Source organism: Desulfovibrio sp. JC010 (genome assembly GCF_010470675.1).
Lineage (GTDB): Bacteria > Desulfobacterota > Desulfovibrionia > Desulfovibrionales > Desulfovibrionaceae > Maridesulfovibrio.
Window position 1 is genome coordinate 115,344 of sequence record NZ_VOIQ01000005.1, and the last position, 57,671, is coordinate 173,014.

General features: G+C 50.1%; 47 protein-coding genes (2 of these 47 cut by a window edge). 33 read left to right on the forward strand and 14 right to left on the reverse strand.

Going from position 1 to position 57,671, the window contains the following annotated elements:
- Both FMR86_RS07235 and cadB read left to right on the forward strand, forming a co-directional pair.
- Positions 1 to 724, forward strand: the 3' portion of a protein-coding gene (locus FMR86_RS07235; RefSeq protein ID WP_163350424.1) for an amino acid permease. 689 nt of this gene lie to the left of the window's left edge; 724 of the gene's 1,413 nt are visible here — the last part of the coding sequence; its start codon lies beyond the left edge, outside the window; it ends in the stop codon at positions 722 to 724.
- A gap of 121 nt (positions 725 to 845) precedes the next feature.
- Positions 846 to 2,189: a cadaverine/lysine antiporter gene (gene cadB, locus FMR86_RS07240; protein WP_163350425.1), complete on the forward strand. Its 1,344-nt coding sequence runs from the start codon at positions 846 to 848 to the stop codon at positions 2,187 to 2,189.
- Between the two features lie 86 nt (positions 2,190 to 2,275).
- On the opposite strand, the gene FMR86_RS07245 is transcribed toward cadB, so the two are convergent.
- The 4 genes from FMR86_RS07245 to FMR86_RS20385 all read right to left on the reverse strand — a co-directional run bounded on the left by FMR86_RS07245 (position 2,276) and on the right by FMR86_RS20385 (position 7,150).
- The gene (locus tag FMR86_RS07245) at positions 2,276 to 4,033 is read right to left on the reverse strand and encodes an AMP-binding protein (RefSeq protein ID WP_163350426.1); all 1,758 of its coding nucleotides are present in this window, start codon (positions 4,031 to 4,033) and stop codon (positions 2,276 to 2,278) included.
- A 199-nt stretch (positions 4,034 to 4,232) separates the two neighbouring features.
- Positions 4,233 to 5,189, reverse strand: a complete 957-nt coding sequence (locus tag FMR86_RS07250) for a hypothetical protein (protein ID WP_163350427.1) — start codon at positions 5,187 to 5,189, stop codon at positions 4,233 to 4,235.
- A 201-nt stretch (positions 5,190 to 5,390) separates the two neighbouring features.
- Entirely contained in the window at positions 5,391 to 6,989 is a 1,599-nt protein-coding gene (locus FMR86_RS07255) for a sodium:solute symporter (RefSeq protein WP_163350428.1), read from the reverse strand.
- Positions 6,989 to 7,150, reverse strand: coding sequence for a symporter small accessory protein (locus tag FMR86_RS20385; RefSeq protein WP_203544808.1), 162 nt, complete (start codon positions 7,148 to 7,150; stop codon positions 6,989 to 6,991). The genes FMR86_RS07255 and FMR86_RS20385 overlap by 1 nt, the downstream gene beginning before the upstream one ends.
- Positions 7,151 to 7,642: 492 nt before the next feature.
- Here FMR86_RS20385 and gdhA point away from each other — a divergent pair, with 492 nt between their 5' ends.
- The 4 genes from gdhA (at position 7,643) to FMR86_RS07275 (ending at position 13,089) form a co-directional block, all read left to right on the forward strand.
- Complete coding sequence (gene gdhA / locus FMR86_RS07260) at positions 7,643 to 8,989, forward strand: NADP-specific glutamate dehydrogenase (RefSeq protein ID WP_163350429.1); 1,347 nt, start codon at positions 7,643 to 7,645, stop codon at positions 8,987 to 8,989.
- A 95-nt stretch (positions 8,990 to 9,084) separates the two neighbouring features.
- On the forward strand, positions 9,085 to 12,075 hold the full coding sequence (locus FMR86_RS07265; RefSeq protein WP_239057170.1) for a PEP/pyruvate-binding domain-containing protein: 2,991 nt from the start codon (positions 9,085 to 9,087) through the stop codon (positions 12,073 to 12,075).
- A 58-nt stretch (positions 12,076 to 12,133) separates the two neighbouring features.
- Positions 12,134 to 12,493: an STAS domain-containing protein gene (locus tag FMR86_RS07270; RefSeq protein ID WP_163350430.1), complete on the forward strand. Its 360-nt coding sequence runs from the start codon at positions 12,134 to 12,136 to the stop codon at positions 12,491 to 12,493.
- A 119-nt stretch (positions 12,494 to 12,612) separates the two neighbouring features.
- Complete coding sequence (locus FMR86_RS07275) at positions 12,613 to 13,089, forward strand: STAS domain-containing protein (RefSeq protein ID WP_163350431.1); 477 nt, start codon at positions 12,613 to 12,615, stop codon at positions 13,087 to 13,089.
- A gap of 186 nt (positions 13,090 to 13,275) precedes the next feature.
- Here FMR86_RS07275 and FMR86_RS07280 read toward each other — a convergent pair whose 3' ends face one another.
- Together FMR86_RS07280 and FMR86_RS07285 are read right to left on the reverse strand one after the other, a co-directional pair.
- On the reverse strand, positions 13,276 to 16,359 hold the full coding sequence (locus tag FMR86_RS07280) for an efflux RND transporter permease subunit (RefSeq protein ID WP_163350432.1): 3,084 nt from the start codon (positions 16,357 to 16,359) through the stop codon (positions 13,276 to 13,278).
- Positions 16,360 to 16,361: 2 nt separating this feature from the next.
- Entirely contained in the window at positions 16,362 to 17,537 is a 1,176-nt protein-coding gene (locus tag FMR86_RS07285) for an efflux RND transporter periplasmic adaptor subunit (protein WP_163350433.1), read from the reverse strand.
- 293 nt (positions 17,538 to 17,830) lie between these two features.
- Between FMR86_RS07285 and FMR86_RS07290 the strand changes: the two genes are divergently transcribed.
- The 14 genes from FMR86_RS07290 to FMR86_RS07355 all read left to right on the forward strand — a co-directional run bounded on the left by FMR86_RS07290 (position 17,831) and on the right by FMR86_RS07355 (position 34,622).
- Positions 17,831 to 19,570 (forward strand): DAK2 domain-containing protein, encoded by a 1,740-nt coding sequence (locus tag FMR86_RS07290; RefSeq protein ID WP_373682457.1) that lies wholly within the window; start codon positions 17,831 to 17,833, stop codon positions 19,568 to 19,570.
- A 613-nt stretch (positions 19,571 to 20,183) separates the two neighbouring features.
- The gene (locus FMR86_RS07295) at positions 20,184 to 20,912 is read left to right on the forward strand and encodes an amino acid ABC transporter ATP-binding protein (protein WP_163350435.1); all 729 of its coding nucleotides are present in this window, start codon (positions 20,184 to 20,186) and stop codon (positions 20,910 to 20,912) included.
- A 59-nt stretch (positions 20,913 to 20,971) separates the two neighbouring features.
- Positions 20,972 to 21,787: an ABC transporter substrate-binding protein gene (locus FMR86_RS07300; RefSeq protein WP_163350436.1), complete on the forward strand. Its 816-nt coding sequence runs from the start codon at positions 20,972 to 20,974 to the stop codon at positions 21,785 to 21,787.
- Positions 21,788 to 21,946: 159 nt separating this feature from the next.
- Positions 21,947 to 22,648: an amino acid ABC transporter permease gene (locus FMR86_RS07305; RefSeq protein WP_163350437.1), complete on the forward strand. Its 702-nt coding sequence runs from the start codon at positions 21,947 to 21,949 to the stop codon at positions 22,646 to 22,648.
- A 12-nt stretch (positions 22,649 to 22,660) separates the two neighbouring features.
- Positions 22,661 to 23,356, forward strand: a complete 696-nt coding sequence (locus FMR86_RS07310; protein ID WP_163350438.1) for an amino acid ABC transporter permease — start codon at positions 22,661 to 22,663, stop codon at positions 23,354 to 23,356.
- 161 nt (positions 23,357 to 23,517) lie between these two features.
- The gene (locus FMR86_RS07315) at positions 23,518 to 25,446 is read left to right on the forward strand and encodes a S8 family serine peptidase (protein ID WP_163350439.1); all 1,929 of its coding nucleotides are present in this window, start codon (positions 23,518 to 23,520) and stop codon (positions 25,444 to 25,446) included.
- Positions 25,443 to 26,783 carry a hypothetical protein gene (locus tag FMR86_RS07320; RefSeq protein WP_163350440.1) on the forward strand — a complete coding sequence of 447 codons (1,341 nt, stop codon included), beginning with the start codon at positions 25,443 to 25,445 and terminating at the stop codon, positions 26,781 to 26,783. Before FMR86_RS07315 ends, FMR86_RS07320 begins: the two co-directional genes overlap by 4 nt.
- A gap of 181 nt (positions 26,784 to 26,964) precedes the next feature.
- Entirely contained in the window at positions 26,965 to 27,618 is a 654-nt protein-coding gene (deoC, locus tag FMR86_RS07325; RefSeq protein WP_163350441.1) for a deoxyribose-phosphate aldolase, read from the forward strand.
- A gap of 3 nt (positions 27,619 to 27,621) precedes the next feature.
- A complete protein-coding gene (locus FMR86_RS07330) occupies positions 27,622 to 28,296 on the forward strand; it encodes a precorrin-8X methylmutase (protein ID WP_163350442.1) in 675 nt (224 codons plus the stop codon).
- 139 nt (positions 28,297 to 28,435) lie between these two features.
- Positions 28,436 to 31,252: an EAL domain-containing protein gene (locus tag FMR86_RS07335; RefSeq protein WP_163350443.1), complete on the forward strand. Its 2,817-nt coding sequence runs from the start codon at positions 28,436 to 28,438 to the stop codon at positions 31,250 to 31,252.
- A 415-nt stretch (positions 31,253 to 31,667) separates the two neighbouring features.
- Positions 31,668 to 31,997: a ferredoxin family protein gene (locus FMR86_RS07340; protein WP_163350444.1), complete on the forward strand. Its 330-nt coding sequence runs from the start codon at positions 31,668 to 31,670 to the stop codon at positions 31,995 to 31,997.
- Between the two features lie 11 nt (positions 31,998 to 32,008).
- Positions 32,009 to 33,160, forward strand: a complete 1,152-nt coding sequence (locus FMR86_RS07345; protein WP_163350445.1) for a 2-oxoacid:acceptor oxidoreductase subunit alpha — start codon at positions 32,009 to 32,011, stop codon at positions 33,158 to 33,160.
- A gap of 2 nt (positions 33,161 to 33,162) precedes the next feature.
- Positions 33,163 to 33,999, forward strand: coding sequence for a 2-oxoacid:ferredoxin oxidoreductase subunit beta (locus FMR86_RS07350; RefSeq protein ID WP_163350446.1), 837 nt, complete (start codon positions 33,163 to 33,165; stop codon positions 33,997 to 33,999).
- The gene (locus tag FMR86_RS07355; RefSeq protein ID WP_163350447.1) at positions 33,999 to 34,622 is read left to right on the forward strand and encodes a 2-oxoacid:acceptor oxidoreductase family protein; all 624 of its coding nucleotides are present in this window, start codon (positions 33,999 to 34,001) and stop codon (positions 34,620 to 34,622) included. The genes FMR86_RS07350 and FMR86_RS07355 overlap by 1 nt, the downstream gene beginning before the upstream one ends.
- A gap of 53 nt (positions 34,623 to 34,675) precedes the next feature.
- On the opposite strand, the gene FMR86_RS07360 is transcribed toward FMR86_RS07355, so the two are convergent.
- The 5 genes from FMR86_RS07360 to FMR86_RS07380 all read right to left on the reverse strand — a co-directional run bounded on the left by FMR86_RS07360 (position 34,676) and on the right by FMR86_RS07380 (position 40,212).
- The gene (locus FMR86_RS07360) at positions 34,676 to 35,230 is read right to left on the reverse strand and encodes a hypothetical protein (RefSeq protein ID WP_163350448.1); all 555 of its coding nucleotides are present in this window, start codon (positions 35,228 to 35,230) and stop codon (positions 34,676 to 34,678) included.
- Positions 35,231 to 35,233: 3 nt separating this feature from the next.
- The gene (locus FMR86_RS07365) at positions 35,234 to 36,802 is read right to left on the reverse strand and encodes a sigma-54-dependent Fis family transcriptional regulator (protein ID WP_163350449.1); all 1,569 of its coding nucleotides are present in this window, start codon (positions 36,800 to 36,802) and stop codon (positions 35,234 to 35,236) included.
- Between the two features lie 170 nt (positions 36,803 to 36,972).
- Positions 36,973 to 37,560: an indolepyruvate oxidoreductase subunit beta gene (locus tag FMR86_RS07370; RefSeq protein WP_163350450.1), complete on the reverse strand. Its 588-nt coding sequence runs from the start codon at positions 37,558 to 37,560 to the stop codon at positions 36,973 to 36,975.
- Positions 37,560 to 39,404 (reverse strand): indolepyruvate ferredoxin oxidoreductase subunit alpha, encoded by a 1,845-nt coding sequence (iorA, locus tag FMR86_RS07375; protein WP_163350451.1) that lies wholly within the window; start codon positions 39,402 to 39,404, stop codon positions 37,560 to 37,562. The genes FMR86_RS07370 and iorA overlap by 1 nt, the downstream gene beginning before the upstream one ends.
- 157 nt (positions 39,405 to 39,561) lie before the next feature.
- On the reverse strand, positions 39,562 to 40,212 hold the full coding sequence (locus FMR86_RS07380; RefSeq protein ID WP_163350452.1) for a tetratricopeptide repeat protein: 651 nt from the start codon (positions 40,210 to 40,212) through the stop codon (positions 39,562 to 39,564).
- 308 nt (positions 40,213 to 40,520) lie between these two features.
- Here FMR86_RS07380 and FMR86_RS07385 point away from each other — a divergent pair, with 308 nt between their 5' ends.
- Both FMR86_RS07385 and nadD read left to right on the forward strand, forming a co-directional pair.
- On the forward strand, positions 40,521 to 41,780 hold the full coding sequence (locus tag FMR86_RS07385) for a glutamate-5-semialdehyde dehydrogenase (protein ID WP_163350453.1): 1,260 nt from the start codon (positions 40,521 to 40,523) through the stop codon (positions 41,778 to 41,780).
- Between the two features lie 234 nt (positions 41,781 to 42,014).
- Entirely contained in the window at positions 42,015 to 42,665 is a 651-nt protein-coding gene (gene nadD, locus FMR86_RS07390; RefSeq protein WP_163350454.1) for a nicotinate-nucleotide adenylyltransferase, read from the forward strand.
- Positions 42,666 to 42,785: 120 nt separating this feature from the next.
- Here the strand turns inward: nadD and FMR86_RS07395 are convergent, their stop codons facing one another.
- Positions 42,786 to 43,388 carry a nucleoside triphosphate pyrophosphatase gene (locus tag FMR86_RS07395; protein ID WP_163350455.1) on the reverse strand — a complete coding sequence of 201 codons (603 nt, stop codon included), beginning with the start codon at positions 43,386 to 43,388 and terminating at the stop codon, positions 42,786 to 42,788.
- 184 nt (positions 43,389 to 43,572) lie between these two features.
- Between FMR86_RS07395 and FMR86_RS07400 the strand changes: the two genes are divergently transcribed.
- From FMR86_RS07400 to FMR86_RS07435, 8 genes are all read left to right on the forward strand, one after another.
- Positions 43,573 to 44,529, forward strand: a complete 957-nt coding sequence (locus FMR86_RS07400) for an MBL fold metallo-hydrolase (protein ID WP_163350456.1) — start codon at positions 43,573 to 43,575, stop codon at positions 44,527 to 44,529.
- 318 nt (positions 44,530 to 44,847) lie between these two features.
- Positions 44,848 to 45,570, forward strand: coding sequence for an OmpA family protein (locus FMR86_RS07405; protein WP_163350457.1), 723 nt, complete (start codon positions 44,848 to 44,850; stop codon positions 45,568 to 45,570).
- A gap of 11 nt (positions 45,571 to 45,581) precedes the next feature.
- Positions 45,582 to 46,451 (forward strand): motility protein A, encoded by an 870-nt coding sequence (locus FMR86_RS07410; protein WP_163350458.1) that lies wholly within the window; start codon positions 45,582 to 45,584, stop codon positions 46,449 to 46,451.
- A 230-nt stretch (positions 46,452 to 46,681) separates the two neighbouring features.
- Positions 46,682 to 47,638, forward strand: a complete 957-nt coding sequence (locus FMR86_RS07415) for a glucokinase (RefSeq protein WP_163350459.1) — start codon at positions 46,682 to 46,684, stop codon at positions 47,636 to 47,638.
- Between the two features lie 10 nt (positions 47,639 to 47,648).
- Positions 47,649 to 49,082: an NAD(P)/FAD-dependent oxidoreductase gene (locus FMR86_RS07420; RefSeq protein ID WP_163350460.1), complete on the forward strand. Its 1,434-nt coding sequence runs from the start codon at positions 47,649 to 47,651 to the stop codon at positions 49,080 to 49,082.
- 139 nt (positions 49,083 to 49,221) lie between these two features.
- On the forward strand, positions 49,222 to 49,911 hold the full coding sequence (locus tag FMR86_RS07425) for an ABC transporter substrate-binding protein (protein WP_239057171.1): 690 nt from the start codon (positions 49,222 to 49,224) through the stop codon (positions 49,909 to 49,911).
- 3 nt (positions 49,912 to 49,914) lie between these two features.
- A complete protein-coding gene (locus tag FMR86_RS07430) occupies positions 49,915 to 50,748 on the forward strand; it encodes an ABC transporter substrate-binding protein (protein ID WP_163350462.1) in 834 nt (277 codons plus the stop codon).
- Complete coding sequence (locus tag FMR86_RS07435) at positions 50,708 to 52,051, forward strand: deoxyguanosinetriphosphate triphosphohydrolase (RefSeq protein ID WP_163350463.1); 1,344 nt, start codon at positions 50,708 to 50,710, stop codon at positions 52,049 to 52,051. Before FMR86_RS07430 ends, FMR86_RS07435 begins: the two co-directional genes overlap by 41 nt.
- Positions 52,052 to 52,219: 168 nt before the next feature.
- Here FMR86_RS07435 and FMR86_RS07440 read toward each other — a convergent pair whose 3' ends face one another.
- Both FMR86_RS07440 and FMR86_RS07445 read right to left on the reverse strand, forming a co-directional pair.
- The gene (locus FMR86_RS07440; RefSeq protein WP_163350464.1) at positions 52,220 to 54,145 is read right to left on the reverse strand and encodes a S9 family peptidase; all 1,926 of its coding nucleotides are present in this window, start codon (positions 54,143 to 54,145) and stop codon (positions 52,220 to 52,222) included.
- A 3-nt stretch (positions 54,146 to 54,148) separates the two neighbouring features.
- The gene (locus FMR86_RS07445) at positions 54,149 to 55,231 is read right to left on the reverse strand and encodes a GGDEF domain-containing protein (RefSeq protein ID WP_163350465.1); all 1,083 of its coding nucleotides are present in this window, start codon (positions 55,229 to 55,231) and stop codon (positions 54,149 to 54,151) included.
- Positions 55,232 to 55,539: 308 nt separating this feature from the next.
- On the opposite strand from FMR86_RS07445, the gene gpt reads away from it, so the two are divergent.
- The 3 genes from gpt to FMR86_RS07460 form a co-directional block, all read left to right on the forward strand.
- Positions 55,540 to 56,037 carry a xanthine phosphoribosyltransferase gene (gene gpt, locus FMR86_RS07450; RefSeq protein WP_163350466.1) on the forward strand — a complete coding sequence of 166 codons (498 nt, stop codon included), beginning with the start codon at positions 55,540 to 55,542 and terminating at the stop codon, positions 56,035 to 56,037.
- Positions 56,038 to 56,174: 137 nt separating this feature from the next.
- Positions 56,175 to 57,251, forward strand: coding sequence for a BMP family ABC transporter substrate-binding protein (locus tag FMR86_RS07455; RefSeq protein WP_203544809.1), 1,077 nt, complete (start codon positions 56,175 to 56,177; stop codon positions 57,249 to 57,251).
- Positions 57,252 to 57,257: 6 nt separating this feature from the next.
- Positions 57,258 to 57,671, forward strand: partial view of an ABC transporter permease gene (locus FMR86_RS07460; RefSeq protein ID WP_163350468.1) — the 5' portion only. The gene runs 645 nt beyond the window's last position; only the first 414 of its 1,059 coding nucleotides appear in the window; it begins with the start codon at positions 57,258 to 57,260; its stop codon lies off the right edge, out of view.

Here is a 57,671-nt window from a genome sequence, read left to right on the forward strand (position 1 = left end):
CAAGGCTATTTTTGCGGCCAGCGTTCTGATTATCTCCCTTTCCGCGCTGGGATCACTGGCCATTGCCATGGTCGTCCCGGCGGACGGGGTCAGCCTCAGTGCCGGGGTTTGCCAGGCTTTCGACAAGCTGTTCCAGATTCATAAGATGGAATTCATGACCCCGGTCATCTGCCTTTTAATGGCTTACGGCGCTTTGACCATGGTCATCACCTGGATGGTCGGTCCTTCCAAGGGTATCCGTGAGGTCGCCCGCGAGGGTTATTTGCCGAAACGTTGGCAGAAAACCAATAAATTCGGCATCCCCACCAATATCCTGATTATCCAGAGCGGTCTTTCGGCACTGGTCTCCTGCGCTATCCTGTTTATGCCCACCGTATCCAGCGCGTTTATGCTTATGAGTGCGCTGGCGGTGCAGCTCTATCTGATCATGTACCTGCTCATGTTTGCTGCGGCCATCAGGCTGCGCTACACAAGGCCGGATGTGAAAAGGGGCTACACCATCCCCGGCGGCAAGGTCGGAATCTGGCTGGTCTCGGGGCTGGCCATTGTAACCTGTCTTTTTGTGTTTGCATTCGGTTTCATTCCGCCCAGAGCGGTCCTCGATGAAGGGCTCACCGCTTCGGTCGGCTACATAGGATTTTTAATCGCAGGTGTCAGCGTGTTCACCAGTGTTCCGCTCTTTTTTTACAACCGGGCAGTAAAAATGCACGCAGAATTAAAATGACAATTTAACAAACCCAACGGCGAAGCCCTATTAAAAAAGTTTGGGATTCTTAAACCCTTTTCAAAGGGTTTGAGGCCCCCGGCAGGGCGCCCCGCGAGGCCGCCGGAGGCATGGAGAAAATATGTCAGCAGATCATAAGAAAATGGGTGTCTTTGCCTGCACGGCTGTTGTGGCGGGCAACATGATGGGATCGGGAATTGCGCTGCTTCCGGCCAACCTTGCTTCCATCGGCAGTATCACCATTGTCGGCTGGGCGGTGGCGTTGGTCGGCGCTCTTGCCCTTGCCTATGTCTATTCCCGGCTGGGCATGGAAGACCCGCAGGAGGGCGGTCCCATTGCCTATTCCGGCGAGGTCTCGCCTATTCTCGGTTATCAGTCCGGGCTGCTTTATTACCACGCCAACTGGATCGGTAATCTTGCCATCGCCATTACCGGGGTTGATTACCTGTCCGTGTTTTTCCCGGCCCTGCAGGACCCGGTCGCATCGGGAGTTACTTCCATTGCGATCATCTGGATTTTTACCGGGATCAATATTCTCGGTGCGGACTGGATCGGACGGCTGGTCTCTGTTGGTGTTGTGCTGCTGCTTATTCCGGTTGTGATAACCGGGACTGCGGGCTGGATGTATTTTGATACTGCCCAGTTCAATGCTAACTGGCTGGTCAAGGGACATACACCGGATTCGGCGGTTCTGGCTGCGATCATCCTCTGCATCTGGAGCTTTATCGGCGTGGAGAGTGCGGCTGTGAATACGGCGGTGGTCAAAGACCCTAAACGGACCATTCCGCTTTCGACCATGATCGGTACCGCGCTGGCAGGGCTGGTTTATATTCTTTCCTGCACTGCTATTTCAGGCATGTTCCCGGCAGATAAAATGGCCGCTTCCGGTGCGCCTTTTTCACTGGCTATGGGCCATATCTGCGCTGCGTTGCCTTTTGCCGGATATGTTCCCAAAGTGGTTTCCGCTGTAACTGCTTTTGCCTGCCTTGCTTCTCTGGGGTCATGGATGATGTTGGTCTCACAGGCTGGTGCAAGGGCTTCCAGTGACGGAACCCTGCCTGAAGTATTCGGGCGTAAAAACAGCCACGGCACCCCGGTCATGGGGCTGGTGCTTTCGTCGGTTATGATGAGTATTTTGCTGGTGGTGCTTATGCTTCTATCCAAAGGCGGTAACACCCAGTCCCTGTTCGGAAATATCGCATCCATTGCCGTGTTGCTGACTCTGCCGCCGTACTTCTATTCGGCCCTGAACCTGCTGCGCCGTTACGGATTCCATGCGAAGAAGGCATGGCTGCAGATCAGCTCAGCTCTGCTGGCCTGTGGCTTTTGCCTCATTGCCTTGTCCGGGGCAGCCAAGGATGCATTGATCGGCTGCATGGTGGTCATGCTCTGCACATTTATCTTCTATGTGGGTAAGGATAGGACAGATTTTGAGAAGAAAATCAGGGAGGAAACAGGCCGTTAAACTAAGAGCGGGTGCAGTGTTAAACACTGCACCCGTTTTTTTTATATATTAACCCAACACTTCACCAAGTGCTTCTCAGTCATCTTTTATCGCTTCTGGTTCTCTTCAATATCAATATAGAGATAGCGTTTAATTTTTTTGGTAGGCGTTTTTTCAAACGGCTCGACCTGTTCGATTACCTTGGAGAGCTTTGCAAAGCTGGAGACCTTGCCGTTGACGGTCTTTTTGATGGAGTCAAGATGCATCTCCACGGCTTCGCGGGCTTTCGATTCAATCATTTTTCCGGTGCCGAGTTTTTCATCAAGATTTTCATAGTCGAGATGAACGCGGGCAACCAGTCTGCCATCAGCGCGATAGACGAGCGATTCCAAAATGTAATCACATTCGCTGATAAGGGATTCGATTTCTTCGGGATAAATATTTTCGCCACTGGGGCCGATGATCACGTTTTTCAGGCGACCACGCAGGAAAATGTAACCGTCTTCGTCAATGTAACCGAGATCTCCGGTGCGCAGAAAACCGTCTTCCATGAGAACTTCTTCCGTGACTTTCGGTGCCTTGTAGTAGCCCTGCATGACGTTGGGGCCTTTGACCAGAATTTCACCTTCGCCGGTCTCGGGATCGGGATTGTCGATCTTTATTTCCATGCCCTTGAGAAGACGCCCGGCAGAACGGAAGCGGGCGGACCTGGGAGGTTCTCCGGAGACGAGCGGGCTGGTCTCGGTCATGCCGTAGCCGACAGTATAGGGCAGACCTGCATGCATGAGGAAGTCTTCGACTTCAGGAGCCAGAAAGGCACCGCCGATGGGCATGCAGCGAAGCTGTCCTCCAAAGGCTTCCATGAGTTTTTTACCGGCGACAGCATAGAGCTTTTTACGGGCGGCACCGAGCTTCATGACGTTACGCATGATGCCGGACCCCTTGAGCTTGGGCTGGACGCGGTTCTTGAAGATTTTTTCAATGATCAGCGGCACGATGAGCAGCATGGTCGGTTGGACTTTGCCCATGGCCGGAAGCAGGGTTTTAGGCGTTGGCGGTTTGCGGAGATAATGAATGGAAGCACCGTGAATAAGCGGCAGGACCATGCCCAGCGTACATTCGAAGGTGTGTGCCAGCGGCAGGACTGAAACAAGACGGTCCTCGGTGGTCACATCAACGATATCGGCACTTGCTATGGCGTTGAATACTATATTGCGGTGCGTGAGTATGACGCCTTTGGAGCTTCCCGTGGTGCCGGATGTGTACAGTATGGCGGCAACGTCATCAACATCGATTTCTGTTGACGGGCGAACGTATTCCTTGCCCATGTCCGTGTATTTTTCAAGTTCTTTGCTGATTCTTTCCTTGACCTGCTCTTTGACTTGTTCAAAGGATTTGCGCGCTTGAGCCATACCTTCTTTAAAGCTCTGGCGCAGTCCGTCATCAGTGGAAAGTGAAAAGTCATTGAGCGTGATGACGGTATGCAGGTTGTCGGATTCGTACTCTTCCACCTTGTGTTTCAAGCGTTCGGAAACGAAGATGGCTTTGGCTTCGGAATGGCGCAGAATGTGATGCACTGCACCTTCGTGAAATTCAGTAAGTATCGGAATGGCAACTGCACCCATGCAGGTGATGGCAAGATAGGCAGCACCCCAGTTAGGCATATTCTCGCCCAGTATGGCAATTTTATCACCCTTGGTGATGCTGCGGCTGTGCAGGAGCAGGGAAACATCGTCCACCAGCTCTTTGAAATTTCTGTAGGTCATGGGGGCTTCACCCACAAAGCAGACAGCGGGGCGATCGGCATATTTCTCGGCACTCAGTGCCAGCGCATTTTTCAGGGTCGGGGTGTCTTGCAAGGTCAAGGTCCAGTCTCCTTATATATAAATTGGGTCGCCAGTGTGACCGCTAAATTGCATCGGGTCAAGCGGAACGCGCTTTGTATGCTCTGTTAAAACCATAAATCATGATGGTTTAAAGCCGTCCAATATAGTGCGCCTCAAACAGAAAAAGGGTGTAATCTATTAAGATTACATCCTTTATTTTTAGTAGTGGCAGCGAGGTCTATTTTTCCATATGGGGAACCGTGTGGTGCTCTATCTGGTCAGCATTAAGCATTTCCCAAGAGTCTATGCGGGGGGTAAAAAAGCCTGTAGCATATAATGCATCACGCAGAAAATAATTTTCACGAAGAATTTTTAAGCCTTTTTGTAGTGCTGCATACACTTCTTTACCCATGGGGTGTTTTCTGGAGATGAAAAAATGTCTGGTTTCCGGTAACGCAAACTTTAGTCCCTGAACAGGAATCAGTTTGACACCTTCTGTTACTGTTGAAAAGTCATCTGTGTTGTGTACTACGATAGGTACCCAGTCGGCCCGTCCAGCTTTTAACATTTTAATGACGCTAAGTGTTGTCTGTCCTGTTATATAGTTTGTAATGCCGATTGCATTGAATACAGTAATATCAGAGTACCAATCAATTCCAATAGCTCCTTTTGTTTTGTTTTTTAATTTTTCAAATGTAATGTTTTTCATTTTATGGTTTTCAGGTAAATAATAAAAAAGTTTTTGGAACTCTCCATAATTGGTTATGGGAGCACTCATAAAGACTTTATCAAAACAATTGTTCATTTCAACAAAACTAATAGGTAATTGCTGGCCGCATATAACTGATTTACCATCCGCTGTGTCTTTGATTTGGCGGTTGCTGTTGGGAATGACCTTGAACTTTATTTCATCGGTTAGTCCGCCAAGACGTAAGGCTTTGATGATAATGGCTATTTCAATTGGGCCGCGTTTATATTTTTGAAAGGGAATATGTTTTATTTTGAGGGGATCGTTATCAAATTCAGAGATTAACTTAAAATATGAATTAAGACTTTCTTCTCTTAAATTAATTATTATGTCGTCTGCACATGCAGGGGGAGTGGGGGATAGGCCGAGAATAGCAAAACAGAAAGCAATGCTGCAAATTGTTAAGAGGGAAGTACGGGCTTTTTTCTTTAGTGAATTTTTAAGCATATTAATAAATAACTCAGCATAATTACCTTGTAAAGGTTTGCTGATTGTCGGAAGTCGTAACAGGCGTTTATTTCCCCTCCCTCTGCTCCCTGCTTATGCATTATGATTTTTAATTATCAAAGAGTCCTGTTTAGTGCTTCTCAAAAATAAAGGGTGTAATCTATTGAGATTACACCCTTTATTTTTAGTGGTAGCAGCTGTTTACATATTAACCCAGCATTTCTCCACATGCTTTTCAGTCATCTTGGGCGTGATCATAGCCACCCCGACAGCCAGTGCCATGGATACGGGCAGGGCGACCACGTTGGGGTCGACCCATTGCAGCAGCCAGATCCATGAGCCTTTGGCGGCGGAGGATACGAGGGTGTCCAGTCCGGTCAGGGCTTTGCAAAGCCCGATAGCTTTGGCTTCCTTGGCATGCACGAAGAGCAGCCAGAACATGGATGCGCTGAACCCGCCGACCATGGATATTTTTGCGGCCTTTTTGGTCATTCCTTTCCAGTAGAGACCCAGCAGATAGATGGGCAGGAAGGAAGCAGCGCAGAGACCGAAGAAGAAGGCTGTTGCGCGGGCGATGATGGACGGAGGCAGGACCCAGGCCCAGAGGATAGCAGCCAGCAGGGTTATGGCTACACCGATCTTGGTGATTTTAACGGATTTTTCAGCCGGAACGTTGATGAACCTTTCGAAGAAGTCACGGCCCAGCGCGGTTCCGCCCACGTGATACTGGGAGGAAAGGGTGGACATCCCGGCGGCGAGCATTGCCAGCAGGAAGAGAGCGGAGAACCATGAAGGCATCATCTGCTCGATGTACATGGGGATGATTTTATCCATGTTTCCGCCTGCAACAGCGATGGAGATTTTACCGACCTCCTTGTAGAAGACTGCGTTGGAAAGAGCTCCGGTAAGGAAGGCCACCCCGGTCATGAGCGGGATGAAGATTCCGCCGTAAAGCACTGCGCGGTTGAGCTCGCGGTCAGAGGGTACGGTCATGAAACGTACAGCCAGCTGCGGCTGGGCCAGTACGCCGATACCAACGCCGTAAACAATGGTGGTGTAGATGACCAGCCAGAGGGGAGTTCCGAATTTCGCCCCCTGCGTCCAGCCGATCATGCCCCCTTTCTGGAGCTTGGCAGGCATGAGATTGACCATGTCAGTCAGGGCCTGATGCGCTTCAGTCACACCGCCGAGCATGGCATAGGTGGAGACAATAAGGATGATCATCATAATAGCCATGATCAGCCCCTGAAAAGCATCAGTGTACATGACCGCCTTCATGCCCCCGGTGATAACGTAACCCGCAAGAATGAAACTGATTACGATCAGTGCGGTGTCGTAGGGGATGCCGAATGAAATTTCCATCATACGTGAAATACCGATCAGAACCGCTGCAGCGTAAACCGGGATGAAGAGAAAGATAACTCCGCCTGCGAAGCCCTGAATGAACTTGGAATCATAACGGCGGCCCAGCAGTTCCGGGAAAGTGTGGCTTTCAAGGGCAAGACCCATGCGTCTGGTCCGTTTGCCGAAAAAGACCATGGCGATGAGTACGCCGACCACGATGGTGGCAAGGGTCAGCCAGAGCAGCGGGAAGCCGAACAGCCCGGCAGCACCGCCGAAGCCGATAATGGCGGAAGTGGAAACAAAGGTCGCGCCGTAGGACATAGCCATAATGAATGGGTTCATCTGGCGTCCCGCAAGCATGTAGTCAGTGGATTTCTTCGTGGACTGCCAGCCCTTGAAGCCGAGGTAGAAGATTACCCCGAGATAAATGCAGGTGATGACGATCTTGGTAACCATTATTTATCACCTTTTCCTTTTACATCCACATTCAGTGCTGTGGCGTCGGGTTTGCCCCTGTTATTCCAGTTCAGGATTCCATAAACCACGCAACCGAGCGAAGAGATGATGCAGAGCCAGAAGACGGCTGCAATCTCTACGGAGCCAAGTCCTAACATCATATGAAGCCTCCAGATGTCGTAAGTTGATTAAAATTGTAAAATAGCTGTGTTCAGCTGAAATAACGGAGTTTTTTGCAGGGGCAGGGTGTGTATGGCAACCCAGGCAGGCAAAAGAAAAGGCCGCGGGCTGTTTGCCTGCGGCCTGGGAGAAAACTCTTTCATCTTTCGCTTACGCGAGTGAACATCTCCAGACCACAGGGCTGGTAAAGCTAAAAAAGTTAAAAAAGAAAAATAGAGCTTTGTTGATGTTCATGATTCTGTGTCTACAGTAAGCGTTTACTTACTGTCAACCTTTTTATGTTACAATCAGGTAGTAATGGGTTTGATCGAGAGATCAAAAAGTACAATTTTGATAAAAAATTAATTTAATTTTTTTGCTTATTTTTTGAAAAGATGTGTGGACTTAGTCGGTTAGTGGTGGAATAAAGGAAGTGAAAATTTTTTGTAAGTCAATTTCATATCAACTGCTTAAGGCCGTTTAGGAGGCTGTGAATGGAAATTTTGGAACTGGTCAAAAACAGGGACCCCAATGAACGTGAATTCCATCAGGCTGTGAGCGAGGTTGTTGAATCGATCAAGCCTGTTCTTGACCGCAATCCCGAATACCGCAGTGCCGGGATTATGGAACGGATTGTCGAGCCGGAAAGGGTTATCATGTTCCGCGTGCCGTGGGCTGATGATGACGGTGACGTACACGTCAACCGTGGATTCCGTGTGGAAATGAACAGTGCCATCGGTCCGTACAAGGGCGGCTTGCGTTTTCACCCTTCGGTAAACCTCGGTATTCTCAAATTTCTGGCTTTCGAACAGGTTTTCAAGAACGCCCTGACTTCCCTGCCCATGGGCGGCGGCAAGGGCGGTTCCGATTTTGACCCCAAAGGCAAGTCGGACATGGAAGTGATGCGTTTCTGTCAGAGTTTCATGCTTGAGCTTTCACGGCACATCGGTCCTAACACCGACATCCCGGCAGGGGATATCGGCGTCGGTGCCCGTGAGATCGGTTACATGTTCGGCATGTATAAAAAGATCCGTAATGAATTTACCGGCGTGCTGACCGGTAAGGGTCTCAACTGGGGCGGCAGCCTGATCCGCCCTGAAGCCACCGGGTACGGATCGGTCTACTTTGCTGCCGAGATGCTTAACGCGCAGGGTCAGACTTTTGAAGGCAAGACCGCGCTTGTTTCCGGTTCCGGTAACGTGGCCCAGTTCACCATGGAAAAACTGCTCGAACTCGGCTGCACCCCGGTAACCTTTTCCGATTCATCCGGTTATGTTTATGATGAAAAGGGTGTTGATCGCGAGAAGCTTGAATACATCATGCAGCTTAAGAACGTGCGTCGCGGCAGGGTTAAGGAATATACTGAAAAGTATCCCGAAGCCGTTTACGTTCCTGTTGACCCGGATCAGGACCACAATCCGCTCTGGAATCATAAGGCTGATTGCGCATTTCCTTCCGCAACACAAAATGAGATCAACGGCAAGGATGCATCCAATCTCGTAGCCAACGGTGTGCGTGTGGTTTCCGAAGGTGCCAATATGCCGACCATGCCTGAAGGTATCGAAATCTTCCTCGATGCCGGAATGCTCTACGGTCCCGGTAAGGCTGCCAACGCTGGCGGCGTGTCCGTTTCCGGACTTGAAATGAGCCAGAACAGCATGCGCCTTAATTGGCCCCGTGAAGAAGTCGATAACCGTCTCAAGCATATCATGCATAATATTCACAAGTCCTGCATGGATACTGCAGAGCATTACGGAACCCCGTTCAACTACGTGAACGGTGCGAACATCGCAGGTTTCGTCAAGGTCGCACAGGCCATGCTGGATCAGGGTGTTGTATAAAACAGTTTCATATTATATTGTAATATAAAGAATCTGACCAGAAAGGCGGACTGCGATGACTTCGCTGTCCGCCTTTTTTTGATTATGGGGTGCGCATGAGTAATAAAATGACATTTTTGGGCGGGCAGAGCCGCCAGTTCAACCTTTACCATGACCTGATGCAGGTCAAGGTCCGGGATATCCTGCTTATTTCCAGCCCCTATGATGCATGGGTCATGGAAGAGGACAGCCGGATATCGGAGCGGATTGTCAGTGAATACCGTGGTTTGAATCTGAGCCGCCCTCCGCGTTTGACATGGGTTTCCAATATTGATGAAGCCCTTGAACTGCTTGATGTGCGTTTTTTCGATCTGGTTATCCTGATGCCCCATTTGACCAATATGGACTGTAACGACATGGGCCGTCGTATCAAGGAAAAGATACCGGGTATTCCAGTGGCGATGTTGGCCCATAAACAGCTGGCTGTATCGGAAAAAGAGTTATTCGAGAATACGGACCGCCAGTTTGTCTGGTCCGGTGATGCGGAACTGCTGGTGGCCATGGTCAAGAACCTCGAAGACCTGCTCAATGTGGAGCATGATACTTCCGAGGTCGGGATCAGGGCGATTATTGTGGTGGAGGATTCACCGCGCTATCTGGCTTCGTTTTTGCCGATACTCTACAAGGAGCTGGTCCGCCAGACTCAGGCTGTGCTTGAGGAAGGGCTGAACTCCGAACACCGGCTGCTGACCATGCGTGCGCGGCCCAAGATACTTGTGGCTCGTACTTATGAAGAGGCCATGGTTCTTTTTGAGAAATACGAAACCTATATTCTGGGTGTTATTTCCGATGTGCGTTTTCCGCGCAAGGGGATTCTGGATGGAAATTCCGGCATAGAACTGCTTAAAAGCATCAAAGAAAGCCGCGATGACATTCCCCTGCTGCTGACCAGTAATGAACCGGAAAATGAGGAACGTGCAAAGGATATCCCGGCTTGTTTTGTGGATAAGAATTCCCCGGACCTGATGTCTGAAATACGCAAGTTTGTGATGGAGCAGCTGGGGTTCGGTGATTTTATTTTTCGTGATCTTGAGGGCAATGAAGTTGCGCGGGCAAGCAGCTTGTATTCGCTGGAAAAATCCCTGCGTACTATTGATCAGGATATCTTTATGCGCCATTGCCAGCTGAATGATTTTTCGCGCTGGTTTTATGCCCGCACTGAGATCGCACTTGCAAATACTATCCGTCCGTTGCGCGAAAAAGATTTCCCGGATGTGGAAACCCATCGCGAACATATGCTGGATTTAATCCGTGAAAGACGCATGCAGCGTCAGCAGGGGGTTATTGTTTCCTTTAACCCCAAGGATTTTGACCCGGATACGGACTTTTTAAAGATCGGAGCCGGATCGCTGGGCGGTAAGGCTCGCGGGATGGCTTTCATCTGCTCCATGCTGGCCCGTAATCCGTGGCTGCATGATAAGTATTCGGATATGGTAATCACCGCACCGCGCACCCTGACCATCGGTACTTCCGGGTTTGATGATTTCATGGAGATGAATGACCTTTCCTATCTGGCGACCACCGATCTCGATGATGATAAGGTGTCTGAAATTTTCAGCGAGGCTTTTTTTCCGGGCTGGATTGAGGCTCAGCTGTGGGCCTATCTTCAGGAGGTGAAGTATCCGCTCTCCATCCGTTCATCCAGTCTGCTGGAAGATGCCCAGTATCAGGCTTACGCAGGGCTGTATCAGACTTATATGATTCCCAATGACCACCCGGATATTGAGCAGCGGCTGAAACAGCTGGTTGACGGTATCAAGCTGGTCTGGGCATCTACTTACTACAAGGCTCCGAAATCCTTTTCGCAGCGGGTGAATCAGCGCACGGATGAGGAGAAAATGGCGGTCATCATTCAGGAGGTGGCCGGAGAGCAGTACGGTGATTATTATTTTCCTGCCATGTCCGGGGTGGGGCAGTCCTACAACTACTATCCCTTCGGCAAGATGAAGCCGGAACACGGGGTGGCAACCATTGCGCTCGGTATCGGTAAATCCGTGGTGGACGGGGAACAGTGCATTCGCTTTTCACCCAAATATCCAAAAATATTGCCCCAGTGCCCGACATTGCAGGATTCGCTCAAGAACGCCCAGACTTCATTTTACGGGCTGCGCATGGGTAATGGTGAGGTTTATGATATCCACGGTGATGCAAACCTTGAAAAGCTGGATATTGCTGATTTTGAAGAATCCCTCCCGGTGCGCAAGCTGGCGTCCACCTTTCTTGCAGAGGAGGGCAGAATCAGGGATACCGCTGCTATTCCCGGCCCCAAGGTTGTGCTTTTTGCTCCGGTACTCAAACACAAGATCATTCCCCTGCCGTCAGTACTGACTGATGTGCTTAAGCTGGCTGAGAAAGGTATGGGCGGTCCGGTGGAAATGGAATTCTGCATCAATCTTTTTGAGGATGGACGCAAGCCGGAATTCAATCTGCTTCAGCTGCGGCCCATGAGCGCGAGGGCCGACCTGAACCGCATCGAGATTACCGATCAGGAGCTTAAAGAAGCGGTCTGTGTTTCCAGCCATGCCCTCGGTAATGCTGAAAAGGATGATATTGTAGATCTCCTTATTGTGCGCCCGGACAGCTTTGATGTCTCCAAAACGCGCCAGATTGCCATGGAGATTTCGCGCATCAACGGGCAACTGGTTAAGCAGAAACGAAAGTACCTGCTGGCCGGACCCGGACGCTGGGGGTCTGCAGACCATTGGCTGGGTATCCCGGTTGAGTGGCCGGATATTTCAAATGTCTCAGCGATTATCGAGACTTCCAGTGAATCTCTCAAAGTGGAACCGTCGCAGGGATCGCATTTTTTCCATAATATTACTACGCTGGGCATCAACTACCTGATGGTGCTTGATAAACCCGGAAACCGTATGGATTGGGAATGGTTTGCCGATCAGCATATGATTGAGAAAGGGGAGTACATCAGTCACCTGCGATTGCCGGCACCGGTGATACTCAAGGTTGACGGACGCAGTTCGCAGGGGGTAATTCTTCCGGCAAGGGGCAGTGAAGAATATTGCCTGTTGCGCGAGTGTGTGGCGGAATAAATTTCCTTTTCAGGAGTATTTTTCCTGCGCTAGTATGGGAATAAGGAGTTTTGAGGGTATGTCTGAGCACGCCGATATTATTTTTGATTTTACGGAAGAGGACCGGGAGGAGTGTTTGCTCTTATGTCCTAAAGGGCATTTCAACCATTCTACAGTACCTTTGATTCGTGACCATCTATACGCGCATTGTTGTGAGAATGGTTGCCGGATAGTCATGTGCATGAAAGACGTTGACATGATCGACAGTGCCGGGCTGGGAGTCATGGTTCATGCCCATAAAGCCTGCGATAAGTACGGCGGCATGATTGTGTTCAGCGATTTTAATGAGATGATCGCCAAGAATATGAAGATGCTGAGTGTGGATAAATATTTGAATTTTTGTCCGGATCTTCAATCGGCATTTGAGAAGCTCGGTTGAGTTTTCACCTGCTGATTGTTTATGTGGACCTGTTGATTCAGGTCCTTTTTTTTGGGGTATTGCTGAAATTTATAATTAAACGGGATGTCTATTGGCATTTATGATGCATGGTTTCGGCCATGACTAACATAAAGGATAGTATAGACCGTTTCGGTCTTGGGGCTAATGCCTTGGGATTGAAGGAAAAGGTGGAGGGGCAAAATTCTGACAGTCTGCAGACTATTGAGTCTGTAGTTGATCAGGCTTTTCAAACCCGGTTCGATTTTATCGAACGTCAAAAAGGGGAATTCACCATTTTTGCACTCAAAGGACGGGTCAGCAATTCAACTGCAAAGTTCTTTAAGGATAAAATCTATAGTGCCGTTGCTGAAGACGGCTGTAAAATAATTATTAATCTCAGATATGCCAGCCTGATAGACAGCGTCGGCCTTGGGGTATTAATCAATGCCCATAAAAAGGCGGAGCAGAATGGCGGTATGGTTGTCTTCACCGATGTTCCGGAAAGGATCATGAAGAATCTGAAAATGCTCTACATGGACCGTTTTCTTCATTTTGCACCGACTATGAAGCAGGCTGCAAAGATGATGGACTGGTAAGTCCTGAATCATACGAGCTTAAAACCCCGGTCCTGATTAATCAGGACCGGGGTTTTAATTTTATTGCACATTGCCAAACAAAGCGGCGAAGCCAAACTAAAAGGTTTTGAAGAGTCCAGAGAAACTTTTGCAAAAGTTTCTCTGGCCGCCGGAGGCATCTCTTTTTATCAAAAAGCGCGAAGCGCATCAATTCTTCTTGTCAGGAATGCCGAGCAGTTCTCGCTTGGCCCGGCCGCGTTCGTAGGTCCATTTCTGGTACGAATCCATGTAGGTATAGAAGACCGGGGTCAGATACAGGGTAACCACCTGCGAGAGGATCAGCCCGCCCACGATGGCAAGGCCCATGGGCTGGCGGGCCTGTGCTCCGGCACCCAGTCCCAGCGCGATGGGCATGGCCCCGGCGATTGCCGCGATGGTGGTCATCATGATCGGCCGGAACCTTTCCAGAGATCCTTTAATTGCCGCTTCTGCCGGGGAGAGGTTTTCTTTTTCCTCGGCTTCAAGGGCGAAGTCCACCACCATGATGGCGTTCTTTTTGACAATACCGATCAGCATGATGACGCCGACTATGCCGAACAGGTCGAGGTCCTTGCCGAATACGGTCAGGGTTATCAACCCGCCGATGGCCGCGGAAGGCAGACCGGAGATAATGGTGATGGGGTGGATGTAGCTTTCATATAGAATGCCCAGAATCATAAAGATGACAAAGACCGCAATTCCTAACAGGAAATATACGCTGGCCATGGATTTCTGGAATTCATCCGCCGTGCCTTCGAAGTTTGAGACTACGGTATCCGGAAGATTGTTCAGGGCCAGTTCATTAATTGATGTCGTGGCATCGCTGAGGGAATAACCGGGGGCGATGTTGAAGGAGTAAGTTACCGAGGGCAGCATACCGGTATGGTTGACCTGCATGGGGCCGGGTTTTTCTTCAAAGCTGGCAACGGAATCCAGTCTGATCAGGTCACCGTTCTTATTGGCGACATGCAGCTTCATCAGGTCGCGGGGATCGCGCTGGTTGTAGGGCAATACCTGCAGGATGACCCAGTACTGGTCGGTGTCGCCGTAGATGGTCGAGACCTTGCGTTCCGAGTAGGCAGAGTTGAGGGTGTTTTCGATGTCGTGGGCGGTGATTCCGTAGTAGGAAGCCTTGTCGCGGTCGATCTTGACCCACAGTTCCGGGTTCTGGTCCAGCAGGTCGGAAGTGAGTCCGGTGAGGTACGGAATCTGGCGCAACTGCATTTCGAATTTCGGAGCCAGTGAGAACAGCTCCTGCTGATCCGGGGCCTGTACCGTGTATTGGTAGAGGTTCTTGGTGGACTTTGCGGTCAGCCTGATCATGGGCGGGTTCTGAATCCAGCACATGATGCCCGGTTCGTTGTTGAGTTTGTACATCAGTTCACGGGCAACTTCATCAGCTGTCATTTCGCGGTCTCCCGGAGGAACCAGCATGGGGAAGACGTAGCCCTGATTCTGGATGGGTGCCCCGGCTACAGTGATTACGCTGCGGATATTGGGGTCATCCATGAGCAGCGGCTCAAGTTTTTTGATGTGGCTTTTCATGGCATTGTAGGAAATTCCCTGTTTGGCCTGCGCGAATCCCTGACAATAGCTCAGGTCGTCCGTGGGCAGGAAACCTTTAGGAATAACCATGAAAAAGTGGATGGTTGCAAGCAGGATAAGCCCGGCTCCGACCATGGTCCATGCCCGGTGGCGCATGACAAAATGGAGTGACTTGTCATACATGCGCAGCAGGAAATCAAAGAAGGGGTCGGATTCGGAAAGCTTGCTGCCCGGCTTGAGTATGCGGCTGGCCAGCATGGGGGTCATGGTCAGCGAGACCACGCCCGAAGCAAGGATTGCCACGGTGATGGTCATGGCGAATTCATGCAGGATACGCCCGATGATCCCGGACATGTACATGAGCGGGATGAAAACCACCGCCAGTGACAGGGTCATGGAAATAATAGTGAAGGTGATCTGTTTGGCTCCGTCCAGCGCGGCCTGATACGGCTTCTTGCCCATTTCCAGATGGCGGACAATGTTTTCGATCATGACCACTGCATCATCGACCACGAATCCTACGGATAGGGTCAGGGCCAGCAGGGAAAGGGTGTCCAGCGAGTAGCCCAGCACATACATGATGGCAAAGGTAAAGACGATGGACACCGGAACCGCAACAGCGGCGATGATGGTTGCAGAAAAGTTTTTCAGGAAAAAGAAGATAACGCAGATGACAAAGAAAATCGCCAGCATCAGGGTTTCCTGCACATCGTAAACCGCTTCTTCAATAGGAATAGAGCGGTCATAGAGGACCTTCATCTGAATTCCGGCGGGAATCTGGTCCCGGATGGTGGGCAGCATTTCCTGAATGGTTTTACACACTTCAATAGTGTTGGAACCGGGCTGCTTTTTGATGGCGATGACAATGCCGCGTTTGCCGTCAATCCATGAACCCGATTTATCCGACTGCACGGAGTTGATGACCTCACCCACATCGGAAAGACGTACAGTCCTGCCCTCATTGGATTCAAAGATCATGGGCATGAATTCATCGGCATTCTTCAGCTGTCCGGTGGCTTCAACAGTTACTGATTGCTTTTTGTTGTCCAACGTACCTACCGGTTCCTTGACGTTCTGGGCTGCGATGGCTTCGCGGATGTCATCAATATTAATGCCTCGGGCAGCCAGTTTCTCCGGATTGACACGTACCCGCACCGCCAGTTTGGATTCCCCGTAAACCTCTACCTTGGAAACGCCGTTGACCATGGAGATGGTGTCGGTGAGGAAAGTGGTGGTGTACTCGTTGACCTTGTACAGGGGCATGGATTCAGACCAGATGGCCATGTAGAGGACCGGGTCGTCGGCGGGGTTGAATTTTTCATAGTAGGGCTGCTGCGGCAGGTCGGTGGGCAGGTTGCCGCTGGCCCGCGATATGGCCGCCTGTGTGTCCGAGGCCGCGCCGTCAATGTCGCGGTCGAGGTCGAACTGCAGGGTGATCAGGGTCTGGCCCTGTGAGTTTACGGAACTCATGGAACGCAACCCCGGAGTGGAAGTGAATTCCTTTTCCAGCGGGGTTGCCACTGATGAGGCCATTGTTGAGGGGCTGGCTCCGGGCAGGATGGCGGTGACCTGCAGGGTCGGGAATTCAACCGCAGGCAGGTAGCTGACCGGGAGACGCAAATAGCCGACAATGCCGAAAAAGACCATGCCGATGACCACCAGCGCGGTCATGACCGGACGTTTGATGAAAAGTTCGGTGATATTCATGGTTACTCACCGCTCTTTTCTTTGGACGCTTTGGGGGCTGCAGAGGTGTTGTTGCCGGAATTTTTAACGGTGATCGCCGCACCGGGGAAGAGGCGCAGCTGTCCGTCAGAAACAATGACCTCTTTATCCTTCAGACCTTTGCTGAGAATATCCAGTTTGCCCATCCTGCGTTCAACGCTTACGGGTTGCATATCTACAGTATTGTTGCTGTGGGCGATCCAGACGAATTTACCTTCCGGCCCGGTGCAGGTGGCTTCCATGGGGATGCGGATTACATCTTCTTCATAAAGCTTGAGCCGGACTTCCACGTAATTGCCGGGCCAGAGGGCGTTGTTGCTGTTTTCAAAGCGGCCCTGCATCCAGATGGTTCCGGTTTTGGTGTCGACATTGTTATCGATGAATACCAGTTCGCCGATTTCGGGTTTGTCGCGGCCCTCGGTGATGGCGAGAACTTCAAGGGTTTTGTTGGCTGAATATTTCTGCACTTCGGCCAGATACTTCTGGGGCAGATAGAAATTTACGGCAATGGGGGAGATTTTGTTGATGACTACCAGTTCGTCCTTGTTTTCCTCGATAAGATTGCCTTCTGTGGGATTTACATATCCGGCAAGGCCGTCGATGGGAGAACGGATGAAGCAGTATTTAAGATCATTGCGTGCATCTTCCAGTTTAGCCTGAGTGACCGCAATGGCATCGCTGGCGGTTTTCATGTCCAACCGCTTTTCTTCGAAATTCTCTTCACTGACAACCTTGCGCTCCACAAGGTCGCGATAGCGGTTGTAATCTTTGCGGGCCTGTTCATACTTGGTTTTGTCTGAAGCCAGTTCCGCCCTGAGCTGCCCGATGGAAGCCTCGTAGGGAGACGGGTCCATGGTGAAAAGCTGCTGGCCTTCTGTTACCTCCTGCCCGTCTTTGATGAAGATTCTGCTTAAATATCCGGTCACCCTTGAGCGCACAGTAATTGAATCGATGGCTTTTACCGTACCGATTGCGGTCAGATAGTAAGGGGTGTTTTTCAGTTCGGCTTTGGCTGTGGTTACCGGGGCGGGCGGGTAGCCGGTGAGTCCCTGTTTGTCATCCTTGCATGCACTTAGTGGTAGAAAAGTACAAAGGATAATCAGAATGGTGATGATACGGGCTGGAAGGTATTGAGAAAGGCAATTGCAACTGCGGCACATGGGCTAAATCTCCTTACTGCTGGTAATGTATTTATAATGTAGCTTAATTTGTTTATGTTTTAAAGTCGCAAGTGGTTAATTTATGGTTGTTTCAAATAAACGCAAGTGAATTTATTTTTGTAATAACTTGATCTTTGCATATATTGTATGCAAATAAAGATTGGTTTTTGTGACGAATGTTACAATGTTTAATGTGCCACCAAGAAAAAAATATTTAGCTCTTTTTATATATGACTACAGCAAATACTGTGAAAATTGACTATGTTGACGGTGTCCGCTTCAGGAGGGGAGTTGTGGCCGCCGCTAGCAAACTTATAGCCAATTCCCCGCATCTTGATGCTATCAATGTCTTTCCGGTTCCCGACGGTGATACCGGGGCCAATATGGCCGGGACCATGCGCAGCATCGTCAGCTCCACCGGTAAATCCGTGGAGCGATCCATCGAAAAAATGACCGCACTCATCGCGGATTCCGCACTTGACGGAGCCAAAGGCAACTCCGGTGCCATTCTGGCCCAGTTCCTGTGCGGTTTCGCCGAGGGTGTGAAAGATATGCCCAAGCTTTCTCCCGCAGATTTCGCCAAGGCCGCATCCGTGGCTGCCAAGCGTTCCTGTGAGGCTATTTCCGATCCCAAGGACGGCACTATCCTTAGTGTTATCCGTGACTGGGCCGAACATCTGCATGCAAACGGTGAAAGCTACCGCGATTTTCATCATCTGCTTTCCGATTCTCTTGACTACGCACGCAACTCAGTTAAATGCACCACAGAGAAGATGGCAGTGCTCAAGGCTGCCGGGGTTGTGGATGCCGGGGCGCAGGGGTTTGTTTACCTGCTGGAAGGCATTGTGGACCTGCTGGAGAACGGAAAGATCGAAAAGAGTTTTCTGCCTGATTCCCGCAACTCCAAATCCTTTGCCAATGTGCAGGACAAGGTTGCGGTGGAGTCCCTTGATTTCCGCTTTTGTACTGAATTTCTTATCAAAGGTAAGGATATCGACCGCGCAGCCATCCGCGATTCCATCAGTGACATGGGCGACAGCCTGATTGTGGCCGGAACTCCCGGGTCGGTGAAGATCCACATTCACACCAACGATCCCGATGCGGTGGAAGCCATCGTCAGCGGGTATGGTGAAGTTGTGAAGCGTAAAGTGGACGACATGCTGATTCAGCATAAACGCCTGCTGGCTGATGACCGCAAGGTCGGTATTCTCACTGACAGCACCTGCGACCTTCCTGATGAAGTTATTGAAAAGTATGACATCCGCATGGTTCACATGCGTCTTACTCTTGATGAACAGGAATTCATTGACCGGGTAACCCTTAATTCCGGTGATTTCTATAAGATGCTTCCCGGTACCAGGCGCGCGCTTTCTTCGCAGCCTTATCCCGGTGATATGAAGCGGGCCTACGCCAAGGTCTCTTCTGATTACGAAGATGTTGTCTCACTTCATGTGGGTAAGGTTCTCAGCGGAACTTTCCAGAATGCACTGACCGTGAGCAACCCTTTTGATAATGTTTCCGCAATCGACAGTAAGAAGCTTTCCATTGCTCTCGGACTGCCTGTGCTTGAAGCTGCCCGCGCAGCCAAGAACGGTGCTACCGCTGCCGAGGTCCGCAGGGTTGCCGACCGTGCTGTTGAGAATGTAAAGATTTTCGTAACTATCGACTGTCTTGATTACGCCGTGCGCGGCGGTCGTCTCAGCAAGGGGCAGGGCATGATTGCCAAGGCTCTGAACATCAAGCCCATCCTGCAGTTTGCCGGAGAAGGTCAGCCGAAGGTGGTTGCCAAATCTTTTGGTGTTAAGCGTCAGGAAGATGCCCTGATCAAGCTGGTCAAGGAGAATGCATACGGTCGTGGTAACTTCAGATATGCCATCTCCCATGCTGATACTCCTGAAACTGCAGAAAGATTCAGGAAGATCCTCAAGGATGAGTTTGGTGCCGATCCGGAATTTATTGTTGAAGCTTCTCCGGTGCTTGGTATCCACAGCGGGCCGGGAGCCTGTGCGGTGGCATTTATCACCGACGAATAGTTAATTTTAATCATATTGTTTACCCGACGGGAGCAGGTGTTATGCCTGCTCCCGTTTTTTTTGTGCCTGAAATCTGTCATGTGCATTATTTATTAAAAATCTTGATAGGCAGGGTGTAGATTGTTTGATCAATCAATAGATTTACAACAATGGTAAAGCTTTTCTGTGCAGGAGCGATATTTGCGTTGAAAATTCGCTTAAAATCGTAAAAAAAATAAAATCAGCAATTCAAGTTGTTTTTTTCGGAAAAATATTTATCTTTTTTGTATATTTATTTCACATGTTCGACCAAAAGTGTTATATGCATCCTAAGTCTGAAAAGGGTTGTGTTTGCTTGAATGCAGAGGTTTTGAGGCCGGGGTGAGTACTTGTTGAAAATGTGGTTTTTTGCATGGGTGGCAAATTGGTTTTTCAATTGTACATAAATGCAAAAACAGGGTTAATTCCTTGACTTTTCTTTGTTTTAGGCTATAAAAGTCTCTCAATCCTGAATTCCGGGCGATTTTAACGCGAGCTTTAAGAATGGCGGTCGTAATCTCGAATTTACGCGTTTTTTTACCATTGCGGCCGGTTCTGAACTTATAAACGGTACGGGTGTTTGGAGTTAAGCATTATGGCGATGATTGAAATTAAGAATCTCCACAAGTGGTACGGGGATTTCCATGTTTTAAAAGGTATCAATGACCATGTAGACAAAGGTGAAGTACTTGTTATCTGTGGGCCCAGCGGCTCCGGTAAGAGTACTTTCATCCGTTGTATCAACAGGCTTGAAGATTACCAGAAAGGGACAATTACTTTTGATGATAAGGACATTCTTGACAAGAGTGTAAATATCAATGAGCTGCGCGCCGAAATCGGCATTGTTTTTCAGCAGTTCAACCTTTATCCCCACCTGACCGTTCTGGACAACGTAACTCTCGCCCCGCTTAAAGTGCGCAATGTCCCCAAGGCTGAAGCCGAGGAAACAGCACTTTACCTTCTTGAAAGAGTGGGCATCCACGATCAGGCTCATAAGTATCCCGCAGAACTTTCCGGTGGACAGCAGCAGCGTGTCGCCATTGCAAGGGCTCTGGCCATGAAGCCCAAAGCCATGCTTTTTGACGAACCCACTTCCGCGCTGGACCCGGAAATGATCAACGAAGTTCTTAATGTTATGAAGGACCTTGCCCGCGAGGGCATGACCATGCTTTGCGTGACCCACGAAATGGGCTTTGCCCGCGAAGTGGCGGACCGCGTAATTTTCATGGATGGCGGTGAAGTTATTGAACAGGCTCCTCCGGAGGAGTTCTTCAGCAACCCCAAACATGAAAGAGCCAAGATGTTTTTGAAGGAGATTTTGTAACTGTCGCCTGTGTCGACGGTGTTTTGGTAGGTAACCTTAAATTTCTCAGGAGGAACCTGATGAGAAGACTCTCAATTATTGTTGCTATGGTTTTGGCGATGGCCCTTTGCGCATCTGTTGCAATGGCCGACAAACTGCAGGAAGTTAAAGCCCGCGGTGTTCTGATGTGTGGCGTTAAAGACGCTGTTGTTCCTTTCGGTTACATTGATGAAGACACCAAAAAGCTTGTCGGTCTGGATATCGACATCTGCAAATACATCGCCAAGGAACTGGGTGTGAAGGCTGAGTTCAAGCCCGTAACTTCCGCTACCCGTATCCCCATGGTTGTTCAGGGTTCCATTGACCTCGCGGCTGCTACCATGACCCACAAAATTGCCCGTGACGACACCATTGACTTCTCCATCACCTACTTCATGGACGGTCAGAAGCTGCTCGTTAAAAAAGGTTCCGGCATCAACTCCGCTGCTGACCTGAAAGGCAAGAAAGTCGGTACCGCTAAAGGTTCCACCTCCGAGCAGAACATCCAGAATGCACAGCCTGATTGTAAGGTCCTTTCCTTCGAAGGTTACCCCCAGGCAATGCTTGCTCTGAAACAGGGTAAAGTTAAAGCGGTTACCACCGACTCCACCATCCTTCTCGGTCTCAAGAATTCCGACCCCAACCCCGAAAAATGGGAAATCGTAGGCGACTACATCTCCCCCGAACCTTACGGCCTCGGTCTTCCTGAAAACGAGTCCAACTTCCGCGACGCAGTTAACGTTGCTCTGATTAAAATGTGGAAGTCCGGCGACTACAAAAAGACCTACAACAAATGGTTCGGTCCTGACACCAAGTACTACCTGCCCCTGACCTGGAACATGGAAGTATGGCCCTAAGCCGGCTGTCTTTTTAGTCGCGTTGAACAAACCATTATTGGAGAGTTTTTCTCAAAATAAATATGCATTTATTTTGAGGCGTGGCACTAGGTTATAGTCCTGTAAGATAACGGGAAGGCCGTGCCTGCACGGCCTTCCCGAAAACAACGGATAGATGTTTTGAATTATCAGTTTGATTGGAATCTGGTTCTCAGCGGACAATACGGGCAGTGGATTATCGACGGGGTCAAGGTTACCCTGCAGATTTCTGCGGTATCCATCGTATTTACCATGCTTCTCGGGACAATTGTCGCGGTTATGCGTATGTCCAAATTCAAGCCCTTTGAATGGTTCAGCTTTGCGTTTGTTGAATTCTTTCGTAACACGCCTTTGCTGATTCAGATATTTTTCTGGTATTTCGGCTCATACTCCATCCTGCCCGATGCGGTGAACGAATGGCTTTATGATCATGACTTCGAATTTGCGGCCGGGGTTATTTCCCTGACCGTTTATACTGCCGCGTTTGTGGCCGAGGAAATCAGGGCCGGAATTAACTCCATCCCCAAGAACCAGTTGGAAGCGTCCCGCGCGACCGGGCTTTCCTTCCTGCAGGCCTACCGCTACGTCATTTTGCCGCAGGCATTCAGGATCATCATACCTCCGCTTATTTCACAGTCGCTGAACCTTATTAAAAACTCGTCACTGGTCATGACTATCGGGGTTATGGACCTCACCTACATGGCCCGCCAGATCGAATCCTACACCTTTCACGGGTTCGAGGCTTTTACCGTGGCGACCGTTATCTACCTGTGTATCTCGCTGATCGTGTCGCTCATGATCAATATGTATAATAAGCATTTCCTGCTGCAAATTAAATACTAGGAGTGGCGTCTCGTGCAATGGGATGTAGTTTGGAACAACTTTGATTATTTTCTCTGGGGCGCCTTCCCTGACGGACCCATCGGCGGTCTGGCTGCCAGTATTATTCTGGCACTGCTCGGTATTTTCGGTGCTTTCTGGATCGGCCTTGCTGCCGGGTTGATGCGTCTTTCCCGCAACAGGGTGGTTAAGTCCATATCTGTTGTCTATATTGAGGTCATACGCGGTGTACCGCTTTTGATGCTCATCTTCTGGTTCTATTTTCTGGCGCCGGTTGTGCTGGGGAGATCTCTGCCGGAATTCCACTGTGCCCTGATTGCCTTCATTGTTTTTACCGGTGCTTATATCGGTGAAATTGTTAAGGCCGGGGTTATCGCCCTGCCGAGGGGACAGATGGAAGCCGCAAGGGGAACCGGGCTTTCCCATGTACAGGCCATGCGTTACGTTATCCTGCCGCAGGCTTTGCGGAACATGATCCCCTCTTTTGTTAACCAGTTTGTATCACTGACTAAGGATACCTCGCTGGCTTACATCATTGGGGTAAATGAGCTGACCCGTACTGCAACACAGGTCAACAACAGAACCCTCTCCGCGCCTACAGAAATCTTTATCGCCATCGCGATTCTCTACTTTATTGTCTGCTATGTGCTCACATGGGCCAGCCGCCGCATGGAAGCGCATATGGCCAAGTATCAGGCAAGGGACCGTTAAGAGCTCGAATTTGCTTTGACTTTGCAGGCCCCGACTTCTATGAAGCCGGGGCCTTTTTTCTGCTTTTGTTAAAACCTTCACTATGATATCAAAAATACAAATGACACACGGTCACCAGCATTGTCTTTGCAAATACCTGTTTTTTAATAATGGGGTAAGGAATGAAAAGGGTCTTTTTGCTCGTTGCATTGTTTGTTTTGTCCATTTCATATTGCGATCTGGTTGCTGCTGCCGATTCAGCCCCGCCAAAGCTTTATTTCCAGAACAGGCAATTTGATCCGCTTAAGGAGAGTCTGGATAATTCCGCCCAGTCAGCTAAGGTTGCACCTGCCCGCAGAGCACCAGCTCCCGAGATGAATCTGCTCAACCTGGATAAGAAGCAGGTTGAGAAAGAATATCAGTATTATATTGTGCAGTTCACAGGGCCGATTGATAAAATCTGGAAGGACGAGCTTGGCAAATTAGGAGCAGTATTTTTTGATTATATACCGCAATACGCTTTTATTGTTAAGTTTTATTCCGATGATCTCGCCACCGTGAGGGCGAAGGATTATGTCCGCTTTGTCGGTGAATATTCACCTGACCTGAAGTTTGCCCAGAATGTTTATGACCTCACTCCTGAAGAATATAAAGAGCAGAAGAATAAGTACGAGCTGGTCGTTACCGTGTTTCCGGGGGAAGATTTTTACACAGCAAAGCAGGCTGTAGAAGATGCCGGAGGGACCATTCTTTCCAGTTCGGAAAACGAGTGGCAGATTTTGTTTGAAATCAGCATTGATCAAAGAAAAATTGAAGGCCTTAAAGATATCAAGGGTGTTAAATGGATTGAAAGAAAAATCGAGAATAAGTTCTTGAACAATATCGGGACAGGCATAATGCAACTCCGTTCGGAGCAGGAAAAAACGTGGCCTGCTTCGCACAGCCAGTTCTGGGGGGAGGGGCAGATTGTCGCCATTTGCGACAGCGGTCTTGATAGCGGTGACCCAGATAATATTCATAAAGATTTCACAGATGGCGAGGGTAACAGCAGGGTTATTGAGATTATTAAATTGAGTGATGGCGTTTCACAAAAAGATTACGATGGACACGGGACGCATGTGGCCGGATCTGTAGCCGGCAACGGAATGCTGTCCGGTGCTGATCCGGCAAAGAATCTTTTTCCTGATACCTGCTATGCAGGCGTAGCCCCCAAGGCAAAAATTTATTTTCAGTCTGTAGCTTCAGGAGTGAAGCCTTACCCCATGGTCGGAATTCCCGCAGATTTGAATGCCTTGTTTAGCCCGGCATATGTGGCCGGTGCTCGTATTCATCAGAATAGCTGGGGGGCTAATTATGGCTCTGATTATGATGCTGCTTCCAGGCAGGTCGATCAGTTTATGTGGGGCCATAAAGATTTCCTGACAATGTTCTCAGCAGGTAATGCCGGAGTGGATAAAGATGTCAACGGGGTTATTGATAAGTATTCTCTGGACTCCCCGGGAACGGCGAAGAATTGTTTAACTGTCGGGGCTTCGGAATCCTTCCGCACAGGAGCGAAAGAGGGGAGGTCCAATTCATGGGGAAGCGGGTATGGCGAGCCCATCGAGTCCGACTTCAGGTCGAATAAACCATCAGGCATGGCTGCTTTTTCCAGCAGGGGACCAACTCTTGACGGACGCTACAAGCCGGAGGTCGTCGCTCCGGGTACAAACATACTATCCACACGTTCTTCTTATGCGACAGAGGACGGCTGGGGACCGTTCAATGATGATTATTACTGGATGGGAGGTACCAGCATGGCTACTCCGCTTGTTTCCGGCACTGCGGTGATTTTTCGTGAATACCTCCAGAAGGAGGAGGGTTTTGCATACCCCAGCGCGGCACTGCTCAAGACCGGCCTGATTCATGGCACTGTGTCAATGGTTCCCGGACAATACGGAACAGGGGCCACGCAGGAGATAAAGTCCGCCCCAAGCGATGTACAGGGCTGGGGGAGGGTTAATTTCGCGGCAAGCATTAATTCGGATAAAAGCTACAAGATTAGTTATAATGATATTGCAACCAACGCTCCGACTGACAGCAGCTATAAAAAAACTTTACCTTTGAAGTGAAAGAGGACGAAAAGCCTTTCAAAGCTACTCTCGGCTGGACTGATTATCCCGGTTCCGAGGTTTCCGGTGGAGGATTGGTTAATGATCTCGACCTGCGGGTACGCAAGCCGGACGGCACATACGTATACCCTGACGGAGCGCGCAATTTAAGTTCGCTTGATAAGATTGATTACTGTAATGATACCAGTGGGAGGTATGATCAAAGTCTGGCAGGAGTCCGTTTCACTCCTCTCAAGTATCCGGCTACTCTGGATTCGGTATCAATAAACCTTCCTGAGGTTATTATTGATGATACGCTAATTGATTTTATGTTGGGCTTTAATATAATTGTGTATAAAGTCTCCGGCGGAACGGTGCAGCAGGAAATTTTCTGTAAAAAATATAATTATGCAGATCGTGGTCGTATTACCTTGCCTGTGGGTGTTTCGGTTACGGAAGATGAATTGCTGGTCTGTATCGAGGGCCTTTCCGAACCATTGTACATTTCATATAGTAGCGGCAACGATTCTCGTGGCTTTTTCAAAATCGGCGGGACTGACCAGTTCTCAAATAATGTACCGCATATAGCGGCTAATTTCAGGACAGAAGTTCCGGCTACGGATTATGACCGGGTCAATAATACAGTATCGGTTCAGATCAATAAACCGCAGAGCGGCACCTACACCGCCGAAGTTAGCGCCCACAACATTGCGCACGGTCCCCAGCCTTATGCCTTGATCATGAGCGGCATGAACGGGGAGGCTCCCACTGTGGGCGAAATAGGATTGAACCCGGATCAGCCCAATGCTCCGGCAGCGACCATGCTTTCGCGAATTCATCAGTCTCAGACCGCGGAAAGTCTGAACTCTGTTTATGGGACCAAGTTTGAAAACGTTTATAGTGATAAGTCTGAATTCAGCATCCAGACCGAAGAAGATAGCGTGGTCAGTGTGCGCTACGCCGTGAGCGGGTTGCCGGAAGTTAATGCCGGAGATTTGGATCTTTCCAAACTTTATGAAAATGGAACGCATATTGAATTCGAATACAGTTCGCTAGAGGATTATCAGGACGGTAAATGGTGGCTGACCGATGTAACGGGGACTTTTGTCAGCCCGGTGGAAAAGCTCAGCCCGGATACGACTTACTATCTGGTTTCGGCTGTTAAGGACGGAGGCCCTTACGATGCAAACGAAGATCCCGGAGTTGTGGATGACCCGCAGGTATTGGGCTTAAGTTCATCAGGAGCAAGCGGGTGCAACATCGGAACTGACGTTGATTGCATACTTTCAGTCATGTTGTTGACAGCTTTGTTTTCTGTCTGGATAAGGTGGTTGTCGGCAAGACGGAAACAGTTTTAAATAATAGAAAGCCCTTACCGTTGTAGGGGCTTTTTCATTCTCTATTTGTAACTTTATTTTGACCGCAATTTCATAATCGCTTAATGTCTGTCTAATGGGAAGTATGCACTCGTGTCAGAACGGTTGAAGCCAGCCGTATCTGGAGCCGGGCTTGTTTTTTAATTTCAGCCGGGAGGCGGACATGGACAAAATCGACAAACTTGCATCGTACATTGACCACACTTTATTGAATGTTGCGGCAGTGCCTGCGGATATTGAGCAGCTCTGCCGTGAGGCTGTAGAGTACGATTTTGCGTCTGTTTGTGTCCATCCCTCACATATCGCCCGTGCAGCGGAACTGCTTGCCGGGGAAAAGTCCATGGTCTGTTCGGTGGTCGGGTTTCCTTCCGGTTCCACCCTGCCTGAAGTAAAGATGCTGGAAGCCATGCGCGCGGTTGAAAAGGGTGCGCAGGAACTTGATATGGTGGTCAATATTGGCGCACTGAAGGCCGGAGACCGCAATGCTTTTCTGCATGATATTTTTCTTACCGTGGAAGGTGCCGGGGGAGTTCCGGTCAAAGCGATCATTGAAACCGGATTGCTGGATGATGACCAGAAGAAGCTGGCCTGTGAACTGGCGGTGACAGCTGGAGCGTCTTTTGTTAAGACCTGCACCGGGTTTGCTCCCGGATGTGCCAGCGTTGAAGACATCAAGCTCATGCGTTCAATTGTGGGTGATGCCGCAGGCGTCAAGGCCAGCGGGGGCATCAAAACATACGATCAGGCTAAACAACTTTTAGAGGCCGGGGCCAGCAGGCTCGGTACTTCGTCATCCCTCGAAATAGTCAGGAGATAATTTTTGTCCGGGAAAGTAGAACTTATGGCCGTGGCAAAGCCCGGTGATATTGAAAAAAAATCATTTGAAATTATTGATTCGGAAGTTCCGGAACCCCGTAGGTTCGAAGGTATAGAATGGCAGATCGCAAGACGTATGGTGCATACCACTGCGGATTTCGATCTGATTGATCTGGTGCGCTTTCATCCTGATGCTGTAGCGTCCGGACTTGAAGCTTTGCGCGCAGGATGTACAATTGCCACTGATACTGAGATGGCCCGCTGCGGGATTCCCATGCGCAGGATGACTCCTCTGGGTTGTGATGTGCGATGCCTGATGAATGACCCGGATGTTATTGCTTCGGCCAAGAAAAATTTGACCACAAGGGCTCATGCGGCCATGGAGCTGGCCGCTGACACCATGCGGCCCGAAATTCATGTTATCGGTAATGCACCTACTGCTTTGATCCGGCTGGTGAATATGGTGGAAGAGGGCAGGATGAAACCTCCGGCACTGGTTGTGGGGATGCCGGTAGGTTTTGTGAATGCTGCTGAATCAAAGGCCATGCTCATGCATTGCGGATCTATTCCTTATATTGCTATTGAAGGGCGTAAGGGCGGCTCTGCGCTGGCTGCCTGCGTGATAAATGCGTTAGCTGAAGTTGTTCTGGCCGAGCGGGAGCTTTCTGGTGAAATCTGATTCGTCAGCCATGCTGAATTTGTATTTTTGTCCATGAAAGATTATTAATTATAGACTTTGAAAGCTAATTGTGGAAACAGTATATCAAGTCAATCTATTTGTTTTTCATGTGATAATGGGATTCTTGGTGCAGTAAGGTATGTCTGAAAATAAGGCCGTTTCAAAAAGATCTTTTTCGATATTTAAAAAGGGTGAGAGGTCCATTTCCCGTGATCTTTCCGCCTGTCTTGTCTTTGCCCTTGCCATTATCATCGCTCTGGTTACAGCTTATGAGTATTTCGGCCGTTCAAAAATGCTGCGTCAGGAATTTGAGGACAAGGCTGACAACTACATAGAACAGCTTGCCAAGTCTGTTACCTTTCCCATCTGGAATTTTGATATGGGTTCGCTCAAGCATGTCTGCAGCGCATATACCCAGAACGAACAGTTTTCCAAACTCAAGATTACTGACATGAATGGCGAAGTGTTGTTCAATTTTGTGCGTCCCGGAGAAGAAGACGATAATCCCATCGTCCGGGAACGTGACCTCTATATCTCCAAAGAAAAGATCGGCACCATCCGCATGGAGCTGACCAGCCGTATCTATCGCCGCAACCTTGATTGGATTCTTTTTGTTTCCAGCCTGACCTTCCTTACGTCCGTGGCGGTGATTTATATTGTTACCGGCTTTTTGATTGATTACTTTATCCGCAACCCCATAGCCCGGCTGCGCAAGGGGATGGATAAAGTCGCCATGGGTGATTTTTCATACCGTTTTGACGAGTTTCAGTACATTGAGCTGCTGGAGATCGGTTCCCGCTTCAACCGTATGACTGAAGAAATCGCCAGCCGTGAAAGCAGGCTTGAAGAAGTCAACAAGGTTCTGCAGGGCGAAATCCACATGCGTGAGAAAGCTGCCCACTCATTGGTGAAGAGTGAAAAACGTTACCGAGCGTTGGTAGAGACAACGGCGGAAGGGTTCTTCATGATTGATGAATCCATGATTCTGCTGGATGTAAACCCGGCTTTTTGCACCATGATCGGTCTGAACCGCGAGGAGATGCTCGGGGTAGAGATCGGTTCCGTGCTCGGTGAGCTGGCTGCTGAAAGATTTCGCACTGATGACAGCCTTGGACACAGGTTTGAACTCAGCTTTATGAATAGTAACGGACGTGAAGTTGATATTTTTATTAATGCCACCAATTTGTTTGAAAGCGAGAACGTGAAGCTGACTTTCGCGTTCGTCACCGATGTCTCCGGCTATAAAATGATGGAAAAGGCTCTGCGGGCCTCCGAGGAGGAGTACCGGACCATTGCCGAGTATACTTTTGACTGGGAAATGTGGATCGGCCCCACCGGGGCGGTGAAATATGTCAGTCCTTCATGCGAACGTATTTCCGGGTACCCCAAGGCATATTTCATGGAAGGTCCGGTCCGGGTGGAGCATATACTGCACAAGAATGATCGGGATTTCTGGCAGAAAGCCCTGCGTGGTAATTTCCCTTCACCGGACGGTACGGATATGCGTCTTTTCCGTCGTGACGGTCTATTGCGCTGGGTATCCCTTACCGGGCATCAGGTTTTTGCTGATGACGGCACATCGCTCGGTTTGAGGCTTTCCCTGCGTGATATTACCAAACGTAAATTCATGGAAAAACAGCTGCAGTACGAAGCCCTGCACGATCCATTAACCGGGCTCGCCAACCGTACCCTCTGCTGCGACCGTATTCTGCAGGCGGTGGAACGTTCACGTCGCCGGGATAATTATTATTTTGCGGTTGTTTTTATGGACTTGGACCGTTTCAAGATCATCAACGACAGTCTCGGACATAATATAGGTGATAAGCTGCTGGTGGAAGTTTCCAAACGGTTGCTTAAAACCATTCGCGAGCTGGATACTGTTTCCCGCTTCGGCGGTGATGAATTTATCGTAGTGCTTGAAGAACTGGCCTCCCCGCGTGAGGGTATCCGTATTGTCCGTCGCATCAGGGACAGCCTGAATCATCCTGCGGTCATTGAAGGTCATAAGATCAATATTGCCGCCAGTTACGGCGTTCTGCTCAGTCCCACCGAGTATGACAAGCCTGAAGAGATTATCCAGAATGCCAACGTGGCCATGCATCAGGCCAAAGAGTCCGGCAGAGACAGGATCAAGGTCTTCAACAAAAGAATGCTTGAGGAGGCGGTGCAGGCCATGCAGCTTGAGAGCGATCTTCGTGCAGCCATGCTTGCCGGGGATGAGCTTTTTCTGGACTACCAGCCCATCTATTCTCTCGGTTCTCAGAGTGTTGTGGGGTTTGAAGCTCTTATCCGCTGGAATCATCCCCGACGCGGACTGGTCATGCCCGGAGAATTCATTCCCATGGCGGAAGAGTCCGGCCTTATTTTTGAGCTTGGCAGCTGGGTCATTACCGAAGCCTGCCGCCAGATGAAGAGCTGGCAGGCAACATATGACAATGCGGCTGATATGCTCATGTCCATCAATATTTCACCGCGTCAGTTCTCCCAGCCCGCTTTGGTGGATAATATCCTCTCCAAGCTGAGTGAATTTGATCTTCCCGCTTCCAACCTCAAGGTGGAGATTACCGAGACCGCAATTATGGAGCGGGCCAAGCAGTCCGTGGATATGCTTAACCGTTTGAAAGCCGCCGGCGTGCTGGTTTCAATCGATGATTTCGGTACCGGCTATTCTTCCATGAGTAATCTGCAGGAATTTCCGCTGGATCAGCTCAAGATCGACCTCAGTTTTGTACGCAAGATGCATGAATCATCGGAAAATCTTGAAATTGTAAAGGCTATTATCAACCTTGCCCACAATCTCGGTTTGAACGTTGTTGCCGAGGGTGTGGAAGAGATAGAGCAGCAGGATGTGTTGCGTGATCTGGGCTGTGAGTTCGGGCAGGGATACCTGTTTTCAAGGCCTATCAGCCGGGCGAAGGTGGAGGCTTATTTCAAGCACGAGGTGGAGTTGAATTAATAGGCTGATTTATTTCCATGGAGCGGATATGACTGTTGCATACATGTTTGTAGGTAGTCAGCAGTAAAGGTGAGTCTGCTTCATGTATTTGGATATGACTTTGTATGGGTCGGCATTTTGCCGACTCTTTTTTTTGATTTAAAATGTGATTGGATAATCAATCAAAAGGAGTCGGGAATATAATTCCCATCATTTCATAAGCTATGTGCAAAGCATATTCATGTCAATTAAGTTGTGCTTATTTTATAATATTGTCGTAAAAGTTCCGATTCCTGTTGCATGTGCGGTATTACCATGCTAGGGCCGAATTTAGGCCCAGTAAAAATAAAAGTTTACGGGGCTGTTGGAGAGGTTGACCCGCTTCAAGGGGATTAGAGGAGCGGGTTTTAGAGTCACCCTCAACCTGGATCAGGTTATGAGTGTCAAACGCAAGGGAAATAGCACGGTTACGATTTTTCCGGACTGGTGTAAGGGATGCGGCATCTGCGCAGCCTTCTGTCCGGCAAAGGTCATGGAGTTGAACGATCAGGGTAAAGCGGTCGTTGTCAGGGAAGAAGAATGCATCAATTGCGGATTCTGCGAACTGCACTGTCCGGATTTCGCGATTATGGTTCGTCCCAAGGTCGATGACGAGATTCCTGCGGTATGCAGGGCTGTCCTTGAAAAGGCCGCCCGCAAAACCGACGGGCCTGCCGCTTCCGGCGATGCAGCTAAAAAAGCCGCTTCCGGTAAACAAAAGGGATAAGGTGAACTTCCATGGCCAGACCTAGAAAAAAGAGAAATAAAGAGATTTTCGCTCTGGGCAATGAGGCTGTTGTTGAAGGTGCGCTTCTGGCGGGCTGTACCTTTTACGGCGGGTATCCCATCACTCCTTCATCGGAGATTATGGAGATCATGGCTCAGAGATTGCCGCTGATTCCCAACGGTTCATTTATCCAGATGGAAGATGAAATCGCCGGGCTCGGTTCTGTTATCGGTGCATCGCTGGCAGGCAGGAAAGCGATGACCGCCACTTCCGGTCCCGGATTTTCGCTCATGCAGGAGCATCTCGGGTACGGTTGTATTACTGAAACTCCGCTGGTTATCGTTAACGTCATGCGCGGCGGACCCAGTACCGGACTGCCCACATCCCCGGCACAGGGAGATGTTCAGCAGGCCCGCTGGGGAACCCACGGCGACCATTCAATCATAGTACTTTCCGCCTCCAATGTTCAGGAATGTCTTGATAACACTATCGAGGCTTTCAACCTTGCGGAAAAATACCGCACTCCGGTAATCCTTCTTATTGATGAGATTACCGCCCATACCCGTGAAAAGATCATCATCCCCAACCCGGATGAATATGAGGTCTTCAACCGCATTGTTCCGACCATGCCTCCGGAATGGTACAAACCTTATGAAGAAACTGTGCGCGGTGTTCCGCCCATGCCGGCCATCGGTTCCGGTTACCGTTTCCATGTCACCGGGCTGACCCATGATACCAACGGTTTCCCAACCTCGCGTCCTGATGAGGTCCGGGAACTCAACGAGCGTCTTTTCCGCAAGATTGACCAGTTCCTGCACGATGTGCAGCTGGTTGATGAAGTGGATACAGAGGACGCGGATGTTGTGGTCATCGCCTACGGCACAGTGGCCCGTTCCGCTGAACTGGCTGTGAAACAGGCCCGCGATCTCGGCGTAAAAGCCGGGCTGCTCAAGCTTTCGACCCTGTTTCCTTATCCACGAAAGGCTACGGAGAAAATAATGTCCAAAGCCCATACTCTCGTGGTTCCGGAAATGAATATGGGCCAGATGTCAAGGGAAGTGAAAAGGGTCAATAACGGTCAGGTAAGCGTGCGGACCATCAATAAGGTGGACGGACAGATCATTACTCCGGCTGAAATCCTCAAAGTCTTAACACGGGTGTAGTCATGGTTGATATGAAAGGTACACAGCTCATTCATGAGTACTTAAGGCATAACAAGAAGTTTCCGCATGTTTTCTGTGCCGGTTGCGGGCACGGCATTGTGCTCGGTTCCCTGATCCGTTCCATCCACGGTCTCGGTCTTTCCAAGGACGAGGTCTGTGTGGTGGCCGGTATCGGTTGCTCCGGCAGGCTTGCGGCATATGTTGATTTTAACACCGTACACACCACCCATGGCCGTGCGCTGACTTTTGCCACCGGTATTAAGATGGCCAAGCCGAACATGCATGTAATCGTGGTCATGGGTGACGGTGATTCCATGGCTATCGGCGGTAACCACCTGATCCATGCCGCGCGCAGGAATATCGGTGTTACCGCGCTGATCCTGAATAATAACATTTACGGTATGACCGGCGGGCAATGCTCACCGACCACTCCGGCAGGCTCCTTCTCAATGACCACCCCTCTGGGGCAGATGGAGCAGAGCTTTGATTGTGTGGAACTCTGCAGTGCGGCCAAGGCCAATTACGTGGCCCGCGGAACTGTATTTCACGTCAAAAAACTCGATAAGATGATCATGGACGGCATCAGCAACCCCGGTTTCGGCGTGGTGGAGATTCTCACTCCCTGCCATACCCAGTACGGTCGTAAGAACAAGTACAGAACCCCGGTTGATATGTACAAGATGCTCAAGAAAGATGTCATTGATATCGATCGTTACGAGAAGCTCAGCGAAGCGGATAAAGCCAAGAAGGTTCCTTCCGGCGTATTCGTGCAGAAAGATGATTCCGGCCTTGAAGAAAAATTCTATCAGATGGCCGCGAAATGTCAGGGAGGTGCGTAATGAAGAATCAACCTCTGGACAGATTTGAAATTCGTCTTTCCGGTCTCGGCGGACAGGGGATCCTTACTCTTGGTAAGGTCATGGGGTCCGGCCTTGCTCTCGGCCACGGTTACTTTGTAACCCAGACTCAGAGCTACGGCCCGGAAGCTCGCGGCGGTGCCAGCCGTTCCGATCTGGTAATCAGTTCCGAAGTGATCAGTTATCCCAAGGCTGAATCTCTCGATCTGCTCATCGCGCTCAGTCAGGAAGCATGCAACATGTATTACCGCAACCTGAAGCCCGGCGGCCTGCTCATGATCGAAACCGATCTGGTCAAGCAGCCCCCGGTGAACCAGTTCATCGGCCTGCCTTTCACTAAGCTGGCTAAGGACAAACTGGGATTGCCTCAGGCCATGAACACCATCGTGCTTGGCGCGGCAACTTATCTGCTGCCTTTTGCGCAGCAGCGGACCATGCGTAAGAATCTTGAGGAAGTGCTCCCCGCAAAGATCAGGGATATCAACGTCAAGGCGTTCAACATGGGATTCCGTGAAGCCAAGAAGAACTTCGGTGATCCCGAAGAGCTTTGGAAAGCCAATTCAGTAATTGTCTCGGACGAAGATAGTGATTACGATTCCATTTAAGATTCAAGCACACAGTAATATCAAAAAACTCCGGTCTTAGGGCCGGAGTTTTTTTATTTATACGTAAACAAAGAATCTGAAGTCCTGTTGAAATTATCCACTTCTTCCTGTTGGTCAGGACTGAGATTGTGCGGATCCCACTGCTCGCAGAGTTCCTGCGGTTCACGGGCCCGGTTTCGGACCCTGATTATGGAGAGACTGCGTTTCCCGGTGGGAATGAAGGTGGTGCGAATCAAATGGCAGTCAATGTGGGCGGTGAAGCAGTTTATGCCCTGTGCGTCGCTTAAGCAGTTGCCGATTGATACTGTGGACCAGTCGCCGACTTCGGGCATGTCTACCACTGCACTGCGGTTCAGGATCATGCGTACACTGGCGGTACAGTTTTTGTTATCGAAGTAGAAATCCTGATTGATGATGGATTTAAAATTTCGTTCGTCACTGCCGTCAGGATAGAGCTTTGTGGATACGTAGATAGTTTTGTCGGTGCTGATGTGTTCGGAATCAAAAGGAACGATAAAGGGTTGCTCCGGTGCCTGTTTCGCACCGGAACACCCCGTAATTATCAATATCAGCAGAACTAAAGCTGCGCAGAGAGCAGAGAGGCGCATACTCTATTTTTTCTTTTTCGCGCCCGCGTACTTCTTGACGTCAATATTGTACTTTTTGACCTTGTAGTTGACGATACGGTAGCTGACCCGCAGATCCCTTGCCGCCTGCAGCATGTTGCCGCGAGCCTTTTTAAGGGAGTCAACCAGCAGTTCCTGCTCGAATTTAGCCACGGCTTCACCGAATGAAAGGGAAGTGTCTGTGGCGGTGGATTCGGCGGTTTGCAGGGTCGGGGGCAGGTGGTAGGTTCTGATTACCTCTTCCTCGCAGATGAGTACCGCACGTTCGATGCAGTTTTTCAGCTCACGCACGTTCCCCGGCCAGTGATACTGGGTGAAAAGATCGATAGCCGGGCTGGAGATACGCTTGATCTCTTTGCCGTATTCCTCGGAGAACATGTCGAGGAATTTTTCGGCCAGCGGGAGGATGTCCTCGCGTCGTTCACGCAGGTGCGGAATGAAGATGGGGAAGACGTTGATGCGGTAGAAAAGGTCTTCGCGGAATTTGCCTTCCTGAAGCAGCTTTTCCAACGGCTGGTGGGTCGCGCAGATGAGGCGGACATCAACAGCGATGGGCTGTTCGGAGCCTACGCGCTGGATTTCCTTTTCCTGAATGGCGCGCAGAACCTTGGCCTGCGCATCAAGGGAAAGTTCCCCGATTTCATCAAGGAACAGGGTTCCGTTATTGGCGATTTCAAAGAGACCGCGTTTGTTTTGGTAAGCTCCGGTGAAGGCGCCTTTCTGGTGACCGAAAAGTTCACTTTCCACCAGTTCGGCGGGCAGGGCCGCGCAGTTGAGCTTAACCAGCGGTTTTTCCCGTCTGGGACTGCAGGCGTGGATGGCTTCGGCGAGCAGTTCCTTACCGGTGCCGGATTCCCCGCGCAGCAGTGCTGTGGCGCGGCTGGGGCCGACCTGGCGGGCCTGACGCAGCACCTGTTTCATGCTCTTGGAAGTGGCTACAAAGTCCGCAGGCGGCGGTACATCAGATGCACCGGGCATCATTCCCTGCGAAAGCATCTGGGCCTGCAGGGACATTTCTTCCTGCAAACGGGAGACCTGATTGGAAATAAGGGCGGCTACAACTTCGAGGAACTGCTGGTGTTCCTGCAGGTCGTCCATGGGCAGGATGGGAGAGTCCACGCTCAGTGCGCCGATTACTTCCTGATTGCCGTCGGAATCGGTCCTGATAACAGGAACGCAGATGAAGGACAGGGTTTTCTGCTCTTCCTCTGATCTGTTGAACGCCTTGTTCAGCATCTGGCCGTCATCCGACATTCTGGGGATGATGACAGACTCGCCTGTTTCGTAAACTTTGCCCACAACACCTTTACCCGGTGCGTAAGTGGCTGTGTAGTCCTTTGCCGGGCTATGGGTGATGGACAGTTTCAGTTTTTCAGATTCCGTGTCCATGATGGCCAGGAATGCACGCGGGAAGTGGAGGTCTTTGGACAGAACTTCAAGAATCGCATTGAGGCTGGGTTCCAAATCGTGATGGGGAGCTACAGAATCAAGAATTTCACTCAAAGTTGAAAGATAGATATTGTCCACTCGTTCCGTCAGTCCGTTTCTACTCATTTTTTTACTCATGCCGTCCAGGCTGTTTTAGATTTCAGCTTTGTCGGAGTTTTGCTCCGTGGTTCCGGCCTAAAATTTAGTTGGCGCATTCGGGAGTATCCTCCCGATATGGTATACTGTTCTGTAAAGTCGACAGCCGCATGAAGATCATGCGGCTGTCGTTTATTTACTTATGATACTGCTTTGACTCCGAGCTCCAGAGCCTTCAGGTTGATGTCCGCTATTTTCGGTTTCATGACTGATTTTATTGTTTCAGCCAGCTGTTCCGGTTTCAGCGGGATGCATCCTGTGGCACAGAGTGCTCCGAGCAGGGCGATGTTACCGCTCTGCACGGCTCCGGCTTCGAGGCCTAAGCTCTGGCAGGGCAGGTAGTATGCTTTTCCGGCGCATCCATCAACCTTTTCCTTGATGGTTTCAAGGGGGGTGTTTTCTGCTTTTCCGGTGCATACGGAAAGGGGCGGAACATATTCAGTGCTGGAAAGCACTGTGCCGCCGGGCTTCAGGTAGGGCAGGGCGCGCAGGGTTTCCAGCGGCTCAAAGCCGAGGATAACGTCTGCTTCGCCATGTCCGATTTTAGGGGAGGCCAGCCCGATGAGCAGTGCAGACTCAACAACACCGCCGCGCTGGGCCATTCCGTGAATTTCTCCGGCAGTCACATCGATACCGCAGTCAAGAACCGCCTGTGCAAGGAGGTTGGTGGCTGTCAGGGTTCCCTGTCCGCCGACCCCGGTCATGAATATACGCAACCTGTCACTCATTAGCTGCTCCTTTTCCGGGCTTTAATATCTTTAGTCAGCTGCAGGCAGAGCATGCAACCGGAACAAAGGATTTCATTGATTTCAACGCCTTCCGCAGTCTTTTCAAATGCGGGACAGGCCAGTTCTTCCATCACCTTGAGCACTTCTGCGGTCTGATTCGCTACGTAAGCAGTCTGTCCGGGAGCCTTTTTAAGGGTTCTGCGGGCGAAGAGCGGGCAGGGAGCCTTGGCAATAAGGACACGCACGCCGTTCATGGCTTTCAGATCTTCGAGGTCTTTAGTGAGTGCTTTCTGGTTCAGCGGATTAACGGTACGGATCTCACTTACACCGCAACCCTTGACGATGGACTCAATGTCGACCTGCGCAGGGTTGGAACCCAGTGCGGTGGTCTCAACGCCGGGGTGAGGCTGATGCCCGGTCATGGCGGTGGTGGAGTTGTCAAGGATGACCAGCAGGATATCATGCTGGTTGAAGACAGCGTTTACCAGGCCGGTAATACCGGAATGGAAGAAAGTGGAGTCACCGATGAAGCCTACCACGGTCTGACCTGCGGCTTTTGCTGCTCCGGAACCTGCAGAGATGGAGGAGCCCATGCAGAGCAGGAAGTCAGCAGCATTCAGCGGAGGCAGAATACCGAGAGTGTAGCAGCCGATGTCGGAAGAACAGACTGCGTCAGGGCCGAAAACCTTTTTCACTGCGTAGTATGCGGCACGGTGGGTGCAGCCTGCGCAGAGGTTCGGCGGACGCATGGGCAGTCCTTCTTCCGCAGGACAGCTCTGGGTCTTTTCTGCTTCCATACCCAGAACTTCGCGGATGATGGCGGTGATGTTCAGGGTGGAGTATTCATCGTTCAGCGGCAGCAGAGCGTTGTCTTTGCCGATGATTTCCACTGTGATAGAATTTTTCTGGGCCAGAACGCGGAGCTCATTTTCAAGGAAAGGCTCAAGTTCTTCCAGAATAACGACTTTTTCCACGGAGGAGATGAAGTCGGTGAGCATCTTGGTGGGCAGCGGGTAAGTGAAGCCCAGCTCAAGAACTTTAAATTTATCGGCAAGACCGGTGTCAGCGAGTGCGTCTGCGAGGTATGCTCTACAGATACCGGAGGCTACGATACCGATTTTTCCATTGCCGGAAATTTTGTTGTACTTGGAGGTCTCCGCCATTTCGCGCAGTTTTTCGAGCTTTTCAAGCAGCTCAACGTGCATCCTGCGGGCGAAAGCCGGGATGGGTACGAACTGTGCGGGGTTCTTCTGGAATCCGGCAGCAGGAGCAAGTTTGGCCACTTCGCCGTACTCAACAGGGCCGCGCAGATGGTTAACACGGGTGGTGGTGCGCAGGATGAACGGAGCGGACATTTCGCGGGACATGTTCAGCGCATCGCGGGTCATGTCTTTTGCTTCCTGAGCTGTGGATGGCTCAAGGCAGGGCATGCCTGCAAGGCGTGCGTAGTAGCGGTTGTCCTGTTCGTTCTGGCTGGAGTGGCATCCGGGATCGTCTGCGGAAAGCAGAACCATGCCGCCGGGGGTGCCGGTGTAGGCGAGAGTCATGAGCGGGTCGGCAGCAACGTTTACGCCGACGTGCTTCATGGTGGTCAGGGTCATTGCGCCTGCCAGAGTGGCACCGCCGCCTACTTCCAGAGCAACCTTTTCGTTGACTGAGTATTCAAAAGTGAAGTCGCCTTCAGGTGAAAGACGGAAGAAAGTGTCCGGTACTTCGGAGGAGGGGGTGCCGGGGTAACAGGTAACAACCTGAATACCGGCTTCAATCGCGCCTCGGACAATGGCTTCATTGCCGAGAAGCAGCTTTTTCATGCCCGGACTATCCTTGAGAAGTGGGTGAGCCATGAATATGCTCCTTAGGTCATGGGGTTAACAGAATGTTCACAAACGCACGACTGTCGAGGCTCAGCGGGGATCCGGCCCCTATGGTTAATGCCGGAGCCCCGTTCTGCGTCTCATCACATCACGCAGTCGTACACTTATGATCAGCCTGTATTAAATTTTAGAGTTTAGCCTTGAGTTCCTTGATTTTGAACTCAAAAAAAGAAGCTTCCTGAGGTACGCTGGTCAGCAGGCCCTGATATGCCTGTACTGCAAGCTGGATGTTTCCGGCCTGTTCAGCGGCTTCAGCCAGCAGTCTGTCGATGGAAGATGCATACTTTTCGCCGGCACTGTTTTTAAGGCCCTGCAGAAGAGTAACTGCTTCGCCTGCTTTCTTTTCAAGCATCAAGCATTTTGCTTCGCCGAGTCCGGCAACAGGAGCCATCTCAGGGGAGGTTTTGCCCACAGCAGCCCATGCGGTTTTAGCTTCAGCATAGCTGCCTGCATCCATCCATGCTTTGGCCTGCGCCAGCTGGACAGCAGGCATCATGGATGCGGGAGCGTCTTTTGCAAAAGCAGCCAGTTCGTCGGCCTGTTTTGTGCCGCTGTACTTGATCAGTATAACTCCCAGTTCACTCTGAGCTTTGATCATTTTCTGCTGGTTCATGTACTTGAAGCCGGAAATTCCGCCTGCAATGAGAATGATCGCTGCCACCCCGGCTACAATCATCTTTCCGTTCTTAATAATGTAGTCAAGAAGAGGATGAAGGGTGTCGGGGGTGGATTCGTGAACCTGATTCAGAATGTCCTGTGTGTTGTTTTGTTCTTCCATTGTAAAGGAAAGCCTCCATGAAATTTTATACAAAGTTGAAGTGCGCTATATAAAGCAGTCTGACAAAAAGGTCAAAATTGTAAGCTTGGATTAACATACCGTAACTTTTGACTAATTGTGAAAGGGGTTGAAAAAGGTGACAAAAAAAGAAAAAATAATTTCACATATTTTTCAACAAAAAACGTTTCGGACCGCTTACATTGGTAAATGGTAGTTGACTTTTTTGCAATATCCTTAGTAGCCAAAAAGAACCAACCGGTGAGAAAAATGATATTTCAGTCAATATAAATGTCTTTGAGGATAAACTTATGAGCTATTCAGAAGCAATGAAAGCAGTTGCTGCAAAGGCTAAGGAAGCCTCCCGTAAAATTGCCTGTGCTGACGGCACAGCAAGGAATGCAGCCATTATCGAACTGGCTGCTTTGCTGGAGCAGGAAAAAGAATTTATTTTTGCAGAGAATAAAAAAGACCTCGATGCTGCAAAACAGCGCGGTCTTGATCAGGCCCGCCTGCAGCGTCTTGAAATTACTCCGTCTGTGCTTGAGTATATGATTCAGGGCTGCAACGAGGTTGCCGGACAGGCTGATCCCGTGGGTGAAATCGAAAAGATGGAACGTCGCCCCAACGGCATGATGGTCGGTAAGATGCGCATCCCGCTGGGCGTTATCATGATGATTTTTGAATCCCGCCCCAACGTCACAGTCGACGCCGCCGTGCTCTGCCTTAAGGCCGGGAACTCGGTCATCCTGCGTGGCGGTTCTGAAGCCATCCATTCCAATCTCGCCCTTGCTTCTCTCCTGCAGAAAGCACTCGGCAAAGCAGGTCTGCCCGCTGAAGCAGTGCAGGTGGTGGAAGTTACCGACCGCGAAGCTGTCAGCGAACTGCTTAAGCTGGATGAATACATTGACGTGGTCATCCCCCGTGGCGGTGAAGGTCTGATCCGTGCTGTCGTTTCACAGGCGACCATGCCCGTGCTGAAACATTACAAGGGTGTCTGCCATATTTATGTGGATAAGGATTGTCATATTCCTGAAGCCATGGACATCATTAAGAATGCCAAGGTCCAGAAGCCTGCGGCCTGCAACTCTCTTGAGTGTCTGCTGGTACACGAGGATATTGCCAAGGAAATTTTACCTTCCCTCGGAACACTGCTCGGTGCAGTGGGTGTGACCATGAAAGGCTGCCCCCGGGCCATGCCGCTTCTGGGAGCTAAAGCCATCGCCGCTGACTTCGACGATTGGGGTATGGAATATCTTGACCTGATCTTATGTGTAAAAGTGGTTTCTACTCAGGATGAAGCACAGGATCATATTTCCCGCTACGGCTCCAACCATAGTGAAGTCATCCTGACCAAAGATCACGACCGGGCCATGCGTTTTGTCCGCGAAGTGGATGCTTCCATGGTCGGGGTTAACGCTTCCACCCGTTTCAACGACGGCGGACAGCTCGGACTCGGCGCGGAGATCGGGATTTCCACCTCCAAGCTGCATTCCTACGGTCCCATGGGGGCTACTGAGCTTACTTCTACTAAGTTCGTGCTGCTCGGTAATTGGGATGTAAGAAATTAATTTGATGCCCCATCCCCTCTCTTTCAAAGACGTTTTAGTTATGCTTCGCAAAACAGCTTGCTAAGACGTTCTTCGGATAAAAACGGCGAAGCCTTATTAAAACGTTTTGGGATTCTTAAACCCTTTTGGAAAAGGGTTTAAGGCCCCCGGCAGGACTCGCAGCCGTTAGGCGAGAAGCTTTGCTTCGAGTCTTACGGATGAGTGATAACAGGGTGTCGCCGAAGGCAATAGTTTATGAAAACAGGTCTTTTCGGCGGTAGTTTTAATCCAATTCACTCCACGCACATTGATGTGGCACAAGAAGTGATGAAGCGTTTGCAGCTTGATCAGGTCTTGCTGTTGCCTGCCGGGCATCCGTATCATAAAGAACAGGGCGAAATGCTGCCTGCTGCGTTGCGTTATGAGCTGGTCGAAAAGGCTGTGCAGGGCTGCGAAGGTTTGGAAGTCAGCGATATTGATATTTCTGTCGAAGGACCGACATATACTGTAGATACCCTGCGCGAGGCCGCCCGCAGCTATCCCGGAGATGAACTTTTTTTCATCATGGGGCAGGACTCCTTTGAAAACTTCACCACATGGAAAGACTGGCAGGATATCCCCAAGCTGGGCAATGTGGTGGCCGTCAGCCGCGAAGAAGCCGACCATGGTGAAATGGCGCAGGAACTGCAGCGCATCTTCCCCGCTATTAAAAAGACCGGGCAGAATGTCTGGACAGTTCCTGATGGATACTCAATTTACATAATCGGAGATTTTGATTTTGTGATCAGTTCCACTCTTGTACGCGAAGAATGGAAAAAGGGCACAGATATTTTGAAATTAGTTCCGAAAGCTGTCGCAGAATGTATGGCCGAACACGCCGATGAGTTAGGCAAATTTTGGTGTTAATGGCGGTTTTAGAAGTTAACAACAGCGAAGCTTACTAAGCCATTATACAGATCCTCCGGCTAGGCCGGAGGACCCTTGATTCTCCCTCCCCATTAGCATAATGGTAGTTGATTTCGGTTTCTATCCCTCCCCCGGAACCACCACACCCCACTGAACCAGTGTCTCAATCACCCGCGCAAGGGGCAATCCGACTACGTTGGTATATGAACCACTGATCCCTTTGACCAGAAAGGCTCCCTGTCCCTGAATGGCGTAGGCTCCGGCCTTGTCATCCGGCTCTCCGGTTGCGGCGTAGGCCCGTACTGATGCTTCGTTGAAATCTATGAATTCTACTTCAGTTGATACGGCGTAGCTTGTTTTTTCCCCTTCAGGTGAAATCAGGGCACAGCCGCTGATAACCTTGTGCTTGCGCCCGCACAGGGATTTGACCATCCGGTAGGCTTCTTCGCGGTCAGCGGGCTTGCCGAGGATGTCCCGGTCACGGACCACGATGGTGTCCGAGCCGAGAACGTATGAACCGGGATTTGCTGCGGCAACGTTTTCGGCTTTCAGTTCCGCCATTTTAATGGCGTAATCTTCCGGTCCCTGACCGGGGAGCGGGGCGGGTTCCTCGCATGTGGCGGGTTTGATTTCAAATGTCAGTCCGGCGGAGTGAAGCAGGTCCTTGCGGCGCGGGGAGCCTGAGCCCAGTATCAGCGGTTTTACGGTGCTGTATATACTCATGATGATTCTCTTTGTGTTGTCGTTTTGGGGGCCGTTAAATAAATTTCGTTAATTGTGTTTGATAGTTTGCAATTGGTCAAATGTGAATGCTGATTGAAGCTGTGATGTTATTTTTTGTAGGCTTTGGTTGCCCTTTTCCACTTCTGAATGTAATAATTCATAAAATACAGAACAGGAGTAATCAATGAAGGTATGCATCTGGGGCGCGCGCGGGTCCCTGTCTGCCACATTTAATGCCGAAAGGGCCAGAGCCAAAGTCAAGGCCGCACTTGAGATAGCTGTTGAAAAGGGTATCGATTCAACTACTGATCTTGATGCGTTCATAGACAATGAACTTCCTTTTCCTGTTCGCGGTTCCTACGGGACGAACACTCCCTGCATTCAGGTGGAAGGGCAGGGCGATGACTACATAATCTGCGATTGCGGGACCGGGTTGCGTGATCTCGGAAACAAAATCATGGCCGATCGGCACGGTGCTCCGGGGGCCCATTTCCATATCTTCATGTCCCACCTGCACTGGGATCACATTCAGGGTTTTCCGTTTTTTGTTCCGGCTTACATTCCCGGAAATAAGATTTCATTTTACGGCGGTCATCCCGGCATAGAAAAAGTTCTGCGTAATCAGCAGAGCGAACCCTGTTTCCCGGTCCATTTTGATAATCTTGGGGCCGAGTTTGACTTTACCCGCTTGAAAACCGGGCAGAAGCTTGAGGTTGCCGGAGTCAGTGTCGAGGTCAAAGCCCAGTATCATCCGGGCGGTTCATTCGGGTACCGATTTGAAAAGGATGGTAAATCAGCCGTCTACTCCACTGATTGCGAGCACAAGAGTGCCACAGCCCTTGCAGATAAAGGGTTTGTGGAATTTTTTAAAGACGCGGACCTTTTGATCATGGATGCCCAGTACTCATTTGCCGAGGCAAATTCCATCAAGGAAGACTGGGGGCATTCCAACAACATCATCGCGGTGGAGCTTTCCGGTATGGCCGGGGTCAAGACCCTCTGCCTGTTCCATCAGGAACCTGTTCTGGACGATTTTCAGCTTCAGAAATTTCTGGAAGACACCAAGGAATTTTCCCAGCTGGCCGAGTTCAGGCCGGGTAATATCATTATGGCTCAAGACGGGCTGTGCATTGATTTATAGTCAGGCCGTCCATAAAGCACCATCTGCGTCGTCACTGCAAAAAAGTTTGAAACTCACGTATGTGCATATACGTGTCGTTCCAGACTTTTTTTTGTTCCTAGCATCTGGCACTTTCTCACCAGCCTGACAGTGCTGTTTTTCGGACTTTCCGTTTATGTCCTTTTTTTGACTTTTTCATTTTTTATCCTTTCCTTAAGTAAAAACATTCTTTCTTAGCCCCCGTAATATACATTGTTTCGGCGATTGGCATTACCCTTGCTTTGTAATCAGCAGAGAACCACGGGCTTAACCCGAACTCACCTGACGATGGAGCATGGTATGAAATTCGATGATCTGAAATGTGAACTTGACCTGATGGATTTTAAATCAGGAAATACGGATAGTTCCGGCATGAGCGGCTGGGCGGTTCCGTGGTCCGACCTGATGATGGTTATGTTCGTCCTTTTTGTGGTGCTGTTTATCTACAGTCAGTCCAAAGAAAATATCAAAGTTATCTTCGAGGGCAATGCCCAGTCGCAGATGGCTGTGAATCCTGCTGATGAACTTATTGAAATGATTTCGTTTCATCGCGAGGCCATGTCCAGTTCCGCACGGGTGGTCATGACCCCTGAAGACGTGCTTTACCGCAGCGATGACGGGGCCGTGAGCATGAAAGAGGAAGACGGCGAGTTGAAGATAGTCATGCGTGGGAATGCCTTTTTCGCACCGGGCAAGAGCAGCTTTGAGTCAAAGACCCGTCAATATCTTGCCGAAGTGGCCGAGGTGCTCAAGACCAGCAATCATGCCATCCACATAATCGGCCATACTGACGGTAGCGATGCTGCCAGAACGGGCAAGGATACAGTTTTCGGGCTTTCCGCCAGCCGTGCCGCGCGGGTGGCAGAATATCTGATCAATCAGAAATCAATCGATCCGGTCCGCATAATTGTCAGCGGACGCGGCGGCGTTGCCCCTGAACTGCCCGGTGAAATGGGCAAGGTGGAAGGCAACAACCGCAGGGTTGAGATTATAGTTATTAATACTGACGTTAGTGCCCAGTAAGGAGGTCTGTAATGAATAAGAAGAATTTAATCGGTGTCATCGTTGCTTCCGCAGTCTTTGCAGGCAGCTTCTGGTTCAGCGGGGGGATTGCCCTCTACTGGAACGCGGCGGCCCTTGCCATCGTTCTTTCCGGTCTTGCTGTGGCGGTTATGCTCAGCTATCCGGTGGAGCAGCTGCGTGAAGCCTTCCGGGTGGTGCAGGACAGTTACTCCACCCGTCTGGCAACCCATGAGGAAATCGTGGAAACCCTGCTCGATCTGAGTGTCCGTTCCAAAATGGACGGTATGCTCTCCCTTGAAAAAGCGGGCGAGAAGACTACCAGTTCTTTCCTGCGTAATGCGCTCATGCTGCTGGTGGATAATTTTGAAGAAGATGAAATCAAGGATTGCCTGAAAACTGAAATGTCATTTTTCCATATGCGCCGGAGTGAATCCGAGCGGGTATTTCAGTCCATGGCCCGTTTTGCCCCTGCTTTCGGTGTGGCCGGATCAGTCATCGGACTGATAGGTCTGCTCATGGGCATCGACAATCCGGCAATGATCCTTAAACATATCCCGGTGGCCTTTATTTCAACCCTCTACGGGGTGATCTTCAGCAACATGATCTTCGCGCCCATGGCTGAAACCGTGGGCTGCCGGACCCGTAATGAGCTTATCAACCAGAAGATGATTCTCGACGGCGTAATCGCCATCAAAAAGGAACAGAATCCTTATAAGCTGGAAAGAAAGCTGGGTGCTTTCCTTGATGCCGATGACCGCGAAGAAAAGGCTGAGGCTCTTAGAAACATTACCCGCAAGTATATCAAGATGCGCAGGGATGAGAAGAAATCCAAGGACAAGATTCTGCATGAAGTCCCTTTAGTGAAGGCTAAGGCTTCCTAAGCACGTAGACAGATCTCCACGGCATAACTGAAAACGGCCCGGTGCGGCGTCCCATGCGGGGCAGTCCGTACCGGGTTTTGTTGCGTCCGTATTCTGACGCCCGCTTGTGCCGTGAAGTTATATTTATGTGAACACGGGTGCTGTGCATTTATTTATTTTGTTTAATGTATTAGAATTCCGGTCAGTTTGTTTGGAAAAGATAATTGTAAAAAGAGCAGGGGATTGGAGTAATGGGACTTGTTTTAGCAGTTGATATCGGGGGCACAAACAGCAGGTTTGCCGCATTTGAATCCGGTCCGGCCCATAGTCTGGTCATGAAGGAAACTGTCTGGCTTTCCAGTGTGCAGGCCCGCAGTTTCGACCATCTTATGGAAATGCTTGCCGAGAGCGAATTTCCTTACGCCCCTTCGGATTTTGATGTGACGGTTATTGCGGTGGCCGGTCCGGTGGTGGGTGGTGTTTACTGCAATGTTACCAATGTGGATTGGGATGTTGATTTCCGGGACGGCTACAAAAAATACGGATTCCGCGCTGCCATGCTGATCAATGATTTCGCAGCGCAGGCTTATGCCTGCCGCACTCCGGCGGTGAAGGGCTGCCGGGTTATTCATGAGGCTGAGATTTCGCCCATTGGTACAGTGGGGGTTATCGGGGCCGGGACCGGGCTGGGGCATTGCGCGCTGGTTCCCGTGCCGGTTTCGGAGCTTGGTTATGTGCCTGTTCCTTCCGAAGCCGGACATATCTCATTTCCCTGCCAGACAGCCGATGAACTGGATTTTTGTAAATTCGTCATGGATAAGCGCAATATTTCCTATTGCTGCGGCGATGAAGTGCTCACCGGGCGCGGGCTGAACATGCTCCATCTCTATCTCACCGGGGAGGATCTTGAGCCCAGTAAGGTTGCCGAGAAAATGAAGCAGGGCGGCCGGACTCTTGAATGGTATTCCCGATTTACCGCCCGTTGCTGCCGCAACTACGCCATCAGCGTTTGCGCTACCGGAGGGTTGTATATTGCCGGGGGAATCGTAGCCAAGAATCCCTTTGTGGTTGAGCAGGATGTGTTCATGGAAGAATTTCTTGATTCAAGCTCTATGGGGGATTTGCTGAAGCAGATTCCGGTTTTTTTAAATGACAATCAGGAAAGCGGGCTTTATGGGGCCGCTTTGCGGGGTGTGCTGCATATTTAAGGAGGGCCTCATGAGTGTCTATGACTATGATCTCGGTGTGATCGGCGGAGGTGCCGCAGGGCTGACCGTTGCGGCCGGGGCTGCGCAACTGGGTGTAAAAGTGCTGCTCATCGATAAAGAGCACAAGCTGGGCGGGGATTGCCTGCATTACGGCTGTGTGCCCAGCAAGACCCTCATCCGCAGCGCACGGGTGCGTCAGCTCATGGGCCGGGCCGGGGATTTCGGTCTGCCCGAAGTTGATCTGCCCCCGGTGGATTTCGCGCAGGTTGCGGCGCGTATCAAAGAAGTCATCGATATCATTCGGGTTCACGATTCCGTGGAGCGGTTTAATTCTCTGGGGGTCGAGGTCCGTTTCGGTGCCCCCCGGTTTAATGATAAACATTCTGTTTCTCTGCACGGGGATAGAATTTCAGCCCGTTCATGGGTTATCGCCACAGGTTCCTCGCCTTCCGCACCGCCCGTCAAAGGGCTGGATGAAACTCCTTATCTGACCAATGTTGATGTTTTTTCATTGCAGGAGCTGCCCAAGTCACTGATTGTGCTTGGCGGAGGACCTATTGCCGTGGAGATGGCCCAGTCATTTCAGCGGCTGGGCAGCGAAGTTACGGTCATCCAGCGCAGCAACCAGATTTTGAGCCGTGAAGACGAGGACATGGCCCGCTACGTCATGGGCGGTATGATCGAGGACGGGGTTCGTTTTATTCTCGGTTCAAGGATTCATGAAGTGTACAGATCCGGTGACGGTGTTGCGGTCCGGCTGGAGTCCGGCGTGAAAAGCATGCTGGTCAAAGGATCACAACTGCTGGTCGCCATGGGCCGTAGTTCCAATATTTCCGGGCTGGGGCTGAAAGATATCAGTGTGAAGCTTGAACGGGGATCTGTCGCGGTGGATGCTCGTATGCGTACATCGGTGCCGAATATTTATGCAGCCGGGGATGTGACCGGAAAGTACCGCTTTACCCATGCCGCAGGATATGAGGGTGGGATTGTGGTTTCCAATGCTGTGTTCCATCTGCCGCGCAAGGCGGATTACACGTGGCTGCCGTGGTGCACCTACACCGACCCGGAGCTTGCCAGCGTGGGCATGAATGAGAAAGCCGCCCAACAGGCGGGCATTGAATACAAGACCGTAATAGAAGAGTTTTCTTCCAGTGACCGCGCTTTGGCCGAAGGTGAAGCACGGGGGCGTATCAAGCTGTTGTTGAACAAAAAGGGCAAGCCTATCGGTTGTCAGATCGCTGCCGTACATGCCGGGGAACTGCTTTCCGAATGGGTGGCGGCGGTGAACGGTAAAGTCGGTCTCGCAACCCTTGCCGGGGCCGTTCATCCTTATCCCACTTTGTCTGAGATGAATAAGAAGGTGGCCGGTAAATTGCTTGGAGAGAAATTGTTTTCCGAGCGGGTGCGTAGTCTTTTGAAGCTGTTGTTTTCGTACCGGGGATAGATGATTATTAAAAAATTATGAAATTGTTGCCGCTGTTGTTTGATTGAGTTATTGTTCCGGTATGTTTGGCAAATTTATCAGGCGAAGTATAATTATATTGTTATTGTGTTCATCTGTTCTGCTTGTTTCGAGTATAGGGATGGCGAGAGAGTATACTTTTGTTTCTTTGGAGTATTTGCCGTATTCGATATATGAGGACGGAGTTCCTACAGGATCTGATATTGAAATTCTGCAGGAATGTTTCCGGCGTATGGATGTTGATGTAAAAATTCTGCTGGTGCCATGGAAACGGGCTTTGCAGATGGCCATGCTCGGACAGGTTGATGGAATTTTCGGAGCAGTCAAGACTCCTGAACGTCAGGAAAAATTATATTACAGTGATCCGGTGCGTGTGGAGCAGATTTCTCTGTTTGTGCGTAATGATTCAAAATTGCAGTTTGATGGAAACCTGGAAAACCTGCAGGGGCATTCTTTTGGGGTAATTCGTGATTTCAGTTATGGTCCGCGGATTGATGAATTTCTGGCAAAAGCTTCAGAGAGCGGGCGTGTAGAGCGGGTTGTTGATACGGAAATGAACCTTGCCAAGCTCATTAAGGGACGTTTCGATCTTTTGGTCGGTGACCATTTTTCAACATTGCATACCGTCAGTAAAGCGGACCTGGCTGGACAGGTCCGCAGTCTTGAGCCTCCGGTTGCCGAGAATAATATTTATATTACGTTCTCCAAAAAACGTAAGCTTGTTTCTTTTCGTGAGCATTTCAATGCGGCACTCAGGTCTATCCGCGAGGATGGAACATGGGAGCGGATTATGCAGAAGTATGTGGAGTGATAAATGAGTAAGTCCATTAAAACATTCCTTGTTTTCTGGATTATCTGTGCCGCATTTTGGTGCTCATCAATTGCCGCGCGGGCAGATGGTTATTCTTTTGTCTCTTTGGAATATGCACCCTATGCATGTTGTCAGAATGGAACACTTAAGGGGTGGGACATTGATATTATGCAGGAATGTTTTCGTCGCATGAATGAGAAGCTTGATATGACGCTTGTTCCATGGAAACGTGCATTATACATGGGGATGAATGGGCATGCCGACGGCCTTATCGGGATATTGAAGGTCCCGGCTAGAGAACAGAAAATGTATTTCAGCACCCCCATACGCGGCGAGACAATTTCATTCTTTGTTCGTCAGGATTCGGATATAGTTTTTGATGGCGATCTGTCTAATATGGGTAAATTAAGATTCGGGGTTGTAAGTGATTACAGCTATGGAAAGGAAGTTGAGAACTTCCTAAAAACCAAAGTTTCTGCAGATCGGGTTGAAAAAGCGGTTTCCCCGGATATGAATGTAGCCAAGCTTTTTAAAGGGCGTTTTGATATTTTGATTGGTGATACTGCTTCGACAATTCATACGATTCGTACTATGGGGCTAACTGGTCAGGTGCGCAGGCTTTATCCTCCTGTGAGTTTTAATAATGTATATGCTGCTTTCTCCAAAAAGAGGAAGCTGGGTCATTTGCGTGACCGTTTTAATGTCGCACTGGAGTCCATGCGCAAGGATGGGACTCTGCACCATATTATGAAGAAATATATGGATTCTCAGGTGATAGAAAAGGAAAATATAATACATGCAGTGGAAAAAATTACTCAGCAAGCAGAGAATAGGTAAAGAAAAATCAGATTATATTGATCATGACCGCAGTGAATTTCAGCGCGATTTTGACCGCATAATTTTCTCTTCAGCTTTCAGGAGATTGCAGGATAAAACGCAGGTCTTTCCGCTTTCTAAAAGCGATTACGTGCGTACCCGGCTGACCCACAGCCTTGAGACTTCGTCTGTTGGGCGTTCCTTAGGAAATATGGTCGGAAGCAGGCTGGTCGCCAAGTACGACGATCTTGATATTATTTCTTCGGAACCGGGAACCGTGGTCGCCACGGCCTGTCTGGCCCATGATATCGGTAATCCGCCTTTCGGGCATTCCGGGGAGGATGTAATCCGGGATTGGTTCCAGACTTCTGAAATCGGCATGAAGCTCTGTTCCATGGTTGATGAGAGCCGGCGCAACGATTTTATCTGGTTTGAAGGCAACGCACAGGGCTTGCGAAATATTCTGGCCCTGCAGCGTCCGTACAGCAGGGGCGGGATGCAGCTTACATGTGCGACGCTGGCTGCTTTTACCAAGTATCCTTATGTTTCCGGGCATATCAAAAAGAAAAAGAAGTTCGGAATCTTTGACAGCGAAGCTGAAATTTATGCTGAAGTGGCCGGATATCTGGGGCTGACTCAACTGGAAGATAAAAAGTGGGCCCGTCATCCTTTTGCCTATCTGGTGGAGGCGGCTGATGATATCTGCTACCACGTTATCGATATTGAAGACGGTCACCGTCTGAACCTGATCTCTTTTGAAGAGTTGCGCAGTATTTTTCTGGATATTCTGGACAACAAGCAGGATATTATTGCCCGCGTGGATCGTATACCGGGAACCAAGGAGCAGGTGGAATACCTGCGCGCCTGTACCATTAACGCGCTGGTAACCAGTTCCTGTGATGTCTTTTTTGACCACGAAGATAAAATCCTTGACGGAAAATTTAATTCCAGCCTGACCGAGGGTATCGGCAAGGCCCGGGAATTCAGCAGGCTCAAGGAAATTGCTATCGAAAAAGTCTACAATTCTACCGAAGTCATTGAGACCGAGGCCGCTGCATATGAAGTTCTCTGGAAGATTCTTGATTTTCTGGGAAGCATTGTGGTTGAGCTGCATACCAAGGGTAAGTTGGGAGCAAAGTGCAAGAAATCCATGAAGTTGTTGCCGGAACTCTACGCCCCTAAAATTGAGGGTGATGACTTCAGGAATCCGCAGGAAGTATATAAAAATACCCAGAAGATAGTGGACTATGTTTCGGGTATGACCGACACTTTTGCAGTACGCACTTTTAATAAGATTTCCGGGATTTCGTTGCTCAGGCGTTAAGAGATGCCTCCGGCGGCCCTGCCGGGGGCCTTAAACCCTTTTGCAAAAGGGTTTGTTCCACTGTCGCTATCCCTAAGACTCGCGGAAGCCGCTCACCTAAGGGCTAGTGCAAGAATCCCAAAACCTTTTATTAAGCTTCGCTGTGTATTTTATAAATGTTTCGGTGTGTTACTGCAGCAGATGTTCATCCAGAAACCGCTCCATGGCTTCGTAGAAGTCAAAGCGGTTTTCCTGATTGTGGAATCCGTGGCCTTCGTTATCTTTGACCATGTATTTTACAGCAATGCCGCGGTCACGCAGGGCTTTGACAATCTGGTCCGACTCGGCCTTTTTCACCCGCGGGTCATTGGCACCCTGTGCCACGAAGAGCGGAGCCTTGATCTTATCCGCATGGAAAACCGGGGATACTTTGCGCAGAAGCTTGTAGTCGCGGACCGGATCACCGACCTTGATGTAGAATTCCTGCTTTTCGTTTTCCCAGTACGGAGGTAGGGTTTCCAGCAGGGTAAACAGGTTGGAGGGACCGACATAATCGATGCCGCAGGCATAAAGGTCCGGGGTGAAGGTCAGTCCGGCAAGGGTGGCGTAGCCGCCGTAGGAGGCTCCGTAAATGGCTATGCGGTCAGGATCGGCAATGCCCAGATCAATCAACCAGTGTGCTGCATCGGTCAGATCATTCTGCATGTTCAGTCCCCACTGCTTGAATCCTTTTTCCCAGAATTCACGTCCGTATCCGGTGGAACCCCGGAAGTTGACCTGCAGGACCGCGATACCCCGGTTGGCCAGAAACTGCACTTCGGGATTGAATCCCCAATGGTCGCGCGCCCATGGTCCGCCGTGGGGATTAATGAGCACAGGCAGATTGCCCGGCTTTTTGTTTTTGGGCAGGGTCAGGTAGCCGTGAATGGTCAAACCGTCGCGGGAGATAAAGGAAACAGGTTTCATTGCGGCCATTTCAGATTCATCAAGCCACGGGCTGACCTCAGTTATTTTCTGCAGTTTCTTGCTGTCAATATCGTATATGTACCCGGCACCGAGGCTGCGGTCTGAGTATGTGCGCACGATGCATCTGCTTTCATTCTTGTCGGTTGAAGTCAGGACTACTTCATAGCCGGGGAGCATCTTTTCGAGTTCGGTCTGAACTTCTTCGCGGGTATCATCAAAAAAAACGTAATGGTGTTTGTCGGTGTAGAATCCGGCCCCGGTGATGAGTTTGCGTTTCTTGGAATAAAGAAGCTGTTCCACATCAACATCAGGGTGTTCGAAAACAAGCTGTTCCAGTTTTTGGGTTTCCGGGTTGAAAAGGTAGATGGCTTGCTTGTCGCGGTCCATATTGGTGCTGACGTAGAATTTCTTGTTTTCAAAATCAAAGAGCAGGGGCTCGAATGCAGTGCGGAAATCAAGGGTCATGACCGGACGGAACAGGGCTTCAGCATTTTCCCGGTAGAGGATGGTGTTCTGTCCCTTGCGCTTGGCAAGGGCAATGCGCACGGTGCCGTTATGGTCGGTCATCCAGCCGTCGATATCTCCGGGATTGCGGGCTTCAAGCTCAAGCTTACCGCTGACCACATTCAGTTTGTACACATCAAACACTCTGGGATCATCCCGGTTCATGGTGATCAGGATGTGCTCGTCATCATTTTCAAGATCGTCCAGCAGGTTGGTGCGGGTGTTTTTAAACGGAGTCAGGTCGGTTTCCCCGCTGCCGTCGGTAGCTGCGGAAAAGGTATGCACATTCTCATCGCCACCGCTATCCTGCCCGAAGACAACTCGTTCGTTACCGACCCAGAAGTAGCCGTAAATGTCACGTTTGGCGGCACTGGTCACTCTGGTGGTTTTACCGCTGGCAAGGTCTTTGACAAAAATATTAAGCCGCTCTTTCCATGGTGCCAGCCATGCAATTTTATTCCCATCGGGAGAGATGGAAAATCCTTCAGCCGCAGGGTTCTTAAAAAAATCGCGCAGGGGGATTTGTCCGGCTTTGCGCGCGGTGTTCGGTGTGATTTCTTTTGCGGTATGGGTTGAGCAGGCTGTAGCACCCAGAAAAAGAGCGAGAGTAAATACAACTGCATGGATGGTTCGTATTGTTTTCATTGGTTACTCAGCGGGTTTTGCGGATTCAGGATGGGTATACACGGTTCCGGCTCCGAATTTTTTTGATTCTTTCAGGGCCAGATCGACTTTCTTCAGCAGGCTTTCGGAATTTTCCTCTTTTTCGCACATGGCGATTCCGGTGTTTATCAGGAAAGGAACAGCCTTGAGGCTTTTGGTTTGTGTGATCAGCTTATTGATTTTTTCGGTAAGGTTCTTGGCATTGGTGGCAGTTGTGTGCGGGGCGAGGATGATGAACTTGTCGCCGCCGACCCGGAAGAAACTGTCCGGGCGGCGCAGGTTCTTGCGTACAACACGGGCGAATCCGGCCAGAATTTTGTCTCCGGTTTTCTGGCCGTGTTTCTGGTTGATGGTTTTGAAGTCATGGATGTCCATCTTAATGAGCGCGAGGTCGGAGTTGTATCTCGTGGCAGTGGATACTGCCCTTTCCGATTCCTCGTAAAATTTCATCCTGCCGGGCAGGTTGGTCAGGGAGTCCCGCTCGGCCAGTTTTTTGATGGTCGATTTGCTGACTTCTTTTTCGCGGGCGCAGCGGGTCAGCTCTTCGCGCATGGGGGCGTCCACCAAATAGTAATGAAGTATCGCGAGAATACAGATCATGAAGATTAAACCGTATTCATATTTTACAAGATTAACATGATAGCTGTTCGAAACCTTCTTGATGTCCGAAGAAATCATCCCCACGGAAGAAGCCAGCCTGCGCATGGTCTTCTTCATCGCTTCCGGTTGGCCGGATTTTGCGGCCCGGAGAAAATTCTCAGCAGCGAAGAACAACCCGGTGTTTTCATTGTGCAGCAGTTTTGTGAAGCGGTTATCTTCCGGGTAATCCTGTAATTGATTGATGATGATTTTGAAAGTGTGGGTGGAAGACTCTGTGCCCATGCCTTCCGGGCTGGTCAGAATTTCCCCGGCTGAGACCTGCAATCCATTGAGAAGTTCCTGCGTATCCGTATAATTTTTACGTTCGATGAGCAGGGTGTGAAAAAGATAAAGCGCAGCCAGCGAGAGCAGGAAGATAATGGGCAGGGTTATTCTGTAGCGAATTCGGGCGGCATCTTGAAATTTCATGAATTCTGACCTTTATTTTGAGTGGTTCTGTTTTTCTTTCCTATCTCTTTCTTTTAACCTTGGCGTGGTTTTATGTAAAATCAAAAATGGAAATTGTGCGGGGTAGACGGAGGCTGTTTTCTGCTGCTACAAAGATACGTTGCCGCTTGGGACTGTTGTTTTACGGTAACTGCGCCGCTGTATTTCAGGATGAAAAATCAGCCTGAATTTTCATAAATGTGGAAATGCGTTTATTTTTATGTTGCCCTTGTCCATTCCTTGGGCTAGGGAAAACCGCGTGCATGCATGGAAATTAAGGAGAAGATAAATTGTCCAAGGCAGACAGATATAATAAAATGTACCCCATTTCATGGGAACAGCTGCACCGTGATTGCAGGGCGTTATCCTGGCGGTTGCTTGAAAAAGGTCCTTTTGAAGGCATTCTGGCCATTACCCGCGGCGGACTTGTTCCTGCCGCAATTCTGGCTCGTGAGCTTGATATAAGACTTATCGACACCGTCTGCATTTCCACATATGATTGGAAAGTTCAGGAAAAGAAAGCCACTGTGCTTAAAGATTTCAAAGGCGACGGTGAAGGCTGGCTGCTGGTGGATGATCTGGTCGATACCGGAGGTACAGCCAGGCTGGTCCGCGAAATGGTGCCCAAGGCTCATTTTGCCACCATTTATGCCAAGCCCGAAGGGCGTCCTTTGGTGGACACCTATATCACTGAAGTAAGTCAGGATACCTGGATTCTTTTTCCGTGGGACAGCGCGACTCAGTTCGCCGAGCCCATTGCGAAAGTTTCTCAGGAAAATAATAGTTAAGACCAAGTCTTAACACGGTTTAGGGTTTTTAGACATTTGCATTGCCAGCTGCCGGACGCAGGGAGTCCGGGGGCTGGTTGTGTATTTGTTTTTTTGTTTCAAAATAAGGGTTTTAAACAATTCTCAAGGAGTGGATGATGCGTAAAGTTCTGCTGATGGCTGTTGTTGCGGCCATGTCCGTGATGCTGGCTTCTGTAGCGTTTGCCGGTGCCAAGAAGGATAAGGTTAAAGTCGGTTTTGTTTACATTTCCCCCGTGGGTGACGAAGGTTACTCCTATGCACAGGATCAGGGCCGCAAGGCTATCGATGCCCTTCCCTGGGTAGAGACCTCTTATGTAGAATCCGTTGCTGAAGGCCCGGACTCTGAGCGCGTTGTGCTCAACTTCGCCCGTAAAGGCTATGACATGGTTATCGGTACCAGCTTCGGTTACATGGACCCCATGGTTAAAGTTTCCAAGAAGTTCCCCAAGACCGCATTCATGCATTGCTCCGGTTTTAAAACCACCCCGAACATGAGCAACTACTTCGGCCGTATGTATCAGGCTCGTTACCTGACCGGTATGGTTGCCGGTATGATGACCAAGTCTAACGTCATCGGCTACGTTGCAGCTTTCCCCATCCCTGAAGTTATCCGCGGCATCAACGCTTTCACCCTTGGTGTGCGTTCCGTTAACCCCGAAGCAACCGTACGCGTTGTCTGGACCAAAACCTGGTACGATCCCGCACTGGAAAAAGACGCAGCCATCTCCCTGCTGGACATGAAAGCTGACGTTATCACCCAGCATCAGGATTCCCCCGGCCCGCAGGAAGCAGCACAGGAGCGCGGCAAGTACTCCATCGCTTACAACTCTGATATGTCCAAAATGGCTCCCAAGGCTCATCTGACCGCCGCTGTCTGGAACTGGGCACCGCTCTTCAAGAACGCTGTTGAGCAGCTGCGCGACGGTGTCTGGCAGGGTAACGAATCTCTGTGGTGGGGCATGGATCAGGGCGTAGTTGATATCGCTCCTTTCGGTCCCATGGTTCCCCAGAATGTTCAGGATAAAGTTCTGGCCGCCAAGAAAGAGATCATCGAAGGTAACAACGCTGTTTTCGTAGGTCCCATCAAAGACCAGAACGGTAAAGAAATGGTTCCCGCCGGAAAATCCATGACCGATCCTGAAATGCTCGGTATGATGTGGTTTGTTGAAGGCGTAATCGGGAATACCAAGTAATAATTTATGTTGGGTTATCGCTTACAAAAGCGTGATGAACCCTGGAACTGGGGCGTCCCGATTATTATCGTGGGCGCTCTGGTTCTATCTTTCGGGATCAGCGCGCTCCTGCTTGAATTGCAGGGAAAATCTGCTGTACAAGGACTCCTCGTGCTCTGGCAGGGGTCTTTTGGTGCGTCATGGGCTTTGGAAGATGCCCTTTTAAAATCTATTCCCATTTTTCTCTGTGCACTGGGTGTTGCCACCGCCTTCAGGATGCAGGTCTGGAACATCGGGGCTGAAGGTCAGTTTGCGCTGGGCGCAATCGGGGCTACTTGGGCTGCGATCACTTTTCCTGACCTGCCCGGTATTGTGCTCATGCCGCTTATGTTCATCTGTGCCGCTCTTTTCGGTGCTTTTTGGGCATATATTCCGGCAGTT

Coding starts and splice junctions, on each gene's coding strand:
- cadB (WP_163350425.1), top strand. CDS start 846: ATGTCAGCAGATCATAAGAAAATGGGTGTCTTTGCCTGCACGGCTGTT.
- FMR86_RS07250 (WP_163350427.1), bottom strand. CDS start 5,189: ATGCTTAAAAATTCACTAAAGAAAAAAGCCCGTACTTCCCTCTTAACA.
- FMR86_RS07255 (WP_163350428.1), bottom strand. CDS start 6,989: ATGGTTACCAAGATCGTCATCACCTGCATTTATCTCGGGGTAATCTTC.
- FMR86_RS20385 (WP_203544808.1), bottom strand. CDS start 7,150: ATGATGTTAGGACTTGGCTCCGTAGAGATTGCAGCCGTCTTCTGGCTC.
- gdhA (WP_163350429.1), top strand. CDS start 7,643: ATGGAAATTTTGGAACTGGTCAAAAACAGGGACCCCAATGAACGTGAA.
- FMR86_RS07265 (WP_239057170.1), top strand. CDS start 9,085: ATGAGTAATAAAATGACATTTTTGGGCGGGCAGAGCCGCCAGTTCAAC.
- FMR86_RS07270 (WP_163350430.1), top strand. CDS start 12,134: ATGTCTGAGCACGCCGATATTATTTTTGATTTTACGGAAGAGGACCGG.
- FMR86_RS07275 (WP_163350431.1), top strand. CDS start 12,613: ATGACTAACATAAAGGATAGTATAGACCGTTTCGGTCTTGGGGCTAAT.
- FMR86_RS07280 (WP_163350432.1), bottom strand. CDS start 16,359: ATGAATATCACCGAACTTTTCATCAAACGTCCGGTCATGACCGCGCTG.
- FMR86_RS07285 (WP_163350433.1), bottom strand. CDS start 17,537: ATGTGCCGCAGTTGCAATTGCCTTTCTCAATACCTTCCAGCCCGTATC.
- FMR86_RS07295 (WP_163350435.1), top strand. CDS start 20,184: ATGGCGATGATTGAAATTAAGAATCTCCACAAGTGGTACGGGGATTTC.
- FMR86_RS07300 (WP_163350436.1), top strand. CDS start 20,972: ATGAGAAGACTCTCAATTATTGTTGCTATGGTTTTGGCGATGGCCCTT.
- FMR86_RS07315 (WP_163350439.1), top strand. CDS start 23,518: ATGAAAAGGGTCTTTTTGCTCGTTGCATTGTTTGTTTTGTCCATTTCA.
- deoC (WP_163350441.1), top strand. CDS start 26,965: ATGGACAAAATCGACAAACTTGCATCGTACATTGACCACACTTTATTG.
- FMR86_RS07335 (WP_163350443.1), top strand. CDS start 28,436: ATGTCTGAAAATAAGGCCGTTTCAAAAAGATCTTTTTCGATATTTAAA.
- FMR86_RS07340 (WP_163350444.1), top strand. CDS start 31,668: ATGAGTGTCAAACGCAAGGGAAATAGCACGGTTACGATTTTTCCGGAC.
- FMR86_RS07345 (WP_163350445.1), top strand. CDS start 32,009: ATGGCCAGACCTAGAAAAAAGAGAAATAAAGAGATTTTCGCTCTGGGC.
- FMR86_RS07350 (WP_163350446.1), top strand. CDS start 33,163: ATGGTTGATATGAAAGGTACACAGCTCATTCATGAGTACTTAAGGCAT.
- FMR86_RS07355 (WP_163350447.1), top strand. CDS start 33,999: ATGAAGAATCAACCTCTGGACAGATTTGAAATTCGTCTTTCCGGTCTC.
- FMR86_RS07360 (WP_163350448.1), bottom strand. CDS start 35,230: ATGCGCCTCTCTGCTCTCTGCGCAGCTTTAGTTCTGCTGATATTGATA.
- FMR86_RS07365 (WP_163350449.1), bottom strand. CDS start 36,802: ATGAGTAGAAACGGACTGACGGAACGAGTGGACAATATCTATCTTTCA.
- FMR86_RS07370 (WP_163350450.1), bottom strand. CDS start 37,560: ATGAGTGACAGGTTGCGTATATTCATGACCGGGGTCGGCGGACAGGGA.
- iorA (WP_163350451.1), bottom strand. CDS start 39,404: ATGGCTCACCCACTTCTCAAGGATAGTCCGGGCATGAAAAAGCTGCTT.
- FMR86_RS07380 (WP_163350452.1), bottom strand. CDS start 40,212: ATGGAAGAACAAAACAACACACAGGACATTCTGAATCAGGTTCACGAA.
- FMR86_RS07385 (WP_163350453.1), top strand. CDS start 40,521: ATGAGCTATTCAGAAGCAATGAAAGCAGTTGCTGCAAAGGCTAAGGAA.
- nadD (WP_163350454.1), top strand. CDS start 42,015: ATGAAAACAGGTCTTTTCGGCGGTAGTTTTAATCCAATTCACTCCACG.
- FMR86_RS07395 (WP_163350455.1), bottom strand. CDS start 43,388: ATGAGTATATACAGCACCGTAAAACCGCTGATACTGGGCTCAGGCTCC.
- FMR86_RS07400 (WP_163350456.1), top strand. CDS start 43,573: ATGAAGGTATGCATCTGGGGCGCGCGCGGGTCCCTGTCTGCCACATTT.
- FMR86_RS07405 (WP_163350457.1), top strand. CDS start 44,848: ATGAAATTCGATGATCTGAAATGTGAACTTGACCTGATGGATTTTAAA.
- FMR86_RS07410 (WP_163350458.1), top strand. CDS start 45,582: ATGAATAAGAAGAATTTAATCGGTGTCATCGTTGCTTCCGCAGTCTTT.
- FMR86_RS07415 (WP_163350459.1), top strand. CDS start 46,682: ATGGGACTTGTTTTAGCAGTTGATATCGGGGGCACAAACAGCAGGTTT.
- FMR86_RS07420 (WP_163350460.1), top strand. CDS start 47,649: ATGAGTGTCTATGACTATGATCTCGGTGTGATCGGCGGAGGTGCCGCA.
- FMR86_RS07425 (WP_239057171.1), top strand. CDS start 49,222: ATGGCGAGAGAGTATACTTTTGTTTCTTTGGAGTATTTGCCGTATTCG.
- FMR86_RS07430 (WP_163350462.1), top strand. CDS start 49,915: ATGAGTAAGTCCATTAAAACATTCCTTGTTTTCTGGATTATCTGTGCC.
- FMR86_RS07435 (WP_163350463.1), top strand. CDS start 50,708: ATGCAGTGGAAAAAATTACTCAGCAAGCAGAGAATAGGTAAAGAAAAA.
- FMR86_RS07440 (WP_163350464.1), bottom strand. CDS start 54,145: ATGAAAACAATACGAACCATCCATGCAGTTGTATTTACTCTCGCTCTT.
- FMR86_RS07445 (WP_163350465.1), bottom strand. CDS start 55,231: ATGAAATTTCAAGATGCCGCCCGAATTCGCTACAGAATAACCCTGCCC.
- FMR86_RS07455 (WP_203544809.1), top strand. CDS start 56,175: ATGCGTAAAGTTCTGCTGATGGCTGTTGTTGCGGCCATGTCCGTGATG.